This is a genomic window from Rhodospirillales bacterium, from assembly GCA_016712595.1.
Taxonomy (GTDB): Bacteria; Pseudomonadota; Alphaproteobacteria; order Rhodospirillales; family Defluviicoccaceae; genus Defluviicoccus.
This window is the reverse complement of sequence record JADJQT010000001.1, coordinates 400,475-458,145: the sequence shown is the minus strand read 5'-3', so window position 1 is coordinate 458,145 and position 57,671 is coordinate 400,475. Positions and strand designations below refer to the sequence as shown.

General features: G+C 62.4%; 53 protein-coding genes (1 of these 53 cut by a window edge). 18 read left to right on the top strand and 35 right to left on the bottom strand.

Annotated features, from left to right (window positions below; translation table 11 throughout):
• Positions 1–75: 75 nt before the first annotated feature.
• The 5 genes from IPK66_02045 to IPK66_02025 form a co-directional block, all read right to left on the bottom strand.
• Entirely contained in the window at positions 76–459 is a 384-nt protein-coding gene (locus IPK66_02045; protein ID MBK8174115.1) for a low molecular weight phosphatase family protein, read from the bottom strand.
• Between the two features lie 180 nt (positions 460–639).
• A complete protein-coding gene (locus IPK66_02040) occupies positions 640–1,251 on the bottom strand; it encodes a UPF0262 family protein (protein MBK8174114.1) in 612 nt (203 codons plus the stop codon).
• Positions 1,151–2,446 (bottom strand): histidinol dehydrogenase, encoded by a 1,296-nt coding sequence (gene hisD / locus IPK66_02035; protein MBK8174113.1) that lies wholly within the window; start codon positions 2,444–2,446, stop codon positions 1,151–1,153. The genes IPK66_02040 and hisD overlap by 101 nt, the downstream gene beginning before the upstream one ends.
• A complete protein-coding gene (locus tag IPK66_02030) occupies positions 2,430–3,212 on the bottom strand; it encodes an ATP phosphoribosyltransferase (protein ID MBK8174112.1) in 783 nt (260 codons plus the stop codon). Before IPK66_02030 ends, hisD begins: the two co-directional genes overlap by 17 nt.
• Before the next feature lie 289 nt (positions 3,213–3,501).
• Positions 3,502–4,077, bottom strand: coding sequence for a YqgE/AlgH family protein (locus IPK66_02025; protein ID MBK8174111.1), 576 nt, complete (start codon positions 4,075–4,077; stop codon positions 3,502–3,504).
• Between the two features lie 216 nt (positions 4,078–4,293).
• Here IPK66_02025 and IPK66_02020 point away from each other — a divergent pair, with 216 nt between their 5' ends.
• Together IPK66_02020 and IPK66_02015 are read left to right on the top strand one after the other, a co-directional pair.
• Complete coding sequence (locus IPK66_02020; protein ID MBK8174110.1) at positions 4,294–6,483, top strand: thioredoxin family protein; 2,190 nt, start codon at positions 4,294–4,296, stop codon at positions 6,481–6,483.
• 172 nt (positions 6,484–6,655) lie between these two features.
• Complete coding sequence (locus tag IPK66_02015; protein MBK8174109.1) at positions 6,656–7,138, top strand: peroxiredoxin; 483 nt, start codon at positions 6,656–6,658, stop codon at positions 7,136–7,138.
• Between the two features lie 113 nt (positions 7,139–7,251).
• Here IPK66_02015 and IPK66_02010 read toward each other — a convergent pair whose 3' ends face one another.
• The 3 genes from IPK66_02010 to IPK66_02000 all read right to left on the bottom strand — a co-directional run bounded on the left by IPK66_02010 (position 7,252) and on the right by IPK66_02000 (position 9,504).
• Entirely contained in the window at positions 7,252–7,698 is a 447-nt protein-coding gene (locus IPK66_02010; protein ID MBK8174108.1) for a hemerythrin family protein, read from the bottom strand.
• 353 nt (positions 7,699–8,051) lie between these two features.
• Complete coding sequence (gene rnhA / locus IPK66_02005) at positions 8,052–8,537, bottom strand: ribonuclease HI (protein MBK8174107.1); 486 nt, start codon at positions 8,535–8,537, stop codon at positions 8,052–8,054.
• Positions 8,527–9,504 carry a homoserine kinase gene (locus IPK66_02000; protein ID MBK8174106.1) on the bottom strand — a complete coding sequence of 326 codons (978 nt, stop codon included), beginning with the start codon at positions 9,502–9,504 and terminating at the stop codon, positions 8,527–8,529. The genes rnhA and IPK66_02000 overlap by 11 nt, the downstream gene beginning before the upstream one ends.
• Positions 9,505–9,590: 86 nt before the next feature.
• Between IPK66_02000 and IPK66_01995 the strand changes: the two genes are divergently transcribed.
• The 11 genes from IPK66_01995 (at position 9,591) to IPK66_01945 (ending at position 19,437) form a co-directional block, all read left to right on the top strand.
• A complete protein-coding gene (locus IPK66_01995) occupies positions 9,591–9,830 on the top strand; it encodes a CDGSH iron-sulfur domain-containing protein (GenBank protein MBK8174105.1) in 240 nt (79 codons plus the stop codon).
• A gap of 89 nt (positions 9,831–9,919) precedes the next feature.
• Positions 9,920–10,426 carry a hypothetical protein gene (locus tag IPK66_01990; GenBank protein MBK8174104.1) on the top strand — a complete coding sequence of 169 codons (507 nt, stop codon included), beginning with the start codon at positions 9,920–9,922 and terminating at the stop codon, positions 10,424–10,426.
• Between the two features lie 237 nt (positions 10,427–10,663).
• Entirely contained in the window at positions 10,664–11,767 is a 1,104-nt protein-coding gene (gcvT, locus tag IPK66_01985) for a glycine cleavage system aminomethyltransferase GcvT (GenBank protein ID MBK8174103.1), read from the top strand.
• Between the two features lie 54 nt (positions 11,768–11,821).
• Positions 11,822–12,199, top strand: coding sequence for a glycine cleavage system protein GcvH (gcvH, locus tag IPK66_01980; GenBank protein MBK8174102.1), 378 nt, complete (start codon positions 11,822–11,824; stop codon positions 12,197–12,199).
• The gene (gcvPA, locus tag IPK66_01975) at positions 12,199–13,542 is read left to right on the top strand and encodes an aminomethyl-transferring glycine dehydrogenase subunit GcvPA (protein ID MBK8174101.1); all 1,344 of its coding nucleotides are present in this window, start codon (positions 12,199–12,201) and stop codon (positions 13,540–13,542) included. The genes gcvH and gcvPA overlap by 1 nt, the downstream gene beginning before the upstream one ends.
• 1 nt (position 13,543) lies before the next feature.
• On the top strand, positions 13,544–15,085 hold the full coding sequence (gene gcvPB, locus IPK66_01970; protein MBK8174100.1) for an aminomethyl-transferring glycine dehydrogenase subunit GcvPB: 1,542 nt from the start codon (positions 13,544–13,546) through the stop codon (positions 15,083–15,085).
• A gap of 75 nt (positions 15,086–15,160) precedes the next feature.
• The gene (locus IPK66_01965) at positions 15,161–15,589 is read left to right on the top strand and encodes a type II toxin-antitoxin system RatA family toxin (GenBank protein ID MBK8174099.1); all 429 of its coding nucleotides are present in this window, start codon (positions 15,161–15,163) and stop codon (positions 15,587–15,589) included.
• A 205-nt stretch (positions 15,590–15,794) separates the two neighbouring features.
• A complete protein-coding gene (locus IPK66_01960; GenBank protein MBK8174098.1) occupies positions 15,795–16,628 on the top strand; it encodes a universal stress protein in 834 nt (277 codons plus the stop codon).
• 161 nt (positions 16,629–16,789) lie between these two features.
• Positions 16,790–17,752, top strand: coding sequence for a D-2-hydroxyacid dehydrogenase (locus IPK66_01955; GenBank protein ID MBK8174097.1), 963 nt, complete (start codon positions 16,790–16,792; stop codon positions 17,750–17,752).
• 34 nt (positions 17,753–17,786) lie between these two features.
• Complete coding sequence (locus tag IPK66_01950) at positions 17,787–19,064, top strand: glycerate kinase (GenBank protein ID MBK8174096.1); 1,278 nt, start codon at positions 17,787–17,789, stop codon at positions 19,062–19,064.
• Positions 19,065–19,182: 118 nt separating this feature from the next.
• Positions 19,183–19,437 carry a hypothetical protein gene (locus IPK66_01945; protein ID MBK8174095.1) on the top strand — a complete coding sequence of 85 codons (255 nt, stop codon included), beginning with the start codon at positions 19,183–19,185 and terminating at the stop codon, positions 19,435–19,437.
• A gap of 24 nt (positions 19,438–19,461) precedes the next feature.
• Here the strand turns inward: IPK66_01945 and pip are convergent, their stop codons facing one another.
• The gene (gene pip, locus IPK66_01940; GenBank protein MBK8174094.1) at positions 19,462–20,427 is read right to left on the bottom strand and encodes a prolyl aminopeptidase; all 966 of its coding nucleotides are present in this window, start codon (positions 20,425–20,427) and stop codon (positions 19,462–19,464) included.
• A 246-nt stretch (positions 20,428–20,673) separates the two neighbouring features.
• On the opposite strand from pip, the gene IPK66_01935 reads away from it, so the two are divergent.
• Positions 20,674–21,477 (top strand): thermonuclease family protein, encoded by an 804-nt coding sequence (locus IPK66_01935; protein MBK8174093.1) that lies wholly within the window; start codon positions 20,674–20,676, stop codon positions 21,475–21,477.
• Positions 21,478–21,492: 15 nt separating this feature from the next.
• Here IPK66_01935 and IPK66_01930 read toward each other — a convergent pair whose 3' ends face one another.
• The 7 genes from IPK66_01930 to IPK66_01900 form a co-directional block, all read right to left on the bottom strand.
• Positions 21,493–22,311, bottom strand: a complete 819-nt coding sequence (locus tag IPK66_01930) for an ABC transporter permease (protein MBK8174092.1) — start codon at positions 22,309–22,311, stop codon at positions 21,493–21,495.
• 22 nt (positions 22,312–22,333) lie between these two features.
• Positions 22,334–23,113 carry an ABC transporter ATP-binding protein gene (locus IPK66_01925; protein ID MBK8174091.1) on the bottom strand — a complete coding sequence of 260 codons (780 nt, stop codon included), beginning with the start codon at positions 23,111–23,113 and terminating at the stop codon, positions 22,334–22,336.
• 76 nt (positions 23,114–23,189) lie between these two features.
• Positions 23,190–24,473 (bottom strand): EAL domain-containing protein, encoded by a 1,284-nt coding sequence (locus IPK66_01920; protein MBK8174090.1) that lies wholly within the window; start codon positions 24,471–24,473, stop codon positions 23,190–23,192.
• The gene (locus IPK66_01915; GenBank protein ID MBK8174089.1) at positions 24,470–25,690 is read right to left on the bottom strand and encodes an EAL domain-containing protein; all 1,221 of its coding nucleotides are present in this window, start codon (positions 25,688–25,690) and stop codon (positions 24,470–24,472) included. Before IPK66_01915 ends, IPK66_01920 begins: the two co-directional genes overlap by 4 nt.
• Before the next feature lie 291 nt (positions 25,691–25,981).
• On the bottom strand, positions 25,982–26,305 hold the full coding sequence (locus IPK66_01910) for a heavy metal-binding domain-containing protein (protein MBK8174088.1): 324 nt from the start codon (positions 26,303–26,305) through the stop codon (positions 25,982–25,984).
• Positions 26,306–26,327: 22 nt separating this feature from the next.
• Positions 26,328–27,701, bottom strand: coding sequence for an AarF/ABC1/UbiB kinase family protein (locus IPK66_01905; protein ID MBK8174087.1), 1,374 nt, complete (start codon positions 27,699–27,701; stop codon positions 26,328–26,330).
• Positions 27,702–27,863: 162 nt separating this feature from the next.
• Complete coding sequence (locus IPK66_01900) at positions 27,864–29,669, bottom strand: M3 family oligoendopeptidase (GenBank protein MBK8174086.1); 1,806 nt, start codon at positions 29,667–29,669, stop codon at positions 27,864–27,866.
• A 100-nt stretch (positions 29,670–29,769) separates the two neighbouring features.
• On the opposite strand from IPK66_01900, the gene IPK66_01895 reads away from it, so the two are divergent.
• Complete coding sequence (locus IPK66_01895; protein MBK8174085.1) at positions 29,770–31,581, top strand: long-chain fatty acid--CoA ligase; 1,812 nt, start codon at positions 29,770–29,772, stop codon at positions 31,579–31,581.
• Here IPK66_01895 and IPK66_01890 read toward each other — a convergent pair whose 3' ends face one another.
• The 4 genes from IPK66_01890 to pyk form a co-directional block, all read right to left on the bottom strand.
• Entirely contained in the window at positions 31,582–32,559 is a 978-nt protein-coding gene (locus IPK66_01890; protein MBK8174084.1) for an NAD-dependent epimerase/dehydratase family protein, read from the bottom strand. It abuts the gene before it with no gap.
• Positions 32,560–32,902: 343 nt separating this feature from the next.
• The gene (locus IPK66_01885; GenBank protein MBK8174083.1) at positions 32,903–33,310 is read right to left on the bottom strand and encodes a hypothetical protein; all 408 of its coding nucleotides are present in this window, start codon (positions 33,308–33,310) and stop codon (positions 32,903–32,905) included.
• Between the two features lie 378 nt (positions 33,311–33,688).
• Positions 33,689–34,558: an EamA family transporter RarD gene (gene rarD, locus IPK66_01880; GenBank protein ID MBK8174082.1), complete on the bottom strand. Its 870-nt coding sequence runs from the start codon at positions 34,556–34,558 to the stop codon at positions 33,689–33,691.
• A 114-nt stretch (positions 34,559–34,672) separates the two neighbouring features.
• Positions 34,673–36,082: a pyruvate kinase gene (gene pyk / locus IPK66_01875; GenBank protein ID MBK8174081.1), complete on the bottom strand. Its 1,410-nt coding sequence runs from the start codon at positions 36,080–36,082 to the stop codon at positions 34,673–34,675.
• Positions 36,083–36,286: 204 nt separating this feature from the next.
• Here pyk and IPK66_01870 point away from each other — a divergent pair, with 204 nt between their 5' ends.
• Positions 36,287–36,793, top strand: coding sequence for a peptidylprolyl isomerase (locus tag IPK66_01870; GenBank protein MBK8174080.1), 507 nt, complete (start codon positions 36,287–36,289; stop codon positions 36,791–36,793).
• Between the two features lie 231 nt (positions 36,794–37,024).
• A complete protein-coding gene (locus IPK66_01865; protein ID MBK8174079.1) occupies positions 37,025–37,684 on the top strand; it encodes an MBL fold metallo-hydrolase in 660 nt (219 codons plus the stop codon).
• A gap of 49 nt (positions 37,685–37,733) precedes the next feature.
• On the opposite strand, the gene IPK66_01860 is transcribed toward IPK66_01865, so the two are convergent.
• From IPK66_01860 to recA, 13 genes are all read right to left on the bottom strand, one after another.
• On the bottom strand, positions 37,734–38,594 hold the full coding sequence (locus IPK66_01860) for a VacJ family lipoprotein (protein MBK8174078.1): 861 nt from the start codon (positions 38,592–38,594) through the stop codon (positions 37,734–37,736).
• Between the two features lie 4 nt (positions 38,595–38,598).
• Entirely contained in the window at positions 38,599–39,915 is a 1,317-nt protein-coding gene (locus IPK66_01855; GenBank protein MBK8174077.1) for an alpha/beta fold hydrolase, read from the bottom strand.
• 160 nt (positions 39,916–40,075) lie between these two features.
• Positions 40,076–40,255, bottom strand: coding sequence for a hypothetical protein (locus tag IPK66_01850; GenBank protein MBK8174076.1), 180 nt, complete (start codon positions 40,253–40,255; stop codon positions 40,076–40,078).
• A 183-nt stretch (positions 40,256–40,438) separates the two neighbouring features.
• Complete coding sequence (locus tag IPK66_01845; protein ID MBK8174075.1) at positions 40,439–41,614, bottom strand: VWA domain-containing protein; 1,176 nt, start codon at positions 41,612–41,614, stop codon at positions 40,439–40,441.
• A gap of 241 nt (positions 41,615–41,855) precedes the next feature.
• Positions 41,856–42,098, bottom strand: a complete 243-nt coding sequence (locus IPK66_01840) for a hypothetical protein (protein ID MBK8174074.1) — start codon at positions 42,096–42,098, stop codon at positions 41,856–41,858.
• 144 nt (positions 42,099–42,242) lie between these two features.
• Positions 42,243–42,455, bottom strand: coding sequence for a hypothetical protein (locus IPK66_01835; protein ID MBK8174073.1), 213 nt, complete (start codon positions 42,453–42,455; stop codon positions 42,243–42,245).
• 188 nt (positions 42,456–42,643) lie between these two features.
• A complete protein-coding gene (locus IPK66_01830) occupies positions 42,644–44,476 on the bottom strand; it encodes a sodium:proton antiporter (GenBank protein ID MBK8174072.1) in 1,833 nt (610 codons plus the stop codon).
• A gap of 231 nt (positions 44,477–44,707) precedes the next feature.
• On the bottom strand, positions 44,708–45,559 hold the full coding sequence (locus tag IPK66_01825; protein ID MBK8174071.1) for a MoxR family ATPase: 852 nt from the start codon (positions 45,557–45,559) through the stop codon (positions 44,708–44,710).
• 125 nt (positions 45,560–45,684) lie between these two features.
• Positions 45,685–48,198, bottom strand: a complete 2,514-nt coding sequence (locus tag IPK66_01820) for a PQQ-dependent sugar dehydrogenase (GenBank protein MBK8174070.1) — start codon at positions 48,196–48,198, stop codon at positions 45,685–45,687.
• Between the two features lie 161 nt (positions 48,199–48,359).
• Complete coding sequence (locus IPK66_01815; GenBank protein MBK8174069.1) at positions 48,360–48,686, bottom strand: hypothetical protein; 327 nt, start codon at positions 48,684–48,686, stop codon at positions 48,360–48,362.
• 110 nt (positions 48,687–48,796) lie between these two features.
• Positions 48,797–51,448: an alanine--tRNA ligase gene (alaS, locus tag IPK66_01810; protein MBK8174068.1), complete on the bottom strand. Its 2,652-nt coding sequence runs from the start codon at positions 51,446–51,448 to the stop codon at positions 48,797–48,799.
• Between the two features lie 228 nt (positions 51,449–51,676).
• Positions 51,677–52,012, bottom strand: coding sequence for a N(2)-fixation sustaining protein CowN (cowN, locus tag IPK66_01805; protein ID MBK8174067.1), 336 nt, complete (start codon positions 52,010–52,012; stop codon positions 51,677–51,679).
• 82 nt (positions 52,013–52,094) lie between these two features.
• The gene (recA, locus tag IPK66_01800; GenBank protein MBK8174066.1) at positions 52,095–53,168 is read right to left on the bottom strand and encodes a recombinase RecA; all 1,074 of its coding nucleotides are present in this window, start codon (positions 53,166–53,168) and stop codon (positions 52,095–52,097) included.
• 347 nt (positions 53,169–53,515) lie between these two features.
• Here recA and IPK66_01795 point away from each other — a divergent pair, with 347 nt between their 5' ends.
• Positions 53,516–54,898 (top strand): hypothetical protein, encoded by a 1,383-nt coding sequence (locus IPK66_01795; GenBank protein MBK8174065.1) that lies wholly within the window; start codon positions 53,516–53,518, stop codon positions 54,896–54,898.
• Positions 54,899–55,004: 106 nt separating this feature from the next.
• Here IPK66_01795 and IPK66_01790 read toward each other — a convergent pair whose 3' ends face one another.
• Together IPK66_01790 and flhB are read right to left on the bottom strand one after the other, a co-directional pair.
• Complete coding sequence (locus IPK66_01790) at positions 55,005–56,711, bottom strand: response regulator (protein MBK8174064.1); 1,707 nt, start codon at positions 56,709–56,711, stop codon at positions 55,005–55,007.
• A gap of 55 nt (positions 56,712–56,766) precedes the next feature.
• Positions 56,767–57,671 carry the 3' portion of a flagellar biosynthesis protein FlhB gene (flhB, locus tag IPK66_01785; GenBank protein MBK8174063.1) on the bottom strand. The gene runs 172 nt beyond the window's last position, so the window shows 905 of its 1,077 coding nt (coding positions 173–1,077); its start codon lies beyond the right edge, outside the window; it ends in the stop codon at positions 56,767–56,769.

Sequence of the window (57,671 nt, the reverse complement as noted above, 5' to 3'; positions counted from 1 at the left end):
CAAGTTTAACGTTCGGAGGTATCGGTCTTAGGGTGACACCCCTTGCGGCCTCCTGTCCGATCCTCTTGCCAGGATTTAAAGGTCCGCCATCGGGGTAATCAAGAAGTGTTCCTTGATCCGACGGATGAGCTGATCGCGCACCTGCCGGTAGGCATCCAACCGCGTATCCCGGTTACCCTCGACGACCGACGGATCGAATGTGTGCCAGAAGGTGACGTCGCACGCCATCACCCGGGTCATGTCGACGGCGCGGTGCTGCGCTTCCGGAGATAGCGAGATGACCTCATCGAACGAATCGTCTTCCAGGTCATCAAAGGCTTTGGGTCGGTGCCGGGCAATATCAATGCCGATCTCGTCCATTACCTGGACGGCGAATCCATCGATTTCGCCCGGTCGCACCCCCACCGAATCGACGTAGATACGATGTCCGATCAAGTGTTTGAGGATTCCTTCCGCCATCGGTGAGCGCACCGCATTGTGGGTGCAGGCGAACAGCACAGCGGTCGAGTTTGTCGCCACGGCACGCTCACGCCTCTAGCGGCGCTGAACCCGCCAGGATGCTCGCTGGCTCGCCGCATAACCGGGGCTGTTCAGTCGAGCGTTGCGGGGCGGGCGCGGACATGCGGGCGGGTTTCCTCGTCAGCGCCGAATGTGCAGCACACAGACCAGCGTGAACAGGCGACGTGATGTATCCTTGTCCATCTTCACCCGGTCCGCCAGCCTCTCGCGCAGGAGTTCAGCGCCCTCGTTGTGCAGACCGCGTCGCCCCATGTCGATCGCCTCGATACGACTGGGCGTCATCGTCTTGATCGCAGAAAAATAACTTTCGCACACTAGAAAATACTCTTTGATGACAGAGCGCATGATCGCGAGCGAGAGGGAAAATCGGGTGAGTTGAAGGTCGAGATCGTCACAGACGACAAAGTTCAACCGCTCCCCGTCATTTGCAAGATGCAAAACGTAGGGGCCGTTGAATGGGCCACTCAGTGAAAAATGATTGTCCTCAATCAAATCGTAAAGCGCCGCACGGCGCTCATGTTCAACCGCCGGACTGAGCCGGACGTGCGCACTTTCCTCGAGCACGATACGGACGATGCGCTCGCCCTGTTCATCTTTCTGCAACGAAGCCGATGTTTCCGCCACAGCCTCGTTACCGATGGTTGAGACGTATCGAAATGGATCGGGCGTGCGCGTCAAGGCCTTCCACGTTTGCCAGCGTGATTGCCGTCGGCCCCAGCCGGGAGAGAGCATCCAGGTCACAGCCGAGGAATGTCGAGCGTTTCATGAAGTCGAGCACCCCGAGCCCGGAGGAAAAGCGGGCACTGCGCGCCGTCGGCAGGACATGATTCGGACCAGCGACATAATCGCCGAGCGCTTCCGGAGTGAACCGGCCCAGAAAGATCGATCCGGCATTGCGGACGCGCGTCAAAAATGACGACGAATCATTGATCGCGAGTTGCAGGTGTTCAGGCGCGAGGCGATCGATCAGCGCTGGCGCGTCATCCAGCGAATCGACGAGGATGATGCAACCATTGGCCTGCCAACTCGCCTCGGCGATGGCCTTGCGGGAGAGCGTTGCGAGATGACCGATCACGGCTTTATCGACCGCTTCGGCAAAGGCTCGGTCATCGGTGATCAGAATCGACTGTGCCGCCGCATCGTGCTCCGCCTGCGCCAGCAGATCGGCGGCGATCCACGCCGGATCGTTGGCCGCATCGGCGACGATCAGCACCTCCGACGGGCCGGCAATCATATCGATGCCGACCTGTCCGAACACCCGCCGTTTGGCGGCGGCCACATAAGCGTTCCCTGGACCGACGATCTTGTCCACGGCGCCGATGGTTTGGGTGCCGTAGGCAAGGGCGGCGATCGCCTGCGCACCGCCAATGCGATAGACCTCGTCGATCCCGGCGATATGCGCCGCCGCCAGGACCAAGGGCGCGAGATGTCCACGGGGCGCGGGCACCACCATCACCAGCCGGCGGCATCCGGCAACGCGGGCCGGCACGGCGTTCATCAACACCGAGGAAGGATAAGCGGCGCTCCCACCCGGTACATAAAGCCCCACCGATTCGATGGGTGTCCAACGCCAGCCGAGGCGGACGCCCTCGTCGTCGGTGACATCGAGATCTGCCGGACGCTGTTGCGCGTGGAAGGCCTGGATCCGCGCGGCGGCCCGTTCGAGGGCTTCCAGCGTTGCGATGGGACACGCCATAAGCGCGGCGGAAATCTCCGTCTCGCTCACGCGTACCTGCGACGGTTGAAGGGCAACGCCATCGAAACGCTGAGTATAATCGACGACGGCCGCATCTCCACGCGTCCGCACGTCGGCGATAATCGCGGCGACGACGGCATCGACGTCTTCCGCAGACTCCCGCTTCGCGCTCAAAACCGCAGCGAAGTCCCGCTCGAAGTCGGGACTCGCAAGGTCAAGCAGCACGGGCATGAATGGCTCCGCGAAAACGTTCGATCCAGCCGCCGATCTCGATCGGGCGCGTTTTCCACGCCGTGCGATTGACGGCGAGACGCGATGAAATCGCCGTGATCTGCTCGACCTCGACGAGGCCGTTGGCCTTGAGCGTGGCTCCGGATGAGACGAGGTCGACGATACGCTGGCTCAGCCCGAGCACCGGCGCGAGTTCGATAGCACCGTTCAAGACGATGCATTCGGCTTGGACACCGCGACCGGCGAAATGCCGGGCCGTGAGGCGAGGGTATTTCGTCGCCACCCGGATATGGCTCCAGGTACGCGGGTCGTCTTCGGCCGAAAGCCCTTCCGGCTCACACACGGATAGCCGGCAGTGGCCGATGTCGAGATCGAGCGGCGCGTAGATTTCGGGATAGTCGAATTCCATCAGCACGTCATTGCCGGCAACACCGAGGTGTGCCGCCCCGAAGGCGACGAACGTGGCAACGTCAAACGAGCGCACCCGGATGATGTTGATGTTCGGTATGTTGGTCGTGAAGCGCAATTGGCGCGCGTCCTCGTCGGCAAACGCGCTTTCCGGCTCAATGCCGACGGCGCGCAGTACGGGCATGACCTCTTTGAGGATTCGGCCCTTGGGAAGGGCTAGGATCAACTGTTTTTCGGACACTCTCGAAACCGCTCCCTGTCGCTTTGTCCCGCGCCTAGCACCTAAGCCCTTGGGTGCGACGAGTCCAGCCCTGGCGAATCGGGGCAGCCGGACGTACGGCGCATCATCGGCAGGCATTCAGCGAAACTATCGCCGCACGGCAGTGCTTAGGTCGCTCCCCGACGCTCCATCAACAGGGTTATCCACCGAAACTGTGGATACGTGTATTTATTGTTACAGCGCTCATCAAGCGATTGTAATTACGGGCATCGAGCGCACATCAGACGCAGCCGACGGCGCCGATCCCCGCCACCGCTCTCGTTCGTGGCGTGTCGATCGCCCGAATTGCCGTCAAACTATGCACATCGTGCCCGTGCGGTTCGAACACCAGGATGGGCTCGACCAACGATTCGCAAACGAACCGGCATCAGGCGTGACCCGCCTCCTCGGAAAGCATTCGCGGATCGATGCCGAGTTTGGCCATTGCCCGCTCCCACTTGGACTCAAGGTCCTGATCAAAAACCAAGTCATCGTCGGCAGCAACGTGGAGCCAGCCGTTCGCACGGATTTCGCCGTCAAGCTGGCCCGGCCCCCAACCGGCGTAGCCGAGCGCGAGCAGATGTCGGCGCGGTCCCTCGCCGCCGGCGATCGCCCGCAGGATATCGGTGGTCGCGGTCAGCGAGACATCGGCGGCAACGACGAGGGTGCCGTCCTGCTTGTAATCAGGCGAATGCAGGACGAAGCCACGCCCGGTTTCGACCGGCCCACCGCAATGGATGCGGATCGTCGGCTGGATGTCGGAGGCCTCGATGCCGAGCTGTTTCAGCATATCGGCAAAAGATAGCGAGTCGATCGTCCGGTTGACGACGAGCCCCATAGCGCCCTCGGCGCTGTGAGCGCATATATAGATGACTGACTTGACGAAACGCGGATCGCGCATTCCGGGCATCGCGATCAGGAGTTGGCCGACAAGGTCGCTATCGAAATTCGTCGAACGTGCCATGTTCGTCTCGCGGTTCGTGGTTCAATCTAGACAGTCGGAACTCGAATTGTCCACGCTTCCGCACCGTTTCGCGAGGAATGGATTACCCGCTCCCCTTGATCCTACCTCCGCGGGGCAGCACGTGCGCTTGCGCCTTGAACCGGATCGTGTCCAAATCATCTCTCGGTCAAGGGTGATTTTTTGTGATTGCCATAAGGAGATGGCTTGGTGATGCGCATGCTGCGTTGGCTGACTATCGCCGTGCCGCTTGCGCTGGCTTTGTCCGTTCTGCTTGCTGCGCCGCGCACCGCCAATGCCGCAGGTTCAGTGGAGCCGGCCTCTGAGTGGGCGCAAACCGATCACGGGGGCGTCCGCCTGATCTCGTCGCAGAACGCCGTCGGTCGCGACGACATAGTGCTCCTCGGTCTGCAATTCCGCATGCTTCCGGGATGGCATATCTACTGGCGATCACCCGGCGATGCCGGATTTCCGCCGCGGGCGGATTGGTCGGCATCGGAAAACCTCGCGTCCGCCGAGATCGAGTGGCCGGCACCGCAGCGATTCAGTGTGCTCGACCTTCAGACCGTCGGCTATTCGGGGGCCGTCATCCTGCCAGTCACGGCGCACCTAGCGAAACCGGGCGAGCCGCTTCACCTGCGGGCACGGATCGACTACCTGACGTGTTCCGATATTTGCGTTCCGTATACCGCCGATCTCGCGCTCGACCTGCCGGCTGGAACGCCGGCACCATCGATGTTTGCCCACGATCTCGCCCGGGCGCGCGCCGCGGTCCCGGGCCCTCCCGGTCCGACCTTCACGATCGATCGGGTCAGCATCGACAGCGCCGCCGCTCCGTCTGTCCTCGCCGTCGACGTTCACGCCGATCCGCCGCTCGAACAGCCCGATGTGTTTATCGAAGCGGCATCGCCGCTTTCCCTGGACGCACCCATGGTTTCACACGGCGCCAATGGCGCGACGACGTTCCGCTTGCCGATCAACGCCGCCCAACAATCGGACCCGTTGCTGGTCGGGCTTGCGGTGACGGTCACGATCGTCGACGGCGCGCGTGCGATCGAGACGACGCAGACCATTGCGGTCGAAGGCAGCCGGTCAACGAGCCCGCCCGGCGAGAAAGACCTTGCCGCCCGCCACCTGTCGCCGGGTGACGCCGGGCCGTCCACCTTGGCGCTTATGCTGGCGCTCGGAATTCTCGGCGGCCTCGTGCTCAACCTGATGCCATGCGTGTTGCCGGTGTTGTCGATCAAGCTGCTGTCGATCGTCGGGTATGGTGGAGACGAAAGGCGGACCGTCCGCGCCGGCTTCGTCGCCTCCGCGTGTGGCATTCTTTTCTCCTTCATGGTGCTGGCGGTAGCACTGGCAGCCCTTAAGGCATCCGGCGCGGCAATCGGCTGGGGTCTGCAATTCCAGCAGCCGTGGTTCCTTACGGCGATGGTTCTGATCGTCACCGCCTTCGCCGGGAATCTGTGGGGCGTATTCGAAGTGCCGTTGCCGCGCGCGGTGGCCGCGGCAGATGGTCGCGCTGGCCGGATCCGGGGCATGGCCGGTCATTTTCTCACCGGGGCGCTGGCGACGCTGCTCGCCACCCCCTGCTCCGCACCATTTCTAGGAACGGCGATCGGGTTTGCGCTCGCCGGCGGGACGCGCGAAATTTTCGTCGTGTTTACCGCAATCGCCACCGGACTGGCCCTTCCCTACCTCACGATCGCCGCGTTCCCGGGTCTTGCGACGCGGTTGCCGCGCCCAGGACGATGGATGGCCCGGCTTCGCCGCGTCCTTGCCGTCGCACTGGCGGGCACGGCCGTCTGGCTGATCGTCCTTCTTTCCGGTCGGATTGGCTGGCCGGCAGCCCTTGCGGTCGGTGGGATTGCCGTCGCTGTCCTGCCGCTACTGGGCGCGAGCCGCCATCATGCGCATCGTCTGCGTCCTTTTCGCCTGGCCGGTGCCGCCGTGCTCGCAGCAGCGGCGTTTGCCGTGCCGGCACGGGTGCCGATCGGCAGCGATGCGGCTGGATCGCGACCGGTGGCTGGCGCACCCGCACCGGCGGTGAACTGGGTGCCGTTCGAGCCTGAGCGCATCCCCGGTCTCGTCGCCGAGGGCCGGATTGTCTTCGTTAACGTCACCGCGGATTGGTGCCTGACCTGCAAGCTTAACGAGCGGCTGGTGCTTTCACGCGATCCGGTGCGCGCCAGCCTCGCCCTTGGACGGGTCGTGGCAATGCAGGCGGACTGGACCGCGCCGGACGATCGCATCGCCCGCTATCTCGCTGGGTTTGGCCGCTACGGCATCCCGTTCGACGCCGTCTACGGTCCCGCGGCGCCCGAGGGACTGGCGCTCCCAGAATTGCTGAGCGACAGCGCCGTCGAAGAGGCTCTGGCGCGCGCCGAAGGGGGCATCGCACAACGTTGACGCCGGCGATGTCAAGGCTGCCCGGCATGTCGCCATCCGCGCGGCGACCCATGCCCGGTGAGCGGAGCGCGATGGTCTTTGCAATTCGCCGGGCCCGGCCTTATGTCACTCGCGGCGAGGCGTATGATGCGCCCGTTTCGCGACAGATAGATAAGGGAAAAGGGGGACGGCAATGACGCTCCAAGTCGGCGACAAGATTCCTTCGGTCAAACTCATGCGTTGGGGCACCAACGGTCCCGAGCCGATTACCACCGATGATCTGTTCAAGGGAAAAAAGGTGGCACTGTTCGGCGTCCCCGGCGCATTCACGCCGACCTGCTCGGCAAAGCACCTGCCAGGCTTCGTCGAACAGGCCGCAGCGCTGAAGGCGAAAGGGATCGACGAAATCATCTGCACCTCGGTAAACGACGTGTTTGTCATGAACGCGTGGGGGAAGGATCAGGCGTGCGGCGATAAAGTTATGATGGTGGCTGATGGCGACGCCGCCTTTACCAAGGCTGCCGGACTCGAACTCGATCTGACCGGAAAGGGCCTGGGCCTGCGCAATCAGCGGTTTTCCATGGTCGTCGACGACGGGGTTGTCACTGTCCTCAACATCGATCCGGCAGGCGCCTTTGAGAAGACGAGCGCTGAGAGCCTTCTCGCCGCGATCTAGATTCTCGATCCGTCTTCCGATTGATCGTCGCCGTTCGCTGATTCCCCACCCACCGGGTCGCGACGCTTCGGTGCGGGCGCGACCCGGTGGGTGGGCGCGTTCGCGATGACGGATCATGAACTGAGCGTAGGCTTGCTGGAGGGAAGCGGCGGGCCGAAAACGATGGCGTCTGCACGGGGCGCGTAGGGCCGATACGCCATGTCCTGGACGAAGATGTGATGGCGGAGCCACGCCGTCAGATCGTCAAGAAGGTCTTGGGCGATGGCGGATTTGTCGGCGCCGTTGGCCGGTTGCGTCTCGTCGCCTACGCACTTTCGCAGCTGGGCGATCACGCGCGCGAAGCCCTCGCGTTCGGATCGTTGGCCGCCGAACGTCGGAGCGTTGCGAGCGCCCAGCCCTGTCTCTTCGCGGGCGAAGTGATAGCGACAATAGACGACGAGCGTATCGAGGACGACCTGAACAATTCGCTCCGCTTCTTCGCCCTCGGCATCCTTCAGCAGACTGATGATGCGAATAAGACAGCGGTGGTCGGCATCCAGAGCTGGCACCCCCACAGCCATTGATTCAGTCCAATCGAAATTCCTCATGCACTCCCCGCAAATTAGAAAACGCGGAGTAACGCCTCCCCCAGATAAAATAATGTATCAAATAGGCCATCGTCGGAATACTGACAATTCCGTAACGGATTTTGCCTTCGTGGCGCTTTTGCGGCAGCCTGCCGAAAGCGGTGACGATCGCCCGCTCGCGCCGCCCCGACCGGCTCGCGCTTACCACGTGTGCTTGGACGAATCGCCGTTGAACCGATACGCTGATGTTGGCTGGTTAGCTGCCCAGCGATGCGACGGCCACACACACACAACGGTCCGTCAGTCCGTCAGGACCCGCACAAATGGCGGGGATGCGGCAGAAAAATCTATGTCGTCGACGGACCTATGCCGTGCCGAGCGGTGACCGTGCGTGCGGCCGCGCGCGCGAGGGCGTCCGCCCGCTCGTTTTCGACGTGTCCGGCGTGGCCGCGTACCCACTGCCAGTCGATCCGATGCGGGGCGCTCGCCGCGTCCAGCCTCTGCCATAGGTCGGTGTTCTTCACCGGCTTCTTATCGGCCGTGCGCCAGCCGTTTCGCTTCCAATTGGCCATCCAGCGCGTAATCCCGTCGCGCAGATAGGTCGAATCGGTGAATAAACGCACGACACTCGGCCGCTTCAATGACGCCAGCGCCTCGATCGCCGCCGTCATTTCCATCCGGTTGTTGGTGGTAAACGCCTCGCTTCCGGACAGCTCCTTCTCGTGATCGCGCCAGCGCAGGATCACGCCCCAGCCTCCGGGACCGGGATTGCCGAGGCAGGCGCCATCCGTGAAAAGATCAATCTGGTCGGTGTTAGCGTCGTCAGCAGGCATCGAAAGCATCCAGGCCATAGGCGGCGAGCCCGCGGGCGCTACGGTGAAAGCGCAGCCGTCGCAGGTATTCCATGGGATTCTTGGGCGTGACCAGCGCGTTTTTCGGCGTGTTCAACCAGTCGAAAAGCCGGGTCAAAAGAAATCGCATTGCCGCCCCTCGACATAGCAGCGGTAGCGCCGTTAATTCCTCGGCCACGAGCGGCCGGACGGCTTGATAGCCACCAATAAGCCTGCGGGCCTTGGTGACATTAAAGCTGCCGTCCGCCTCGAAACACCACGCGTTAATGCATATGGCGACGTCATAGACGAGAAAATCCGTGCAGGCAAAGTAGAAGTCGATCAACCCGGAGAGCCGCTCCGCTTCGAAGAACACGTTGTCCGGAAATAGATCGGCATGGATGACGCCGTGCGGCAGCGCGGTTGGCCAGCGCCGCTCCAAAAGCTCGAGTTCGCTCGTCAACTCCGCGGCGAGATCGGGCGCCACCGCGCCTTCCCGTTGAGCCGATGCGTTGTAAAGCGGCCGCCAGCCGGCGACCGACAGATCGTTCGCGCGAAACATTGGAAAGTCCGCCCCCGCGAGATGCATTCGCGCGAGCGCGTCCCCCAGCGCCTGGCAGTGCGCGACGGTCGGCCGGCGCGGCCACATTCCGCGCAGGAAGGTGACGATCGCGGCACATCGACCCGCGAGTCGGCGCAGCGCCTGGCCATCCCGTCCTTTCACCGGCGTCGGGCACGGGATTGCCCGCGCGGCCAGGTATTCCATCAATGCGAGAAAAAACGGCAGGTCGCTCTCCTTCACCCGCCGCTCATAGAGCGTCAGGATGAACGGTCCCTGCTCGGTGACCAGCAGAAAATTTGAGTTTTCAATTCCCTCGGCGATGCCTTTGCAGGCGATAACGCGACCAATGTCGTACTCCTCGGCGAAGGACTGGACTTCTTCGTCGGCGATTTCGGTATAGACGGCCATGACGGCATCTTGTCACGGGTGCTGCCGCGACGATAGTCTCACGCCGCGCCGATCGGACCGTCGCTGGCAAAAGGAATTGCGCCCTCATGACCGAAGCCGTCATTGCCCAGAAGTCACCCTTTCCGGTGGCGGTCGAAGCAGGCAAAAAGTATGCGTGGTGTGCCTGCGGGCGCAGCGCCACACAGCCGTTCTGTGACGGCACGCACAAGGGATCGGCGTTTGCACCGGTCATTTTCACCGCCGAAGCAACCGAGACGGTGTGGCTGTGCGGCTGCAAACGTACCCATCAGCCGCCGATGTGTGACGGCACCCATGGTACGCTGTGAATAAGGGTGCCGCGACGGCGTGTCGCGGGCGGGTTGGAGCGCCTACAACGCGGCAACCCTGGGTCACGCATGTTGCCACCGGTGGGCTCTTGCTGCTTCTCGCGGCTTGCTCGTCGAAGGAGATGGACGTCTGCCCGCGCGTCGCCGTGCTTTCGGACGGGGAAAGCCTGACCCGGTTCCAGCCGGGAGAAGGGCGCGACATTCTCGATATCGTCTTCCATGCCCAGATCGGGGACGTCGTCGCGACCTGCACCTATTCAAAACTCAAGGACGACCAGCGGCAGGTCGCGGTGCAGTTGGCTCCGGTGTTCATCCTCAGCCGTGGGGCGGCGAATCCGGATGGTCAAGTCGCATTCAGCTATTTCGTCGGCGTCGTCCGTGATGGCGTCATTCTCAATAAGCAAGCGTTCGATATAACGACGGCGTTTGTGGGCAATCGTTCGCGCATGGTTCTGCCGGACGACGCTCCACCCATCGTTGTCGACGTCCCGCTGCCATACAAGGGCGCGGAATACGAATACCAGATTCTCGTCAGCTTCCAACTCACCCAGGCCGAACTCAACTACAACCAGAACGCGCCGAGCGACGCAGACTGAAGCGCGAGGCTGTCTTTCTTTGCCCTTAGAAAAGGGCCATTTGAGAGTGATGCCCGCACGCCTTGTCTTGACGGCGAAGGCCAGGCCATGGGCGGCTTTGGTGCATGGCCTGGCCTTCGCGGGCGCTGAGAACCGAGCGCCCCCCTACTGCTGAAACCGCGACGCAATTGACCGATCGCTCCAAGCCAGTATAACAGCAGCGTTTTTCCCGCGAGCGAAACAGCCAGGGAGGGCCAGATGGGCGAGCAGGCCGACGCACCGCTGAAGCGCACCCCTCTCTACGATCTGCACTGCGAACTTGGCGCCAAAATGGTGCCCTTCGCCGGCTATGAGATGCCGGTACAGTTCAAGGGTATCCTCAGCGAGCACCTGCATGCGCGCGAAAAGGCCGTGCTGTTCGACGTCTCACACATGGGCCAGATGCGAATCGATGGCGAAGCCGCCGACGCACTCGAGAGTCTCGTCGTCGCCGATGTCAAGGGCCTGCCCGTCGGCAAGGTTCGTTATACCCTGTTTACCAACGCGGCCGGCGGGATCATCGACGATCTGATGATCACCCAGGGCGGTTATTACTTGATGCTGGTGGTCAATGCCGCGCGCAAGGCCGTCGATTTCGCGCACCTGCGCGATCGGCTGCCGGGCTTCGACATTCATCTGCTCAATGACATGGCGCTGCTGGCGCTGCAAGGACCGGCGGCAGCCAGCGTTCTCAGCCGCCTCGCTCCGGCGAGCAAGGTGATGCTGTTCATGACCAGCGAGGCGCTGAAGATCGGAGACATCCGGTGCATTGTCTCGCGCACGGGGTATACGGGGGAAGACGGTTTCGAGATTTCCTGCGCGGCGAGCGAGGCGGAAGCGCTTGCCCGCATGCTGCTCGCAGAACCGGAGGTCATGCCCGCCGGTCTGGGCGCGCGCGATACCCTGCGTCTGGAAGCGGGCCTTTGCCTGTGGGGCAATGATATCGACGAGACGACGACGCCGGTGGAAGCCGGATTGAATTGGGCAATCAGCCGTCGTCGTCGCGAGGAAGGGGGATTTCCCGGGGACGAAATCATTCTGCGCCAACTGTTCGACGGCGCGCCACGCAAGCGCGTCGGCATCAGGCTTGCGGGCAAAGTGCCGGCCCGCCGCGGCAGCCGCATCCTCGACGGCGACGGACGAGATATCGGTGTGGTTACGAGCGGCGGTTACGCGCCCTCGGTCGGCGGGCCGATCGCTATGGGATACGTTACGCCCGCAGTGGCAGACGTGGGAACGTCGGTCCAACTCGTCGTTCGTGATAAACCCCTGCAAGGAGAGGTCGTTCTCATGCCCTTCATCGAACAGCGGTACGTCAAATAGCGTCAGTACGAGCAGCGCGACAATCACAACGCTAGGCACGGAGATCGAAAGCTCATGCTCCCGGTCCGCTTCACTCGCGAACACGAATGGGTACGCGTCGAGGACGGCGTCGGCACCATTGGCATTACCGACTTTGCGCAAGGTCAACTCGGCGACGTTGTCTTCGTCGAGCTGCCGGCGATCGACACCGAGATTGCTCGCGGTGTTCAGGCGGCGGTGGTCGAATCCGTCAAAGCCGCCAGCGAGGTTTACGCCCCGGTTTCCGGAACGGTCATAGCGATTAATGATTCCCTCGCCGACGAGCCCGGCCAAGTCAACGGCGACCCGCAAGGGGCCGGCTGGTTCTTCAAGGTCCGCCTTTCCGATCCCTCCGAGTTGGACGGACTGATGGATCAGGCCGCTTACGAAGCGTTTCTCAGGAGCCTTGATTAATGCGCTATCTGCCGCTGACTGACGACGATCGTAATGCGATGTTGGCGGCAATCGGCGTCGGATCGATCGAGGATCTGTTCGGCGACGTACCGCCAACGGCACGCCTGCAAGGCCCGATCGATCTGCCGCCTCATCAAGACGAGATGTCGGTCGAACGGACGTTTCGCGCGTTCGCCGCACGCAATCTCAGCCCGTCGGCCGCGCCATGCTTTCTCGGCGCCGGCACCTATCGCCATCACATTCCGGCAGCGGTCGATCATCTCATTCAGCGCGGCGAATTTTTGACCGCCTACACGCCCTATCAGCCGGAGATCGCCCAGGGAACGCTCCAGTACCTGTTTGAATTTCAAACTCAGGTGGCGCTGATCACCGGGATGGACGTTGCCAATGCGTCGCTCTACGACGGGGCCACGGCGTGCGCCGAAGCAGTCCTCATGTCGGGCCGGATCACGAAACGCAAACGCGTCGTGCTGTCCGGCGGATTGCACCCGCACTACCGCGCGACGGCGGAAACGTATTGCCGGTTTCTCGGCTTCCATAGCGTCTCCCTGCCGCCGTCCTGGGCGGGGGACGAGGACCCGGCCGATCGCATCGACGGCGATACCGCGTGTGTCGTGGTGCAGAATCCGGACGTTTTCGGGCGCGTTCGCGACTACTCCGATCTGGCGCAAGCCTGCCATGGTCAAGGTGCCTTGCTTGTCATCGTCGTCAATGAGGTCGTTTCCCTCGGCGCTCTGCTATCGCCCGGCGAAATGGCGGCCGACATCGTTGCCGGCGAAGGCCAGTCGCTCGGCAACGCGCCCTCGTTCGGCGGTCCTACGGTCGGCCTTCTCGCGGCGCGCGCGCGCTTCGTCCGCCAGATGCCGGGCCGTCTGGTCGGCGAGACGGTCGACGCCGACGGTCGGCGAGGCTACGTGCTGACCTTGTCAACGCGCGAACAGCATATCCGCCGCGAGAAGGCGACCAGTAACATCTGCACGAATTCCGGGTTATGCGCGCTGGCCTTCACCATCCATGCGACCTTGCTGGGGGAAGCAGGCTTCACGCGTCTCGCCGAATTAAACCATGGGCGCGCCTGTGCGCTGGTCGAGCGTCTCGCAGAGGTTCCAGGCGTCAGCCTCCTCAACGAGACATTCTTCAATGAAGTCACCTTGCAATTACCGACGGCAGCCGCAGACGTGGTCGAACGCATGGCGGGAAAAGGCGTGCTCGGTGGCGTTCCCGTCTCCCGCCTGCTGCCGGCTTGGCCGGAAGTGGATCGGCTCGTCCTCGTTGCCACGACGGAAACGAACAGCGACGGCGATATGGACGCATTCGTCGCGGCGTTGAGGGAGTCACTGTGATATGGCCGAACCGATGGGCACGATCAGTGGCAACCGAGGACTGCAGATTGAAGAGCCGCTGATCTTCGAGCAGGGCTCCCCCGTCAAGACAGCCGTCGACCTGCCACCGGCAAATCCCCCGAAGGGGAGTGATCGCCTCGGCAGCGCCCGGCGGCGCGGGCCGATCGGTTTGCCGGGCCTCAGCGAGCCCGAGGCAGTTCGCCACTATCTACGTCTCAGCCAGATGAATTACTCGATTGACTCCGGGTTGTTTCCGCTGGGCTCGTGCACCATGAAGCACAACCCGAGACTGAACGAGAGCGTGGTGCGCCTGCCGGGCCTGGGTGATCTTCATCCGTTGCAGCCGGTCTCGACGGTGCAGGGAGCGCTGGCGCTGATCCACGAGCTTGCCCACTGGCTGAAAACCCTCACCGGTCTTCCGGCCGTGGCGATGTCGCCGGGAGCGGGTGCCCATGGCGAGTTGGTCGGTCTGATGACGATCCGCGCGGCTCTGGAAAGCAGGGGGGACCCGCGAAAGCGGGTTCTCGTGCCGGAATCCGCGCATGGAACAAACCCGGCAACGGCCGCCGCCTGCGGCTATGTCGTCGAAGCGATTCCGGCTGATGCGCGCGGACGCGTCGACCTCGCGGCGCTGCGCACCAAGCTGGGGCCGGACGTCGCCGCGATCATGGTGACCAATCCCAACACCTGCGGCCTGTTCGAGACCGACATGCAGCACATCGCCGACGCGGTACACGCCCACGGCGCCTTCTTCTATTGCGACGGCGCGAATTTCAACGCCATCGTCGGGCGGGTCAGGCCGGGCGACCTTGGCATCGACGGCATGCACATCAACCTGCACAAGACGTTCTCGACACCACACGGCGGCGGCGGCCCCGGCTCCGGCCCAGTGGTGCTGTCGAAGGAACTTGCCCGCTTCGCCCCGGTCGCCTATGTCGTCGAGGATGACGGCGGTTTTTCTCTCGTCGAACACGAGATGCATTCCGACGGCAAGCCGATCGGGCGGATCAAGGGGTTTCACGGGCAGTTCGGCATGTTCGTCCGAGCACTCGCGTACATGATGAGCATGGGCGGGGACGGTCTGCGGCAAGCCTCTGCAGACGCTGTGCTCAACGCCAATTACATTCTGGCCGAACTGCGGGACGACCTCTCGGCGCCCTTTCCCGGATCTTGCATGCATGAGGCCGTGTTCGACGACCGCTTCCTCAAGGATACCGGCGTGACGACCCTGGATTTCGCCAAGGCGCTGATCGATGAGGGGATTCATCCGATGACCGTCTATTTTCCCCTGGTCGTACACGGAGCGATGCTCATCGAACCGACGGAGACGGAGAGCAAAGCGTCGCTTGACCAGTTTGTCCGAACGCTGCGCGGTCTCGCGCAACGGGCGAAAGCAGGTCATTGCACGTATTTTCACGAAGCGCCGAGAATGGCGCCCCGCCGCCGGCTCGACGAGACGCGTGCGGCGCGCAATCCGGTGTTGCGCTGGCGCCCGGGTTCGAATCCGGTGACCGCTTCAAAGATCGGCAAAGCAGCCGAATAGCCCCACCAAATCAACCGGCAGAGCAGCCGACGGCGTTCATACGTCGAGCCGAGGCAGCGCAGGGAGAGAGAACCCTTGACCACGCATCGTGACAGTCGCTCGATCCTGGCGCCGGCAGAGCGAGTATTCGACCTCGTGGCCGACGTCGAGCGCTATCCCGAGTTTTTGAGTCTATGGCGCCAGGCGCGAGTCTTCCGCCGCGACGGAAATGTCTATTATACGCATCAGGAAATTGGACTGGGTCCCGTGCGTGAGCGATTTCACACGCGCACGGAGCTCATTCGCCCGGAGCGGATCGACATAACCTCACGCGATACGATGTTCCGCTCGTTTCTCATCCGCTGGGATTTTACCGACGAAGATACCGGCTGTCGGGCTTCGGTGATGTTGGACTGGCAGATGCGATCGAAGTTGCTGCAAAAGGCGATCGACGCGCTGCTGCCGTCGGCAGCGCAGTCGATGGTCGGAGCGTTTCAACGGCGCGCGGAACAAACGCTGCGCTAATTAAACCGTCCCCGATGAGATGTCCCTGGCGGGGCCATTCGCCAGGCTGGCCGCGCCCGTCAGTCGCAGAACGCCGAGGACACAGCGGGCAAAGCTTATCGCTTCAGCGCAAGTACCCAGGTTCTGGCTGTTTTCCCGTTCCGAAGCTGCGGTGAAAGGTGTATCAGGTTTTGCGGGGCAGGCACGGATCGGGAGCACGAGGACAATGACGCTTCGCTACCTCTTGGTGCATCTGGACAAGAGCGAAGCCTCCGGGATACGGGCGGACGTCGCGATTGCGTTGGCCAAACGCTTTGGCGCGCGCCTCGCCGCCCTTTACGCCGTATGTGATCCCGATGTTCCGAGCGCCGCCTCGCGCGACCGCTACGTGTTCGTCGAACGCGCGGCCGGAAAGGCCGAAGCTGCCTTTCGCGTTCACGCCGCGGCGTCGGGTATTGACCTCGAGTGGCAATCCGATATCGGCTCGTCGGACGTGCAGGTGAGCCGGGCGGTGGTCATGAGATCCCGCGAGGCGGACTTGGTCGTGCTCGGCCAGATCGATCCTTCGAGCGCCGACGGCAGCGTTCCCCCGACGCTGATCGATGATACCGTCCTTCACGCGGGTCGGCCGGTGCTGGTCGTCCCCTTCGCTGGACATTTCGCCGCGTTCGGCCGGCACGCGGTCATCGCATGGAATGGCAGCCGCGAAGCGACCCGCGCGGTGCACGACGCGCTGCCGCTCTTGGCGGTCGCCGATCAGGTAACCGTTTTGGCGCTGACGCCAGTGGCAACGATGCGAGACGACGTCGAGCATTCCCCACCGGACGGCATTGTCCGTCATCTGATCGAACATGGTGTGCGCGCCCGGGAAGACCGGTTGACTTTCGATCCGTCCACAATCCATCCGGCCGAACGCCTGCTCTCCTACCTCGTCGATGTTGGTGGCGACCTTCTGATCATGGGGGCGCCCGGCCAGCAGCAGAGCCGCGCAGCGGCTAAAAAGAGTGTCGCCGGGCGAATTCTGACTCAAGCGACCGTGCCCGTTCTGCTGTCGTACTAACCCCAGCCGATGGGATCGGCCTTGCCGCCGCTCGTTCCGTTCCGTTGGATCACAGCTCACGCGTAGGAGCGCTACCCTTCGCTTTTGCCATGCTTTTTCCGCTGTCGAGCCGCTAAGGTCTGGGATCGACTGATGCTTTCGTCGGGAGCTGCGGAGGGTCGATGAGCACACGCATTGTCTTCCTCGATCGGGATGCGATCGCACCGCAGATTGATCTGCGGCGTCCCCGCATGGAGCACGAATGGGTTGAATTCGACCGCACGCCGCCCGAGCACGTCCTTGCCCGACTGACCCAAGACCCCCAGATCGTCGTCACCAACAAGGTGCCCCTGCGCGCCGCGATACTGGAACAGGTTCCCTCGATCCGATTGATCGCCGTCGCGGCAACTGGCACAGATATCGTTGACACTGCGTATTGTCGCGGGCACGGCATCACCGTATCGAACATCCGCGGCTACGCTGTCAATTCGGTGCCGGAGCATACATTCGCGCTGATCTTCGCGCTTCGTCGCAACATCCTCGCCTATCACGACGCGGTGCGTCGCGGCCGTTGGCAGCAAAGCGGCCAGTTCTGCTTTTTCGATTATCCCATCCGCGATCTGCACGGCAGCACGCTCGGGATCATCGGCGAGGGCGTCCTCGGACAGCGGGTCGCCGAAATCGCGCGGGCGCTCGGCATGCGGCCAGTATTCGCCGCACACAAGGGGCGCACCGGACAGGGCTCGCTCTACACGCCGTGGGACGAGGTACTGGCGACGAGCGACATCCTTACCTTGCATACGCCGCTGTCTTCGGTGTCCCGCAATATGATCGCGATGCCCGAATTCCAGGCGATGCGGCAGCGCCCGCTGCTGATCAACACGGCGCGCGGAGGCCTCGTTGACGAAGCGGACCTCGCAGCGGCGCTTCGGGACGGCCTGATCGGCGGCGCCGCGTTCGACGTGCTGACCCAAGAGCCGCCCGCGGCGGACAATCCCCTTCTTGGCCTCCTCAGCCTGCCGAATTTCATCTTAACGCCACACGTTGCCTGGGCGAGCGACGAAGCGATGCGGACGCTCGCCGATCAACTGATCGACAACATCGAGAACTTCATGCGCGGCACGCCCAGCAATGTCGTCGTCTGAGCGTGCGAAGTTGGCGAAAGGACATCGCCCGATCATGCACCCGAAGGACCTGCTGCGAAATATGTTCGATGCCGCCATCGCTGCGGCACAGCCGGCGCGCTGCCTGCCGCAACTCATCCCCGAGTCGCCACGCGGCCGTTGCATCGTGATCGGCGCAGGCAAGGCGTCTGCGGAGATGGCGCGCGTGCTGGAAGCGCACTGGCCCGGCCCCCTTTCAGGCTTGGTCGTCACGCGCTACGGCTACGCGGTCCCATGCCGACGCGTCGAGATCGTCGAGGCGGCGCATCCAGTCCCCGACGCGGCCGGCATGATCGCCACGGATCGGATCGCGAAGATTGTCCAGAACCTTAGCGAAGACGACCTGGTTATCTGCCTGATCTCCGGCGGCTCCTCGCTCTTGGTCGCACCCCAGGCAGGCCTCGGGCTCGAAGGCATGCAAGCCGTCAATCGCGCGCTGCTCGCATCCGGCGCCGGGATCGGCGAAATGAACTGCGTGCGCAGGCATCTGTCCGCGATCAAGGGCGGAAGGCTCGCCGTCCTGTGTCATCCGGCCCGGCTGATCACGCTGATGATCTCCGATGTCCCCGGCGATGATCCGATGAATATCGCTTCCGGCCCCACCGTGGCCGATCCGACGACCTGTGCGGACGCGCTTGCGATCGTTGGGCGATACGGCATGCGCCTGCCAGACGTGGCGATGGAAATCCTGTCGTCCGGTCGCGGTGAATCGGTCAAGCCCGAAGACCCGAGGATCGCCTCGGCTGAGATACGACTGATCGCCACCCCGCAAATGGCCCTGGAGGCCGCCGCGGCGCTTGCCCGTGATGCCGGCCTCGCCGTCCATATTCTAGGTGACAGTATCGAAGGCGAGGCGCGTGACGTTGGCAAGGTGCTGGCTGGCATCGCCCTGCAAGTGGCCCGGCGCAATCAGCCGTTCGACGCGCCCTGCGTCCTGCTCTCCGGGGGCGAGACGACGGTCACTGTGCGCGGCAAGGGTCGGGGTGGACGCAATGTCGAGTTCCTTCTCGCGCTTGGCGTCGCCCTCGACGGACATCCGGGAATTCACGCATTGGCCGGCGATACCGACGGCGTCGATGGCCTGGAGGAGACTGCGGGCGCCTACCTTGCCCCGGACACTCTCGCGCGCGCCTGGCACCAGGGCCTCAATCCGAAGGCCAGCCTCGCCGATAACGACGGACACAGTTTCTTCGCGACCCTGGGGGATGCCGTCGTCACCGGCCCGACGCTGACCAACGTCAACGATTTCCGCGCCATTCTGATCGAAGGGTCAGGCGTGAACCCGTCGGGTTAGCAACACATCTGCAACGATAAAGACGTCCGACATCCAGCACAGGCACTTGGCGCTCCAGATGGCGTCACATACGATTTGTCATCCACCGCAGACAGCAAACGTTGAGGACTGACGTACGATGACCGCCTTTTATCGCCCGCCTCTCGATGCGGGGATCGATGATCCCTTCATGCGTGACGGCGCGGACCGATTGATTCGCCGCACCTATTGGCTCGACCTGAGCGACCGATCGCTCATCCTGGTCATGACGAAGGGAATCGGCACCCGACTGACCGCCGACGAGAAGCGGGCGCACCTGACCGACATCGGCCGCAGCCACGTCATCGACGATGTCCTGATGCCTGAAATCCTGCCGCCGCAGCGGCAAGGCTAAGCCGTGACGGGCCTCGATGCGTCGTCATGCAAACCGCGATTTCATTGCCTCGGTTGCACGGACCAGGGCGGCACGAATTCCCGGTTCCATCGCCGAGTGGCCGGCATCCGGGATGACGACGTACTTGGCTTCCGGCCATGCGCGCAGGAGCGCGTCCGCTGTGACGATTGGACAGACGATATCGTAACGGCCCTGAACAATGATCGCCGGCACATGTCGAATGCGCTGCACTCCGGTCAAGAGTTCATCCTCGGTGAGGAAGACGTCGTTGACGAAGTAGTGACACTCGATTCGCGCAAGCGCCAACGCCGCACTGTCGCACCCGCCCAGTAGCGGCTCGTCCGGACGCGGGATCAGATTCGAGCAAACCGTCTCGTACCGGCTCCAAGCCGCTGCCGCCGGCATGTGCACCGCCGGATCCTTGTCGATCAAACGCCGGTAATAGGCAGCGAGAAGATCGTCGCGCTCGACGGCCGGCAGGTGGCCGGCGAACGCCCGCCACGCCTCGGGAAAGATCGTGCCCATCCCATAAAGAAACCACTGCACCTCTCGCCGACCGCCAAGGAAGATCCCGCGCAAGACGAACCCGGCGCACCGCTCGGGCCACCTCACGCCATAGGCCAGCGCCAGCGTCGATCCCCACGAGCCGCCGAACAAAATCCAGCGTTCGATGCCAAGATGACAGCGCAGAGCTTCGATATCGGCGACGAGATCCTCGGTCGTATTCTCGCGCACTTCCCCGTGCGGGACCGAACGACCGCAGCCGCGCTGATCGAAAATGACGATTCGGTACGATTTTGGGTCGAAGAAGCGGCGATGCGCGGCCGCAGCGCCGGCACCCGGTCCACCGTGCAGGAATACGATCGGCACACCGCGTGGGTTGCCGGCCTGCTCCCAATACAATGAGTGAGGCCCGCCGACGCGTAGTCTCCCCGACGAATAGGGCTCGATTTCCGGGAAGAGATCGGTTCGATAATGGCGAGCATCCATTGCGAGGTGGCGCCTCCGGCGAGATCCGCTTGCTAGAATGGACCGACGATCTCAACTCAGAATGGAGTTCGTATGAATCGGGCTTCAAGACCACATTCGATCGCCTCACTGGATGGTACCTCAGCTGAGAAGAGAAGTCGATCGCAGCGGCGCACTCGGCCACACGGATCTGGCGCGGGCGCGCTTCTTTTTGCCTCAGCCTTTGCCATAACCGAGTTGGCCAATCCCGCAGCTGCAAGCGCGCCGGTGCCGCCCGTTCAAGAAGCGGCGCCGATCGCGGCGCCGATGGCAACAGGCCATGCGTTCATGACGGCGTGCGATCCACTTGTTCACATCGACCGTGTCGAACCGAACGCGGACTTGCGCCTAGTCGCGACAGTGAACGGCGCCAGCGTCATCCGCCTGGCCGGGGTTGATTTGCCTCAGTTGGGCGATTCAGGCCTCGCGGCCGAGCGTGCGCCGCTGATTGACGAAACACGTGCCGTGATGGCGGCGATCGAACAGCACTCGGCATGCTTAGAGCCGCGGGAGGCGCATACGGACCGCTACGGGCGGCTACCGGTGCAGGTCTTCGCCCGCGACGGAGCTTGGCTGCAGGCGTCCCTGCTGCGCCTCGGGCTTGCCAGGGTTCGCCCGACCGCCGATTCACGGCCCTTTATCGCCGAGATGCTTTCGATCGAAGCGGGCGCCCGTGCGCGGGGCGTCGGACTGTGGCGGGAGCCGGAATTTGCCGTCAGGCGGGCGACCGACCCCGGACCCATCGACGGTTCCTACCAGATTGTCGAGGGACGCGTCACCGATGCCTCGCGCCATGGCAATCGCTGGTACATTAACTTCGGCGATGACTGGCGCGACGATTTCACCGTCATTATACCCGTCCAGGCGCTGAAGCTGTTTGAAGCGGCCGGCATGAAGCCCTACTCGCTCAAGGGACGAGACGTGCGCGTGCGGGGCTGGGTGGAAACCCTCAATGGTCCGATGATCGAGGCCCTGCTGCCGGAACAAATTGAGCTGACAGACGGCGGGCAGCCGACGAACGCAGGACAGTGATATGCTCCGGTCCGCTTATTCGCCCTGCTGGACAAGCAGTCCACGCTCCCGTGCGATGCGGTAAATATACAAAAAGAACGCCCCTGCGCTCACCATGAACCCCGCATTGAGCGCAAACGCCGCGGCCATCAGATCGTAGCGCACGCGCGCATCGAACAGGATCGATCGCATGCCCTCGAACACATAGGCGGACGGCAGCGACAAAGCGATGGGCTGGAGCCAATCCGGCAACACGTTCACCGGATAATAGACTCCGCTCAGCGGCGCGATTGCGAACACGGCGACCCAGGCCAGGCTCTCGGCTCCCAGGCCAAGGCGCAACACCAGCGCCGAGACGATTAGCCCGATCGACCAGCCGAACAGGAGCAGATTGGCGAAGAACGCGGCAAGCGGCAGACCGAGAGAGAACACCGACACACCGAACAGCGGTAATGCCAGGACCATCGCCGGCACGACGCTGATCAATGTGCGCAACAGGCTCATCAGGGCCAGAGCGATTACGAATTCGTGCGGACGCAGCGGGCTGGCGAACAGTTGGCTGAGGTTACGCGCCCACATCTCTTCCATAAACGAGACGGATACGCCGAGATTGGCGCGAAACAGAACGTCCCAGAGCAGGACCGCGCTGATGAGCACCCCGCTCGCCTGCGCCACCCAGGAGCTGTGATGAACGAAAAACAGAGTGATGAAGCCCCACAATACCATTTGAACCAGCGGCCAATAGGCAAGCTCGAGGATTCGTGGCCATGAACGACGCAGGACGAAGAGATGGCGCAGCACGATCGCGGCGACGCGTCGCCATGAGAAAAAGTCGTTCACACCAAATCCCACCATTTGGCGCCCCGGGCGCGATCCCTCATCGCACCGCGCGACCGCCGCTCGCGTGACAAGGAAAGGCGCGATCGCGGGCGATATCGAGGAAAACCTCTTCCAGAGTCTGCCGGCCGTAGCGAGCGATCAACGCGCGCGGCGCGCCGCGATCGACGATCCGTCCCGCGCGCATCATCAGGACATCGTCACATAACCGTTCGACTTCGGCCATGTTATGCGAGGCAAGTAGGATCGTAGCGCCACTGTCCGCCCGATAGCGCTCGAGGAAGCCGCGCAGCATATCGCCAGAGTCAGGATCGAGCGAAGCGGTAGGCTCGTCGAGCAGCAACAGGCGCGGTCGATTAAGCATCGCCTTGGCGATGGCGACACGGGTGCGCTGCCCAGAAGAGAGATCGCCGGTGGGGCGATCGAGAAGATCCGCGATATCAAGAGCGTCGGCCAGTTCACCGATGCGTTGGCGGAGACGGCGGACGCCGTAAAGCCGACCATAGACGACGAGGTTTTCCTTGACGGTGAGACGGCGTGGCAAATCGACATAAGGGGACGAGAAGTTCATTTCGCCCAGGACGCGATAGCGGTTCTTGAGCATATCCTCGCCGAGCACGCGGACGGTGCCGGACGTCGGCGTCAACAGCCCAAGGAGAATGGACAAGGTCGTCGTCTTCCCGGCGCCGTTGCCTCCCAGAAGCGCCGTCGTCGAACCCGCCGTGATTGTAAAGCTTACGTCATCGAGTGCGGTTACGCCGCCATACCGCTTGCCGAGAGACTCGACACGAATCACCGGTTCGGTGAGGTGCGTGATCATTGTCTGTGGTTAAGCGCCAGTAACATATCACAGAACGTGGAAACCGCGGCGCAGACGCGAGACGGCCCCTCCTCGCTCATCGCCGCGAACGGGACTGATGCGGGCGGGCGAATCGCCCCTGCTGCTCATTACTGATGGCGGATTCCACGTAATGTCCCTGGAATAACCGAACGCCTGCCTGTTGGCCAAAGCTCAGAGCCTGCCTCGTCTCGATGCGCGCGAGAATAAAGCGGTCGAGTCCATGACGCCGCGCGACGGCCGCGAGTCGCTCAAGCGCCATCTCGCGTCCTTCGAAGAGATCGCCGGTAAAATCGACCTTCAAAAAGTCCGCGTTCAACTTTTCACGATCCAGCAGCCCCATCGTTCGATGCGTGAGCCCGTCTATGGAGATCTCGTAGCCGCGCGACCGCGCGAAACGGCTGGCGAGCAGATATGCTTCAAGATCATCGAATATATCGATCGCCTTGAGTTCGATGACAATGGTGCCACGCCGGGCGGCGAAGAGATTTCTCTCAAATGAGAGAAATTCGTCCGAAAGCAGGGTCGAAATGTTCAGGTTGATACTGATCCTGCTCGTTGACTGCTGAACGTCCGGCTTCGCCAGTAAGGCCAACATTCGCCGGTCAAACGTCTCGGTCAGATATTGGAACAGCCACGGATCGGAACGCAGATCAACTCCGGGAAGCACGGTCGAGGCAAGGTCAGCCACCGAGACAGTGAGTTCGCCGAACAGGGTCCTGATCGGTTCGTCTGCGATTATCTGACAGACACGATGCCGTCGGATGAAATTGGAAATATCGGTCTGGGCCAGATTCTTTTGCAGGCTATCGAGCCACTCCGGCGTCAGAACGTAGGATCGCCGACGCTTTTCCACAGACGCCCGCGCCGCTGCCGACCCGCCCTCGGCACCTGCGGCGGTGGTGCATCGCGCCTTGAGCTGCGCGATCAACTTGACGACATCATCGAAGTCTACATCAAGCGAATACCATTGAGCGAAGCGCTTCGATTGCCGAGCGCCGTTAATCAGCGGATCGTCGGTGAACAGATAGCAAATCTTCGCCGCGGCACTTTCCATCAGCCCACGCACGTCTTCGTTGAAAAACAGCAGAAAGTCTTCGTTCGGCAGCGAGAAGAATTCCGCCTGATGACTCCGTATGACATCCGAGAATATTTCCACTGCGGCGCGAATGTGGTGCTCACGCCTGTTACTCGGCTGTAGCCGCGATAACGCAACGAAGAGCGCTAGGCGGCCGGCGCGATGCTCGCCGAGGTGATCCATGTATTCGCGCAGCAACTGCTCACCCGACCAGCCTGCCGCTCTTGCCGTCGTCGAGGTCAACGAATTCATGGCCGCGCTCACCGCGATGATCCACGCTGGAGTGCGGTGATCAGCAGATCGATGTAGCGCCCCTGCAGCCGGGTAATCCCCATACTGATCGCCCAAGCGAGGGCGGCCTCTGAATCCGTATTGGCGAGAATGATGCGTTCCCGTCCGAGCGCCGTGACGATGCCGATCAACGCCCGGCTGTGATCGGCACAGACATCGGCGTCGAGTTCGTCATCCCACATCAACTTAACGAAATCCGGCTGCAGATCCCTGACGTCAACCTGCCTTGCGTCGCGTAGACTGATCCCGTCGATAACGAAACGAACGCCGTGAGGTGACAGTTGCGCACGCGCTCGCTGGTAGGCCGCGGGCAAGGCAAGGATGTCGACCAGTTGCACTTCGACCAGGGGGGGCGCGCCGTCAGAACGAGAGCGGAGAAATGTCGCGAAATGGGCGCTGCTGAGCGCACTCAGGCTCAGATTGAGGCTGAGCGGTTTAACCGTACTCAACTCACTTCGGGTGGACAGACAACTCAGCACCGCCCGATCGAGCGACTGCATCAGAAAGCGGAACAGCGTGCTATTGGCACGCAGATCGACACTGGGAGCAACGGCCCGCTGCAAATCCTCGATTGAGACGAAGATTTCTTCAAACAACGGCGCTGCCAACCCAACGCCGAGCTGCATTATCGTCTGCCGACGGATGAGATCGACGACGCCGCGCTTTTCGATCTCTTGTGCGATTTCGGAAACGAGACACGGCTCGAGCTGCCGCATCAGCGCGCCAGAAGGACACGGATTTGTCTGCCCGGCGGAGGGTTCCGAAAAGAGGGCACGGAACTCCGCAGCCTCGCTGGGAAGCGCGAGATCGAATCGCCGAACCAATGGCTCCCTGCGGTGCCACCATTCACTGTCCAAGTCGTCGAGCAGCGATCGGATCCGCTCTTCCACGGCGTTGAGCTGTGCTACGCGATCACTAGAGACAGTGATGATAAAATCATTCCCGGCATTAACGAAAGACTGGACGTCGGATCTATTGGTCAGCCCGGAAAATTCGTACTTGATAAGAAGCAGCAGCGCGGGCCGCCGATGCGGCGACGGCACACGAGACAGCAGGATGCAAAGGGCATAAGCGTCCGTGTCCGCGTCCAACGCATCAATGTAATGGTGAAGCCGGACCGCCTCGTCAAACAAGGTGCCCGGGCATATCGGAGCCGGCGCACTACGATCGGTTATGGGTCTCCGCAACATCTGCATTTTTTCATCGTACCCGGTTCATCAGAAAAGTACTACTCGAAGGAGGGTTAACGGGTGCCTAAGGCAAGAAATCCGAGCGCGATTCTTTGTTGCGGATCATCGCGGGGATTTGCCCGCGGTCGGCGCAATGCCAATCCTTGAACATTTGGCCGGCACCGAACGCCTCTGATGAAGACGGCTCTCGATCAACAGCTTCTGAGTCATGCGGATGTTCAAAAGGCGTGAGTCAAACGGCGAAGCAGACAAACCGGCGCTCCGCCATCCCCAATCGGCATCGAGACCAGTCTATGCCAACTTCACTGCCGTGCCGTTGGCGCTGACCATCAGCATCGAGCGCTCGCCCGAGCCGATGTGCTCGTAGTCGAGATCGACGCCGATGATCGCATCCGCGCCGATGCTCCGTGCCTCCTCGGTCATCTCGTCAAGTGCCAGCTCTTTCGCCTTGCGCAGTTCCTTTTCGTAACTGCCGGACCGGCCGCCGACGATATCGCGAATTCCGGCAAACAGATCGCGAAAGAAGTTAGTTCCCATCACCGCCTGGCCGGCGACGATGCCAAGATAAACGCCGACACGGCGCCCCTCGATACAATCGGTCGTCGTAACAATCATCCGCGCTCTCCCGGTTCGACGATCAGGTCGACGGCTGCAGTCCGACGGCGACCAACGCTGCTGCCTGGCGATGCGCGATCGTCGATGCGTCAAAGCCCTCGATCAATTCATGAAACATGCGATGCCAGTTCACTTCGGCGCGGAGCCGGGTAAACACGCTGCCGAGACCGATCGCCGCGCGATCCATGAGCACGAACTCGCGCGGCGGCGTCACCCCTCCTGCTTTACGCAGGTCCTGCTGCACCTTTCCGACGACCCGCGCGCCATACATTGCTCCGCCGTCCTCCTGGATAGGCTGAGCCCGGTCCTCCATCAGCGGTCGGTAAAGAAAGCGGGCCCAGTGGTTAAGGATCTCGATGATGTTGCGATCGAGCGATTTAAATCCCCAGGTCTCGTACGCATGCACCGCAAGGTCGTCGTCGTCGTTGCGCAGTGCCCAATACAGATCGATGACGGCACCGATGAATTCCGGACGGAAGATACGAATGCAGCCGAAATCGAGAAGATTGATCGATCCATCGCTGCGAACCGTATAGTTGCCGAGATGGGGATCGCCGTGCAGGACGCCGTATTCGTAGAAAGGCACGTACCAGGCACGAAACATGTTGCGGGCGAGGATGTTGCGCAGATCGAGGTGGCTGTCGACGAACTGCAGAAGCGGCGCGCCGTCGAGCCAGCTCATCGTCAGCAACCGGTCGCTGCCGAGTTCGGCGAACGCCTCGGGCACGAAAACGCCAGCCTCGCTTGCCAGCATGCGTCCATAAAGGCGCATGTGCTTGGCTTCCCGCCGGTAGTCCAGCTCCTCGCGCAGGCGCTCGGCCAATTCGGTATGGATGTTCGACGGATTGATCGCCTTGTCGTACCGGCGATAGATCGAAAAGATGACGCGAAGCTGTTGCAGGTCCGCCTCGACCGCCGAGGCCATATTGGGGTACTGAAGCTTGCAGGCGAGCGCGCGGCCGTCGAGGCCGGTCGCCCGGTGAACCTGACCAAGCGACGCGGCGGCTGCGGCCGTATGCTCAAAGCTGGCAAATCGCCGTTCCCAGCCGACGCCCAGTTCCGCCTGCATTCGCCGTTTGACGAACGTCCAGCCCATCGACGGGGCGTTGTGCTGAAGCTGGGCAAGCTCACGCGTGTATTCCTCGGGCAGGAGATCGGGCACGGTGGAGAGAATTTGCGCCACCTTCATTAGCGGTCCCTTGAGACCGCCCAGCGCCGCCGTCAGTTCCGCCGCATGTTCCGGTCGATCGATGGTCAACCCAAAAAGGCGGTTGCCGGCGAAGCGCGCGGCAAGTCCGCCCACGGTCGTGCCGACGCGCGCGTAACGCTTCAGCCTGCCGCCGAAGGAATCGCCCTCGCTGCGATCCTCGCCGTCGAAACGTCCGGATTCGGGCATCGCGTCGTCTGCCGCTGTTCGTTCGTCCGAGGCGAGGGCGGGTGCCGTCGCCAGATCCCGGGCTGAGTCCGGGTTCGTTCGCCCTCAAATATAAGGCGCCGCAAGGACATTGCCAAATTTCACCAGCCGGGGCGGGCATCACGGGGAGCGCACTCGAGCGAATCAGCCGGCGGCTTCAAGCTCGTCAATAAATCCCGAGATCACGTTGAGCCCCCGGCGCCAGAACGCGGGATCGCTGGCATCAAGACCGAAGGGGCTAAGAAGCTCCCGGTGCCGCAATGTGCCGCCCGCCCGCAACATGGCGAAGTAGCGGTCCTGGAACTCCGGCTGTCCTTCGCTGTACACCTGATAGAGTGAATTGACCAGACAATCGCCGAACGCATACGCGTAGACGTAAAATGGAGAATGGATGAAGTGCGGAATATAGGCCCAATAATAGCGGTACTCGTCGGCAAACTTAAACACAGGTCCGAGGCTCTCCCGCTGGATGCCGAACCAGATCTCCCCCAGCCGTTCGGCTGAGAGTTCACCCTGGCGTCGCTCGTCATGAACCTGTTGCTCAAATGCGTGAAAGGCGATCTGGCGGACCACCGTGTTCAGCATATTTTCGACCTTGCCGGCGAGAAGCCGGCGGCGTCCCGCAGCATCTCGCTGCTCATCGAGCAGCGCGCGAAAAACCAGCATTTCGCCGAAGACCGAAGCGCTCTCGGCGAGCGTGAGCGGCGTATCCGACATCAGCGTACCCTGCTCGGCGGCGAGAATCTGATGGACGCCGTGGCCGAGTTCATGGGCAAGCGTGGTGACGTCGCGCGGCCGGCCGTAGAAATTCATCAGCACGAACGGGTGTGCGGACGGAACCACGGGATGGCAAAAGGCGCCGGCGTCCTTCCCCGGTCTCGGCTCGGCATCGATCCAGGAATTGACGAAGAACCGCTTGGCGATGTCCGCCATCCGCGGATCGAAGCGAGTGAAAGAACGCAGAACGATGGCGCATGCCTCGTTCCAGGAGTACTGGCGCGTGTCCTCGCCCGGCAACGGTGCGTTGCGATCCCAATAATCGAGCTCGCTGCGGCCGAACCAGCCGGCCTTGATTCGGTAGTAACGATGGGCGAGCTCGCCGTACGCTCCGCGGATGGCCGAGACCATCGCATCGACGACCTCGTCCTCCACGCGATTGCTCAGGTTGCGATAGGAGACCGGCCGCGGATAGTGCCGCCACTTATCCTCGATCTCCTTTTCCTTGGCTAGCGTGTTGGTGATCAGCGTGAACATGCCGATCCGCTCGCCCAAACCGGTCCCCAAAGCCTTCGCCGCCGAGCGACGAACGCTCGCCTCGGGGTTATCGAGCAGGTTCATCGTATCGGCGAGCGTCAGTTCACGGTCATCAATGTGAAAGCGCAGTTCCGAGAGCGTTTGATCGAACAGCCGGATCCATGCTGCCTCGCCGGTCACCGACTTCTCGTGCAGTAGTTGCTCAAGTTCGTCGCTGAGCTGATGCGGGCGATACATCCGGCTGTCACGAATCCACGGCGCGTAGCGCCGCGCCTGCGGATCTTGCATCTGCGCAGCGCTGACCGCATCGTCGATGCGATTGAGTTCAAGCGTAAAAAACAAGGTCTGGGTGGAGATGTCGTTGCACCGCTCCTGCGTGTCCTGGAGGAAACGACCGCGCTCGGGTGCCGACATGTCGGCGGCGAAATGCAGCTGGGCAAAGCTCATGATGCGATGGAGCCGCTCGAGAATGGTCTCGTAGCGAGCGATCGCCGTTGCGAATTCCGCACCACTCAGCATCGCCAGTCGTTCGGCGAAGTCGGCGTGAAAGCGCGCGGCTTCATCCGCTGTCCACTCGAGGTCGCGCGTTATCTGCGGATCATCGGAGCCACGGTAGAGGTCATCAAGGTTCCACGTCGCCGCATCAGAACCAGAACGGCTCTCCTCGCGGACCGCCGCCGCGCTTGCGTGTGTCATCGGTGTTCCTCCAATCCGCTCTGCCGCCTATAAAGGTGCACGCGGCCTCGCGAAACGGCAAGTCCCGCGCCGTATCAATCAATACGAGGGCAAGACACGCATGGCTGACGCACGCTGGCCTAACCTCGTTACGATGTTTTTCCGTCAAGCGGACCGGGCCGGGGAACGCCCATTGCTTTGGTTCAAGCGGGACGGACGCTATGCCCCGCTGACATGGCGCGAGGTGGCCGTTCAGATCTGCATGTTGGCGCGCGGCCTGCGCAGCCTCGGGGTCGGGCTGGGCGAACGCATCGTGCTCGTCTCGGAAAACCGCCCCGCCTGGTTCGTCGCCGACTTTGCGATCATGGCCAGCGGCGCGATCACCGTGCCGGCTTATGCGACCAACACCGAATCCGATCATCTTCACATCCTCGAAGACAGCGGCGCCTGTGCCGTCATCGTCTCGTCTCGCAAGCTCGCGCAAAACCTTCTGCCGGCGGTGATGCGCTGTCCGCATATCCGTTTCATCATTTCAATCGACGAACTCGCCCTCGGCCAGCAACCGGACTTCAAGGTACTGACCTGGAGGGAGGTAATGGCGCGAGGCGAGGGCGATCACACGAACATCCGCGCCGCGGCGCTCGCCCTGACCTGCGCCGAGACGGCCTGCATCATCTATACCTCCGGCACCGGCGGCGCACCGAAGGGGGTGATGCTGAATCATGGTGCCATCCTGGCCAACATCGAGGGCGCCATCGACGTGCTGTCCGAGGTCGACCTCGATGACGAGGCGTTCCTGTCGATCCTGCCGTTGTCGCACGCCTACGAACACACCGTGGGGCAGTTCCTGCCGGTGGCGATCGGCGCCGAGATCTATTACGCTGAGGGAATCGACCGTGTCGCCGCGAACATCGCCGAGGCGAGACCAACGATTTTCTCCGCCGTCCCGCGCTTTTTCGAAATCCTGCAGCAACGCATCACGCAAGGCGTGCGCAAGCAGGGCGGCGTGCGCGAGCGGCTGTTCCTGTCCGCCCTCGCCTACGGCCGGCGGCGCTACCTGGACCCGCAATCATTCGGTTTTGGCGCGCGGATCATCGATCTGGCGCTCGAACGGCTGGTCCGCCAGAAATTGCGCGCGCGGTTCGGTGGCCGGCTGAAGGCGATGGTCTCCGGCGGCGCTCCGCTCAATATCGATGTCGCCATTTTCTTCCGGGCGATCGGTCTGCCGGTCGTTCAAGGGTACGGCCAGACCGAGGCGGCACCTCTGATCAGCGTCAATCGGCCGAAGCGTCCCAAGCTGCATACCGTCGGCCCACCAATCAAGGGCGCCGAAGTCCGCATCGCCGAGGACGGCGAAATCCTCGTCCGCGGTAACCTCTTGATGCAAGGATATTGGCAGAACGAGGAAGCAAGCCGTGAAGCGATCCGCGACGGCTGGCTGCATACCGGTGACATTGGCGAGATCGATGCCGATGGCGATCTGCGCATTACCGATCGCAAGAAGGACCTGATCGTTAATTCCGGCGGCGATAATCTTTCGCCGGCGCGCATCGAAGGGTTGCTCAGCCTGCGCCCGGAGATTGCCCAGGCGATGATATACGGCGACCGCCGGCCGCACCTGGTTGCCTTGCTCGTGCCCAACCCCGAATGGGCGAGGCATTGGGCCAAAGTGCAGGAGCGGCCGGACCAAGTTGAGGACCTTGTCGGCGACGCGTCGTTCCTCCAGGCACTCGGCGCCGCGGTCGGAGAAGTCAACCGCAGCCTGTCCGGAATCGAGAAGATCCGCCGCTTCACGGTCACCCCCCGACCGTTCAGCATCGACAACGGACAGTTGACGCCAACGCTGAAAATCCGCCGGCACACCATTTTGTGCGAGTATCGCTCGCAGCTCGACGCGCTCTACGACGTGCCGGTCGCGCCCAAAGCGAAATAATCACACGCCGTAGTACGCGCGATACCAGTCGACGAATTGCGGAATGCCCGTGGCGATCGGCGTCTTCGGCTCAAATCCCAGATCCCGCTGCGCCGAGGCGATGTCCGCGTAGGATTCCCGCACATCGCCCGGCTGCATCGGCAAAAAGTCGACGACGGCGGTCCGGCCAAGCGCCGTTTCGAGGATGGCGATAAAATCGGTGAGGCGCTCCGGATGGTGATGGCCAAGGTTGTAGAGGCGATGAGGCGTGCCGGCACCGGGATCGGGCGGACGGTCCAGGCTGGCAATCACGCCCGGCACGATATCGCCGATGTAAGTGAAGTCGCGCCTCATCTCGCCGTGATTGAACACCGGGATCGGCTCGCCGGCGAGGATCTTGCGCGTGAAAATGCACGCCGCCATGTCCGGCCTCCCCCAAGGCCCATAGACGGTGAAGAATCGCAGCCCCGTGATCGGCAGCCCGTACATCGCCGCATAGGAATCGCTGATCACCTCCATCGCCTTTTTCGTCGCGCCATAGAGCGAAACCGGATGATCGGTGCGATCGTCGGTCGAAAACGGCATTGTCCGGTTGGCGCCATAGACCGATGACGATGACGCATAGACAAAGTGAATGAACCGATCGACCCGGCGCACCTGCTCCAGCAGGACCACATGCGCATCGATGTTGCTGCGCAGATAGACATAAGGATTGACCAGCGAATAACGCACTCCCGCTTGCGCCGCGAGATGCACCACCCGATCGATGTCGGCGTATTCGGAAAAGAACGCGGTGATCGCCTCACGATCGGCGATATCGAGACACCGGAAGCGGAATCCCCCGCGCTGCTCGAGACGCGACAGGCGCGCTTCCTTCAATGAGACCTCGTAGTAGTCGTTCAGGTCGTCGAGACCAATGACGGCTTCGCCACGGTCGAGCAGCGCGTGCGCGACATGCGAGCCGATGAACCCGGCCGCGCCGGTCACCAGAACAGCCATGACGGAACTCTCTTTCGTTTACGGAACGACGCGCGTGGTTGGTCGTGCGAGACCCCGCTGGATGGGGCGTCCACCTCTGACCAAAACAGGTCAATACATAAATGCTGTCCCTCGCCATCGTCTAGCCCATCGATCGCGACATTCGTCGCCTTTGGCGGTCACTACCTTTGCGGGTTGTCGCGACATTTTAATCGCGCGAAGCGTGGAAATCTGGTAGGATGGTGTCAGTTGTTGAAGGCGATGACGTTTTTCGAAGCACAGAATACGGAGGTGGCGGATGACCGCTGACGGCTCGTCCGGCACGGAGAGTGATGCCGCGCACGTTGGGACGAACGGCGCAGCACTATCGCCTCGAATCGATGCGGATGTCCGCCTCTGCGCGCTGTTGGCGCTGCTTCGCGGACAGATTCGCCTTCTCGAACATTCCGCCGCCGAGGCAGGCGAACAACGGATTGCGCTGATCGAACGCCTGGACGGCATGCGGCTGACGGCGGACCGCCTCGCGGAAGCGTTCGCGCACCTCGTCCAAATGGCATCGCCGGCGAAGCCGGGGCCGATCGACTCCACCCCGCGCATTGGCCCGGCCGGCGGCAACACACCGCCGGTCCCCCCCGTGCCGAACGTTACTCGTCCGGCGAAGCACGCTATTACCATTGGGATCAACGATGAGCATCTGCGCGCGTTGGTCGATGCCGGCACGCTGCCTGCGCACTCGAGCGGTGATGCGCGGGCGATTCAAAACGTCGTCCAACTGCTCCTCGATCGCTGGAGCGCGCTCTACGGCACGAACCCCAAGGGCGCTGTGAAGAAACCCGCGGTTACCCCGGCGCCGATCGACCAGCGAAGCGGTCGTGACCGGCGGCGGGGATCTCCTCGTCCGAATTGCCTCCTGAGCTACGTTGCCGGTACTTCGCTCGACCGGCGGAGCGGCAATGACCGCCGACCTTCGACCGGCCAGTCGCCGGCGCCGGACGAAGCGAGCTATTATGCCGGCTGGTCGACGCAGGTGCCGGCGAACCTCGTGCGCTTCGCCGACGAACGGGCGACGCGCGCGGTACGGCGGCGGCTCCGCCCGCAGCCGCCCAAGGGCGGCGGTGGCATCATCCGTTTCGCTCCCATTGGTGAGCGGTCACGACCGGTGGCCCCGGCGCAGCAAGTCGATGGAATACATCGCGAGCGCCGCCCAGATGCAGACGAACGTCGTCAGTCCGGATCGGGAGACAGGCTCACCGAACAGGGCGACCGCGAGCAGGAAATGGGCGCAGGGCGTGATGTACTGAAGGAGGCCGACCGTCGCGAGACGGCTGCGCCGCGCCCCAGCGACGAACAAGATCAACGGTAGGACGGTGATCGGGCCGGCACCCATCAACAGCACATCCGTTTCCCAGCCTCGCGCAGCGAAAGCGCCGCTGCCCTCTATGCCGGCAGAGACGAGAAACGCAAATGCCACTGGCATCAGCATCATCGCCTCGACGGCGAGGCCGCCGACAGGATCGATGCGCACTGTCTTGCGAAGCAGTCCATAGGTTGCGAAGCTCCCCGCAAGGCTGAGCGCCACCCAGGGGACGACGCCGAACTCGGCAAGCTGGTAGACGACCGCGCCGCCAGCGAGGCCGACCGCCAGCCATTGCACACGGCGTAGACGCTCCTTCAGCACGGCGACGCCGAGCACGACGCTGACGAGCGGGCTGATGAAGTAGCCGAGACTGCATTCCAGCACATGTCCGGCGTCGACCGCCCAGATGAATACCCCCCAATTGGCCGCGATCGCCGAGGCAGAGGCGAAAAGGCTCACTGCCGTGCGCGGGGATCTCAAGGCGTCGACGATGCCTCGCCAGTTGCCGCGGACGACGACGACAGCACACAGAAGGACAAACGACAAGACGATGCGATGCGCCAGCACCTGAAACGGCGGGACCGTCGCCACCGCGTTGAAATAGATCGGGAAGAGTCCCCATAACAGATAGGCTGCGACGGAATAGCCGATGCCCCAGCGCAACTCGCGCCGATCGCCGATCGTTTGCGCCAAGGGTGCTGTCACGGCGCGTGACGTTGCACGCGGGCCGACGGTGATCTCACCCTCGAGCCTTGCCGCCCGGCCCGCCGCGGGAAATCACTTCACCTCGGAAATGCGCAGAGTGTTCACCGTCGCCTCCACCGGAAAGCCGGTCAGGAAAACCAGCTTCGAGCCCGATTCGGCAAATCGCTCGGCGATGGCAACCTGTTCCGCCCGAGCGATGAACTCGCGAAACGTCCGGGACATGCCGACAAACACCGGATGGACGCCCCACGATAGGGACAGCATCCGGGCGATGCCCTCTTCCGTCGTCAACGCGAGAATCGGAACGGCTGGACGCTCGCGTACGCAACGCAGGGTCGCCCCCCCCGATCGGGTGTAGGTGATGATGGCAGCGGCGCCGATCGTCTCCGCAGCGCTGCGCGCCGCTGCGGTGATCGCATCCGCTTCCGTCGCCTCGCGCACGGTCTCTTCCATGTGCAGGCCCTTGTGATAAGCCGGATCGCGTTCCGCGCGCATGATGATCCGTTCCATGATCTTTACCGCTTCGACCGGAAAATCGCCCGCAGCCGTCTCAGCCGACAGCATCACCGCATCGGCGCCCTCGTAGACGGCATTAGCGACATCCGACGCTTCGGCCCGCGTCGGTGTCGGCGATTTCACCATCGATTCCAGCATCTGCGTCGCCACGATCACCGGCTTGCCGGCCCGGCGGCAGGCGCGGACGATCCGCCGCTGGAGAACCGGCACATCTTCCGTCGGCATCTCGACGCCGAGGTCACCACGCGCGACCATGATCGCGTCGGAAAGATCAATAATCCGTTCAAGGTGCTGGATGGCGGACGGTTTCTCGAGCTTCGCGAGGATTCGTGCTCTTCCGCCGACCAACTCGCGAGCCTCGGTGAGATCCTCCGGCCGCTGGACGAAACTGAGCCCGATGAACGTCGCGCCAAGTTCCAGGGCGAACTCCACGTCTAGCCGGTCTTTCGCCGTCAGCGGCGAGATATCAAGATGCACGTTGGGCAGATTGACGCCCTTGTGGTTGGACAACCGGCCACCAACCGTGACCCGCGTCTCCGCGTAGTCTGCACCGCAGTCGGTCACCTCCAAACGCAGCTTGCCGTCGTCGAGCAGCAACGCGTCACCTGGCTTCAACGCTGCAAAAATCTCGGGGTGCGGTAGATTAACCCGGGCACCATCGCCCGGATCCGCGTTAAGATCGAGGCGAAAGGCCGCTTCAGTCATTAACTCGACTGATCCCGCAGCAAAGCTTCCAACCCTCAGTTTAGGGCCTTGCATGTCGGCGAGGATGCCGATCGAGCGGCCCAGATTCGCCTCCAGACTGCGGACGATGCGAAACCGTTCGGCGTGTTCCTCATGGGTGCCGTGGCTGAAATTGAAGCGGAACACGTCGACGCCAGCGTCGAGCAGCATCGCCAGCCGCTCCTCGCTGCTGCTGCTTGGGCCGATGGTGGAAACGATCTTAGTGCGAGTGAGTCTACGCATGCGGCAGAACATACTCAGGCTGCAAATGGCTGACCAGCGAGGAATTACGCGTGCATCGCAGTTGTGGCTGGTCTAGGGTGCGCTGTCTCTTTTTATGCCCTGATCCCTCTATGGTGCGCGTGCGTGCCGTGTTTCGTCGAACGGACGTGAGGTGACCGTATGTTCGCTCGAGCTTGGTTGATTGGATTCCTAATGACGGCCTTAATGTCTTTCGGCGCCGATGGTGCGGCACCCGACCCCGAGAACACGTTGCTGATGACCCTCAAGGACGGCACCGTCGTTATCGAAATGCGCCCCGACCTCGCGCCCAAGCATGTGGCACGAATCAAGGAGTTAACCCGTCAAGGGTTTTATGACGGCCTCGTCTTTCACCGTGTGATCGACGGCTTCATGGCGCAGGGTGGCGATCCGAACGGCACCGGGACGGGTGGCAGCGGTGTCAAGCTTCCGGCCGAATTCTCGAAGACGCCGTTCATCCGCGGAACCGTCGGTATGGCGCGCTCGCAGAATCCGAACAGCGGCGATTCACAGTTTTTCATCTGTTTTGCACCCGCGCCGTTCCTTGACGGCCAGTACACCGTCTGGGGCCAAGTGGTTCAGGGAATGGAATTCGTCGACGCCATCAAACGCGGTGACGAAAGTCGTAATGGCGAAGTAACCGCACCGGACCGCATCGTTCGCATGCAGGTCGCTGCCGACGTGAAATCGTAACACTCGGCTCGGCTTCGCACCGCATTCATCCGCCCACCCTTGCGTTTTCGACCAACCGCCCGCCCACGCGCAGTTCGGCGACGGCGGGGCGGCGATGCCGCTTCTAAATGATTGACGGCTTGCGTCGGCTTGAGCGATGCGGCGACAATGCGCGAAACGCATGTGGCGCCGCATCGCCACCAACTCCGCATGCTCGCTCAAGGCATCGGCGAAAGTCAGGGTTCAGGGATGATGCATTACGAGATCGTGCCGGTTACGTCGTTCATGCAAAACTGCTCCGTCGTCTGGTGCTCGGAGACACTGCGCGGCGCGGTGATCGATCCAGGCGGCGACGTCGCGCGCATCCTCGATTTAATCGCCGAACATCGCGTCACGCTTGAACGAATTCTGCTGACCCATGGCCATCTCGATCATGTCGGCGCCGCCCGCGATCTGGCGAAGCGTTACGGAGTCCCGATCGAAGGCCCGCACATCGATGACAAGTACTGGCTCGACGGCATGGAGCAGCAGTGCCGCGTGTTCGGCATGCCAACGCTTCCGGCCTTCACCCCCGATCGCTGGCTTTGCGCAAATGATCAGGTCAAGTTCGGCAACGTGAGTCTCGATGTCCACCACTGTCCCGGTCACACGCCGGGACACGTCGCGTTCTTTTGCGAAGTGACGCGGATTGCATTCGTCGGTGACGTACTCTTTGCCGGGTCGGTGGGGCGCACCGACTTTCCTGGCGGGGATTATGAGACGCTGATCGATACAATCCGCACACGTCTCCTGCCGCTCGGCGATGACGTTTCCTTCATTCCAGGACATGGCCCGATATCGACCTTCGGTGAAGAGCGCCGGACCAATCCCTTCGTCGCGGATCGATCGGCCGGTTGGCGATCCCGCCTTTAGCCGGTCTGCAGCAGGGCGCTCAGGGCGCGATATCTGGCACGTAGTGCGCTCACGGCACTGGCGGTGGCTGGCGGCCAACACTTGTGCCCTCGCCGGTGGGGAAGGGGCGCGCATCCGCCGTAGCAGCACGCTCCGCTGGCACGTCGCCGATCTCGACTTCGCGCTTCTTGGTATAAAGGTAGCGCACGAGTTCGTATTCGAAAGGCGATCCGCTCTCAAAATAGCGGAACGACTGTACGTAGCGCGAATTGATCGCATCGGCGGCGACGATCGGTGGATAGCGCGATTGCAGCGACGATAAGCCGAACGGATCGACAATGGCGAATGCCGCCGTGTCGGTCGCTGTGCCTACAGTATCGCGGGTGTTCGAGGGCCCAAGGATAGGCAGGACGATGTAAGGGCCGCCATCCAGCCCCCAATATCCCAACGTCTGCCCAAAGTCTTCCTGATACTTGGGCATGCCCATTGCGCTGGCGACGTCGACGAAACCGAATAAGCCGAGCATGGTGTTGGTGCCAAATCGCAGCGCCGTTTTTCCCGCGTCGGGAAAATCGAGCTGGAGGATCTGGTTGGCGAAGGTCACCAGATTGCCGATGTTGGAAAAGAAATCCGAGATGCGATCACGCAGAACCAGCGGGACAACAAACTGATAGGCATCGACGATCGGGAGCAGAACGTAGCGATCGGCCTGCGCGTTGAACTTATAAATACGCCGGTTCACACCTTCGAGCGGATCGTCTACGGGGATCAGCCGGGACACCGGCGCCTCGTCGGCTGTGGCGGCCGAGCGTCCGGATTCTCCGCCATCGGGCGGTGGCGCGGCCGTTCCGGCGCAGCCTGCGACGGCGGCCGCGAATGCCGCGCCTGTCAAACCGGAGGCGAGCCGCGGGACAAGAGAATACCGCTTCATCGCATTACTCGGTCAGGAAGCGAACCATGGCGGCGATGACGTGCGCATCTTGGATGTTGCCGCAGTGGCCGCCAGCGGGAAAAATCTGTGCCCGCGTTGCAAAAGTACGACGCAGAAAATCGATGTCTCCCTTGGCGAGAATAATATCGTCGGCATTGGTCACCAGACCGACGTTCTGCGCGCGCGCCAGGAACGGCTCGATCCGCTCAAGGCTTGATTCCGCGATCATGTCGTCCTTGGTCAGCCCCGGTACGCGCTTGGCATAATACGGGTACAACAGATCGTCCAGATAGCGGGCGAAGCCGCGATGCATCCCCTCGTCAAAATAGGGGGAAAGCGACGAGGAAACGGTAAGGATGCGGTCTTGCGGAACGATATAGCCGGACTTGGTCATGACATCGGCGGTAAAAGCGATGTTCGTCGACGAAAGGCGGAACGATATGCCGACCAGGGCGGCCAGTTCCTGATCGGACGGATGGGTTTCAAAATAGGCGCGATAAAGAAAATCCTGGCTCAGATCCACGGATTCCGCGCGTTGATAGACAGCGGTAAAGCGCGCCAGCACGTGATTGAGAAACGCGTCGAGGTGCTCGATGCCACCCGGCAGATTGTTTTCCAGCATCGCATCGAGGACCCGGGAAGACCGGTAAAGGCTGACCGGCGGGTTGATCAGCAGAACCTTTCGAAAGCCGAATGCGCCGATGTGATCATCCAGTTCGGCAACAAACGCCGAGTCCCAGGCACCAAGGCTGTATCCGGAGAGCGAAACGTCGGTAATGGCGATCGTATGCTTCAACTCGGCCAGGATCACGCGCATCACCCGGTGAAGATCTTCAGCGTCCTGGCCCGTCCGCCCGGGTACCGAGGTCGACGACGCGGTAACGATGAAGTTGGGATAGGTTGGCGATGCTAAAGAGACGACGTGAAATCCGGCGACGTAGAAGACCTTCTGCAGGAAGGTCGAGATCCGGGAATTATGACCGGCATTCGTGCCGGCAATGAGAAAAATCAGCGGCGCCTCGCCAGGCTGGGCCGCGAGCGAATAACGAAAGGTATCCTCATACCAGAGGACATCGGGAATCCGTCGCTCGGGAAAAACGCGAAGTTCGCGTTCGGCAATGGGGATTTCCCGTGGCAGGATAACCTTTTCTTGCTCAGGGGTTCCGCCGACGGTCGCCGCATACGGATTGGTCCGCGGATAGGTATACGGGCCCTCGGTCGCCATCAGCCCCTGAGGGTCTGGCTTGAACGCTGGATGACAAGCGGCGAGCAGGCCGATGAGCACCGCAAGGCATGCACTGAACAAAGGCCTGAGAGCCATACGGATGAAGGCTCCTTCGCTTGAACGAAGGGGAATGGCCGAGCCCCCTCTCGCGATGTCCGCAGTTTCTACGCCCGTATGCGCATCATGTCTATCATGTTGCTACTATAGCGCGACGTCGCCCACCCGAACGTTTCGGGCGGGCGGAAGGCGGGAAGCGCTATTCTGCTTGCTTCTTGATGTTCTCGCCCGCCTTTTCAATGCCCTGACCTGTAGTCTCGACATTGTCCTTGGTGTCCTCCTTGACACCTTCCCACGTCTCGCTGCAGGCCATCAGGCCGAAGCTGAGGAGAGAAAACGCAAGTACCGGCAGTCTCAACATCCGTAAAGTCGTGTCCATCGTTTCATACCCCTTCCCTCACCGTTCGTCGGCGACGGGCAGCCGCCTCCGCCAACGGAACACCCTCGAAAGCGCAGCATCGCCCATTTGACGCACGGCAGCAAAGATTTCGACGTGATGCAGTGCCCTAACGCCTCCATCGAGGCAAACGTTCCCCGCCGTATCCGCTTGGCCCCGCTATATTTAGCGGCTCAGGCATCGCATGGCGCGGTCGAGACCGTCTAAGGTCAGCGGAAACATCCGCCCGGCGAAGATCTGTCTCATCATCTGCGTCGATCGAGTCGCATCCCACCATTCCTCCGGCGTTGGGTTGAGCCAGACGGCTTTCGGATAAACGGTGAGCAGGCGCTGCATCCAAGTAAGGCCAGGCTCGTCGTTCCAATGTTCGACCGAGCCACCGGGCGTGACGATCTCATACGGGCTCATCGACGCATCTCCGACGAAAACCGCCTTATAATCATGCGGATAGGTGTGCATCACGTCCCACGTCGGCGTCAATTCGGCATGCCGGCGGCGGTTGTCGCGCCACAGCCCCTCGTAGACGCAGTTGTGAAAGTAAAAATATTCCAGATGCTTGAACTCGGAGCGCGCGGCCGAGAATAATTCGGCACAGATTTGCACGTATGGGTCCATAGAGCCGCCGACGTCGAGGAACAGGAGGACCTTCACCGCATTGTGCCGCTCCGCAACCATCTCGATGTCAAGCCAGCCCTTCTTCGCTGTGGCGCGAATGGTTGCCGGCAGGTCGAGCTCGGTCGCGGCGCCTTGCCGGGCGAAACGGCGGAGTTTTCGCAGTGCGATCTTGATCGTTCGGGTGCCGAGTTCGACGTCGGCATCGAGATTCTCGAACTCGCGCTTATCCCAGACTTTGACCGCTCGATTATTCCGGTTTCGGTCCTGGCCAATGCGAATGCCTTCGGGATTGTAGCCCCAGGCCCCGAACGGGGACGTGCCGCCGGTACCGATCCATTTCGATCCCCCCTGATGTCGGCCCTTTTGTTCTTCAAGGCGCTTCTTCAGGGTTTCCATAAGCTTATCCCAGCCGCCGAGCGCTTCAATTTGCGCCTTCTCCTCCTCGGTAAGGATCTTTTCGGCGATCTTGCGCAACCATTCGTCAGGAATCTCGACGGGGTTGCTGCCTTCAGGAGCTTCCAGACCTTTGAATACGTGGCCAAAGACGCGATCGAACTTATCGAGGTTGGTCTCGTCCTTTACCAGGCATGAGCGGCTGAGATAGTAGAAATCGTCGACCGAGTAGTTCGCGATGCCTTGGCCCATCGCTTCCATCAGCGTCAGATACTCGCGCAAGCTGACCGGGACACGTGCCTCGCGCAGCTCGAAAAAAAAATTGATGAACATGGCGCGGTTCGCTTTGGCCCCCGATCCATCCCTTCCACCGGCTCGGAACACCACAGGCCTCAAGGCCGACGGCGAGAGCGTCTATTCTCAGCATACGCCGAAGCCCATGTCTGTCGCCAGGGGCCGATTGGCAACGTCGCCGGACGGACTTATCGGGAAGCGCGCGCGCCAGGATCGTCGATATCAACTCAGGGACTGTCTGGCGATTGCAAGCCGGCGAGCGCGCTCGCAATCGTGATCGTCAGTCTTCGGGAGGATCGATGCCTTCGCCGTAACCGACGCCGGCCACCCAGCCAACGAGGGTTCCGGCAGCGATAATCAGAGCCAGAAGCACGCCAAACGTAAATTTATCCCACCAGCGCACGATCCTACGACAAAGAAGTTCGAACGTCGTATGCCTGGATTTGTGGTCACGACGGCCGACCCGGGCGTCGTCAAGTCGCGCAAGGCCCATAGGGCTCTGCGTTCGGTGATGGGCAACCATGGTACGCTCCCGCCCCGTCCGATCGGCCGCGCGGACCGTGGATTTTCCGATGCAGGGATCGTTGTACCAAACGGATACTGGCGGCGCTGTGATGGTCATCGCATTGCCAAGACGTCGCGAACGGCGCACCACCTCACACGATTATCAATAATCGAGCGTATAAGGATCAGGACCCTCGCCCTTACTGATCAGCAGAGCGATGAGCCCGGACGCGATCGCGCCGACAAAACCGAGCATTCCACGCACGCGCGCCCAGCCGCTGTCGATGCGGAGGAACCGTCCGACGCTGTGGCGCTCACTGCGCGGCTCGACACAGAAGTATGATCCCGCATCCGTTGTCGTCTCAAGCACCACCATGACCTGCGCCCCTGCTCATCGTTTACGTCTATTTACCACTTGTTCTATAGACTAACTTCGAATTTACCGCGCGTCAAGCGCTTTGGTTGCGGACCGTCCGCCTGTGCCAAAGCGCAGTTCGCGCCGCCGCCGCCACCTGCGTAGAATGGAGGGGATTAAGCTGGCGCCGAGCTTGGCGAAACCAGACCCTAGCCCGGCAAGGTCGCGAGTTTGGAGACGGCGCGAGGACGCACGTCAGGCGGTGCAAAGCTGACAACAACATCCCCCGGACGGGCAGTGGGATGCTGGCGTTGGGTCTCGAAGCGAATCTCGCCGCTCCCGCGCAGCAACAGCAGGGGTTCCGTTCCCTCCGCCCGGTCTTCTAGATAGCGCTCCCACCCGTAGGTCTCGGTGAGCTTCGTTTTTTGGAACACCCAGCCAGCAGCGCAGCGCTGATTGAGGTCGTCCCAACCCGCCCCTGATCCCAGCAAGGTTCGACCTCGCGTGCTCACCGCGTAGCCGTGCATTTCGTGTTCGTCATCTTCGCGCGTGCCAAGCTGTAAGACGTTTTCCTTGCCGAAGTGCGGCGAAAGATGAATGCAGGCGAAGGCGTTGTAGGCGTCATTGTCGGTCACGGCGAGAAGGTACGAAAACCGGTCAAGCTCGACATGGTAGCTCGCGGCTTCCGAGAGGATTTCGCCGAAGTGCACAGGCATATTGGCGAGACGCGCCGGGCGAAGCCGCCGCCAATTGGTATCGACGATCATCACCGGCACCGACTGATCCGTGAGGGTTACGGCGAGCGCGGTGCTCCAGGGGGATCCACCGACAATGAGGACGCCAGGCCGTGTCGTCGCCGAAAGGCCGAGGCGCTGCGCGAGGAAGCGGATGGAAAAGCCGTGAGCAACGACTGTGGCGAAGACGATCAGAAACGTCAGTGGTACCAGCTTTGCCGCATCCGGATAGCCGCGCGCAATGAGAGGGCCGGCGAAGAAGCCGGACACCGCGACGGCCACGACCCCGCGGGGAGCGATCCAACCGACGAGCGCGCGTTCGCGCCACGTCAGCCCGCTGCCGATGGTACTCAGCCATACCGTCGCCGGGCGAACGACGAACAGCATGGCAAAAACGAACGCGAGGCTCCGCCAGTCGGCCATTGACACAAGTGTCATCCGGTCCAGCGAGGCGGTTAGCAGCACGAACACCGCGGAGACGAGGATAATCGACAGGCTCTCTTTGAACCGGCGGATCTCCTCGAAATTGGCGAACCGCGTATTGGCGATGGTCACACCGAGGACGGTGACGGTGAAAAGGCCGGATTCCGCCTGCAGCAGGTTGGCGCTTTCATAGCCGGCGAGAACGAGGACGAGCAGGGCGGGGGTCTTCAAGTGTTCCGGCACGAGCCCTTTGGCGAAAATGAATACGGCGGCCCGGCCGAGGGCGAAGCCCAGCGCCGCACCGACCGCGGAGGCGGCGAGGAGCCAGCCGACGCGGATCACTCCGTCCTCGGTACCGCGGACGAGCAGAAACTCGAAGACCAGCACGGCCAGCATCGCGCCGATCGGATCGTTGACGATGCCTTCCCACTTGAGGACGGATGCGGGCCGCGCGGCCAACCGCGCCTGGCGCAGAAGCGGCAGGATCACCGTCGGCCCGGTAACGACGAGCAGTCCCCCAAACAGAGCCGCGATCGGCCAGGACAAGCCGGCGACGAAATGCGCCGCAAGAGTGCCAAGCACCCAGCCGATCGGCACCGCGGCAATGATCAGACGACGGACCGCGATCGACGTTTCCCGCAACTCACGGAAGTTCAGATTGAGGCCGCCCTCGAACAGGATGATGGCGACCGCAATGGCGATCATCGGTCGCAGCGCTTTCCCGAAATCGGCCTCCGGATCAAGCAGTCCGAACACCGGGCCGACGAGGATACCGGCGACGGAGAGAAGGACAATCGCCGGCAGGCGTGTTCGCCAGGCAATCCATTGCGCCATCATCCCGAGCACACCGATCGCCGTGACTTCGAAAATCAGCCGTTCCTGCATTCGAGCCCCTTTCGCCAGATGGCGGTCTCGCGCATGCGCGTTTGCCCCATGCGCCCCTCGGTCACGGCCTCACTGCCGAACGACCGCAGCACAAACGCTCAAAGGGCCTTGACGGTTCTGCTGTCCATCAAGCGGCGACCGCGAAGCGCAGCCGCGCACTCGGACAATTCGTCGGGCGCTGGATCGAAGCTGTGCGAAAAGATGGGCCGCAACGGCCCTGCCGACTGGCGGCTATCGCCCTTCCCGGCGATTGAGGAACGCAAGCCGCTCGAATAGGTGCACGTCCTGCTCGTTTTTCAGCAGCGCGCCATGCAGTGGCGGGATCAGCGTGCGTGCGTCCCCGGCTCGCAGGGCTTCGGAGGGAATATCCTCGATCATCAGGAGCTTGATCCAATCGAGGAATTCCGATGTCGATGGCTTCTTCTTGAGCCCCGGCACCTCGCGCATCTCGAAAAACACGTTCAGCGCCTCCTGAACGAGCCGCTTGTGGATGCCCGGGTAATGCACCTCGACGATTTGCTGCATCGTCTCGCGATCGGGAAAACGGATGTAATGAAAAAAGCAGCGACGCAGGAACGCGTCCGGCAGCTCCTTTTCGTTGTTCGATGTGATGAGGACGATCGGCCGCTGCCGCGCCGCAACCGTTTCTTTGGTTTCGTAAACGTAGAACTCCATGCGATCGAGTTCGAGCAGCAGGTCGTTGGGGAACTCGATGTCCGCCTTGTCAATCTCGTCGATCAGCAGGACAGGCCGTACGTCACTGACGAACGCCTCCCATAGCCGCCCACGCACAATGTAATTGGCGATGTCGTGAACACGCGCCTCGCCGAGCTGGGAATCGCGCAGCCGGGCAACCGCGTCATACTCGTAAAGTCCCTGCTGCGCTCTGGTCGTCGATTTGATGTGCCACTGGATCAACGGCACGGAAAGCGCCCGGGCAATCTCCTCGGCAAGGATCGTCTTCCCCGTGCCGGGCTCGCCTTTAATCAGAAGGGGCCGCTCGAGCGCGATCGCTGCGTTGACCGCGACCATCAGATCTTCGGTCGCGACGTACCGGTCCGTCCCTTCGAAACGTCTCTTCATCGAGCATCCGTCCTCAAATCACCGCGGCAGGGTAAGGGCCTCACTCGTCGCATTCAAGGACGGTGCCAAACACGGACGGGATGGGCCACCCGCGTTGGCCTGCCGTCACCGGACGACGTGCGCCATCAGGGCCGCAATGCCGACGGTCCCGGCGCCTTGCCCATCATGCCCTGAAGAATCGCCCGGTCCGCCGCGTCGATGATCAGATCGTGGTTGAGATCGGCGCGGTAGATGAAGCCCGGATCGTTCCGGCGTTTGCCAAGCGCCGCCGTTAGCATCGAAAGGTCGGCAGCGTCGGTCTTCAGGTCGTTGTTGAGGTCACCGTCGCAGGCGTTGCCGTAGCCGTCGCGATCGTCGTCCGCCTGGTCGGGATTGAAGGTACGGATGCAGTTATCGGCGTTGTTGGGCACGCCGTCCCCATCGGTATCGACCGCGGCGGCGCACACGTCCGCACGGTTGATCCACGGCGTCAATGCCGTGCGCAAGATGAAGGAATCGACCACACCCGTACCGATCGGCGGCATCCGATAGGTGTTGAGCCGCCGCATGCGCAGCGGAATGATTGAATGCGCGGGATCGCCCGGAGCGAGCAGCTTGGCGTCGGCGACGCCGAGGTTGCCGGCGATTGGCGCAGCGTCGCAAATGTTCATCGCATCCGTTGCCGTCGAATAGCGGAAGTCAATGGTCGTCTGCGCGAGGCCATCGGGCCGATGGCACAGGGCGCAATTGGCGTGCAGGTAAGAGCGGGCGCGGCGGATCATCGAGGTGCTCGTCAGGTAGCGGCTGGCGAGAGCCGGCAACTCCGCGAACGGCGGCATGGTGGTCGAGTACATCCCGATGTGATCGAGAGTGGCGATCTGGTTCGACGACCGGCCGGTCGATGGATAAACGAAATCCCGGTTGAGTTGGGCCGTTTCGAGGCCGAGCGAGAAACCGGCGGCCTCGTTATGGCACTCAAGACATTGCGCCGGGCTGGGATACGTCCAATTCACCGTGCCGCCGGCACCGTTGGCAATGGTCTTGGTCTTGCCGTCGGTCAGCAGATCGGCGTCCGACAGGTCAGCGCGCCACTCATAGGTATAGCCCCGCCACTCACCGTTTGGATGGCGCATGAACAGACGGGTCTCGTGCGGCCGGCCGGCGAAGCTGAACATTTTGATCAGCACGGTTCGCGCCGGGAAATCGTAATCGCCGTCGGCGTTGACGCCGATCGTCCCGCTATTGGGCAGCGCCATGCCCCGGGTCTTGTCGGCCCCGTCGGACCACAAAAGCATGTTGACGTCGTAGGGAATGACCCCCGCCGCGAACTCCTGCGGATTATCCGGATTAACACAACCGGTTTGCGACAGTCGCGATGCGACAGGGCTGCTGGCTGCCGCGGTTGCCGTCGTCCCCGACTTTGGAACCAGTTTGAAGATCTTGTTCCCGGTCTGGCCGTTGATGATGTAGATCTCGCCCCGCGCGTCTTGCCCGAACGAGCTTGGGCTCAGCGAGCGCGGGACCGTCGCCACCTCGATGCGACCGTAACTGCTCGCCGGATCGAGCCCGGCAATACTCGCCGAGAAGACCGCACCGAAGATGTAGACCCCGTCCAGCGCCGGAATGTCGGAGCCGCGATAGACAGCCCCGCCGATCACCGCTGCTCCGTTCTCGCGCGTGACGAACTCATATGTCGGCGGCGTGAGCCCGGCCGGATTGCACGATTTCTGCCGGCAGACGCTGCCTTCATAGATCGGCCAGCCATAGTTGCCGCCCTTGACGACGTGATTGATCTCTTCGCGCGTGTCCTGTCCGACATCCCCCTCCCAGATTTCGCCGGTCTTTCGATCGATGGAAAACCGCCACGGATTGCGAAATCCCAGAGCGTAGACCTCCGGTGCCCCGAGCGTCCCGCTCGCGTACGGATTGTCGGCGGGGACGGCATACGGGTCGCCGTGATCGACGTCGATCCGCAGGATTTTTCCATGCAGATCGAACGGGTCCTGCGCGCGCATGGTGCGCGTATCAGGAAGGACCAACGAGCCATCGCCCGAACTGATGTATAAATAACCATCCAGGCCAAACTGAAGCTGACCTATGTGATGGAGTGCCGCCGTCTGCTCGATGGTCAGCAGCACTTTGTCCGTGCCGGGATCGAATGTTGTTTTCGAGGCGCCGGCGGTAAACCGCGAGACCACCGACGTGATCGGCGAGGTCGGGGTGCGGCGGTAGTTATAGGCTACGTACATGTAGCCGTTTTTTGAGAACTGGGGGTGAAGGGCGATCGAGGTGATCCCCCATTCCTGCGAATCGCGAAATCCCACCTGGTCGGTCGCGTCGAGGTAGCTCGAGATGTTCAGTGCGACACGCGGCGCCAAGTTCGGATCGTTGGTGAACGTCCGTATGACGCCACCGCGCTGCGCGACGAACCATCGATCGGGATTGTCCGACGGTTGATCGAGGGAAATCGGATGATTGAACTTGAAATTGGGAAATGCGACGACCGCTTCGACATTCGGATTGGCCAGCGCCAGCGCGGGGGCGAGACAGGTCGTGTTCGAAGGCCGTTGATCCAGACCATGCCGGATGTCGGCAGCCGCCGGCCGAAAGCAGCCAAGAGTAAATAAAATTAACAATGCGAAATAAAGCGCCCGAGTCATTACGCCAACTCCCTCGGATAGCCGTTTATGATTATCGCCCGCGAAAGCACTGTGCCATTTTCTACTAACAGTAGAAGACGATAATTTATCATGTTCTTGGTTGTTTGAATACGGATTTTCAGTGCGGCGATCCGCCACTCACGCTTCACCAAGTCTTGCCGTCAGCCGCCGATGCAGCGCAGCCACAGCGCCGCGACGACGCCCCAAAGCATGTTAACGACAATCAGCTGAACGACGCTCAGGTCACCCGAGACGAGATCGCCGAGTTGGTGGCGCGCGGCGGTGAACAGCAGGGCATAAAGACTCGGAGCCAGTCCCAAAATGACGCCCCGAACCCACAACGGAGCCCGCGGCCAGGGCAGCAAGAAGACGAGTCCCCACATCCCGCCCACGACGATGCGCGGATAGAGGCGATCGAGCGCGAGATCAGAGCCCAGAAAGACACCGAACCCGCGGCCGATCCCTTGCCGGCCAGCAGCCCAGGACATCAACGCGATTGCCAAAGCGCCAACAGCACCGGCGGAGAACGCCAGAGACGCCGATCTCAGGAATGGCCCCATCGTCGCGCCGCCCGCTTGATCCGTTCGAGCCGGCGAGGCTAGGCGGTGCCGGCGAGCGCGTGCTCGATCGCTTCGAGCGCCGCCTGCGCCTGCGACGAATCCGGCCCGCCCGCCTGCGCCATGTCGGGCCTGCCACCGCCGCCCGAACCGCCGAGCGCCTTCGCACCAATGCGCACGAGATCGACGGCATTGATGCGGGCGGTCAGGTCATCGGTGACACCGACGACTACCGAGGCCTTGCCGTCGCCGGTCGCGACCAGCGCGACGACGCCCGAGCCGACCTGCTTCTTGATATCGTCGGCAAGGCTCTTCAGTTCGCGTGCCGGCACGCCGTCGAGAAGCCGGGGCGAAAAGCGTATGCCGGCGACGTCGCGCGCCTCGGGCGCCCCGCTGCCGGCACCGGTGGCAAGCGCCCGTCGCGCCTCGCTGAGCTCGCGCTCAAGCTTGCGGCGGTCTTCAAGCAATTGAGCCACGCGCGCCGGCACGTCGGCGAGAGGAGCATTCAAAAGCTGCGCCGCCTCCTTCAGTGCGGCTTCCTCGCCCACGAGATACAGGCGCGCCGTCTCGCCGGTCGTCGCCTCGATGCGCCGGACGCCGGCGGCGAGCGCCGTCTCACCGACGATCTTGAACAGGCCAATATCGCCGGTCCGGCTGACATGCGTGCCGCCGCACAGTTCGGTCGAATAAGTCCGCCCGTCGCCCCCCGCACCCCCCATGGAGACAACGCGGACTTCATCACCGTACTTCTCACCGAACAGCGCCATCGCACCGGCTGAGACGGCCGACTCCGGGTCCATCAGCCGTGTGGTCACCGGGGCGTTGTCACGCACCTGCGCGTTGACGTCGGCCTCGACCAAAGCGATTTCGTCGGTGGTCAGGGGCCGCGGGTGACTGATGTCGAAACGCAGCCGGTCTGGCGCCACCAGCGAGCCCTTCTGCGAGACGTGCTCGCCCAGTCTTCGGCGTAGCGATGCCTGCAGCAGGTGGGTCGCCGAATGGTTGGCGCGCAGCGCCGAACGCCGGGCGTGATCGACCATGAGCAAAACATCATCGCCGACGGCGAGCCGTCCGGACTCGATCCGTCCGAGATGAACGTGCAGCTCTCCCACTTTCTTCAGCGTATCGGAAACGGTAATCGCAAGACCAGCGCCGCCGGTCATGCGACCGGCATCACCCGCCTGACCGCCGGACTCGCCGTAGAACGGCGTCTGGTTGCAGACGATGGCGACACTCTGCCCGGTCTCGGCAGCGGTTGCCCGCGCACCGTCGATGACGATCGCCACGACCTTACCCTCGGAGGTCTCAGCGTCGTAGCCGAGAAATTCCGTGGCGCCAACGTCATCCTTGATCTGGAACCAGACCGATTCCGTCGCCGCCTCGCCCGAGCCGGACCAGGCGCGACGTGCCTCTTCCTTCTGGCGGGCCATGGCGGCGTTGAAGCCGTCGACGTCGACGCCCAGTCCCTTCGCCTTCAGCGCGTCCTGCGTCAGATCGAGCGGAAACCCATAGGTATCATAGAGGCGGAATGCCGTCTCGCCGTCCAGCCCGCCGCCCGGCGGCAAGCATTCGCTTGCCTCTTCCAGCAACTTCAGCCCGCGTTCGAGGGTATTGCGAAAGCGCGTCTCTTCAAGGCGCAAAGTTTCCGTCGCCAGAGCCTCGGCCCGGCTGAGTTCCGGATAGGCCTGACCCATTTCCGCCACCAGCTTAGGGACGAGCCGCCACATCAGCGGTTCCGGACTGCCGATGAGGTGCGCATGGCGCATCGCTCGACGCATGATTCGCCGCAGTACGTAACCGCGACCTTCGTTCGCCGGCAACACGCCGTCGGCGATCAGGAAGGTCGCGGCGCGCAAATGATCGGCGATGACGCGGTGCGAGATGGCGTGCGGGCCATCGGGATCGGTACCGGTGGCATGCGCCGAGGCTTCGATGAGGTCGCGGAGCAAGTCGATGCGGTAATTGTCGTGCGTGCCCTGCATGACCGCGGCGACACGTTCCAGCCCCATCCCGGTATCGATCGACGGCTTCGGCAGGGAGATGCGCTTGTCCGCCGTCACCTGCTCGTACTGCATGAAGACGAGGTTCCAGATCTCGATGAAGCGATCGCCCTCGGCATCGTCGCTACCGGGCGGACCGCCCGGGATGTGGGCGCCGTGGTCGTAGAAGATCTCCGAGCACGGCCCGCACGGGCCGGTATCGCCCATCTGCCAGAAGTTATCGTGCGTCGGAATGCGGATGATCCGACTGTCCGGCAGCCCGGCGATCTTGCGCCACAACGCGAAGGCGTCGTCGTCCTCGGCATAAACGGTGACGAGCAGCCGATCGACGGGCAGCGCGAATTCCTTGGTCACCAACCGCCAAGCCAAATCGATCGCGACGTCCTTGAAATAGTCGCCAAACGAGAAATTGCCGAGCATCTCGAAGAAGGTATGATGGCGCGCCGTGTAGCCGACGTTCTCCAGATCGTTGTGCTTGCCGCCGGCGCGCACGCACTTCTGAGCGCTGGTGGCGCGAATGTAGTCGCGCTTTTCGATGCCAGTGAATACGTTCTTGAACGGAACCATACCGGCGTTGGTGAACATCAAAGTCGGATCGTTGCGCGGCACCAGCGGCGCCGACGGTACGATGCGGTGCCCTTCCTTGGCGAAGAAGTCGAGGAACGCCCGGCGGATGTCGTTGACGGTTTGCATGCGGGCTTATTTAAGGCGGCGCAGCAAAAAAGGGAACGAATCGTTTCGCGTCGGCGAGGCAACCCGCGTTGAGGGATCACGCCCTGCGCTGCCTGGTGCCGCTTTCGTCAGCCATTGCCTGCCGGATGCCCTCAAGCCGACGAAATTGACGCGGGTTCCGGTGCCGATCCAGGGTTGATCAGGCGATGGCCCGACAGGGATCGAGGGCGCTCGTGCATCGGATCATCGTCAGCAGCATTCCTCTTCGATCTGCCGCAGCAGCGCCAGGCCGGCGGCATCCCCGTAGCGCTCGAACAGTTCCTCGATGAGATAGACATAGGAGCAGATCAACCGCAGTTCGTCGGGTGCGTGTCGCTCCTGGTCGGCAGCCTCCGCCAGCTTGACCTTGAACACTTCCCAAAAGGCGTTTGTCTTGGTCGGATCGTCGATGTGGGAACGGATTGCCGCCACGAGGCGCAGACTGTTGCCGACGCAGTCGATTCCCTCGAACGTCTTGTAGCGATCGGTATCGGTATGCTCGCTCACTCGCCTCAACCCTTGCTGCGCGTTTTGCCCGCACGTCATGCAAGGGTGACGCCAGCGTCACCCGCATCGGCCGGCGACCACGTCCATTTGTGCAAAAGAGCGAGCTCGGGAGAAACCGCTGCTAGTCGTCAGCTTCGATTTCGTCATTCTCCCCGCCGACGAGCATTGCATCCGAAACCAGCCCAGCATTCTGCCGGATTTTCGCCTCGATCTCGGCGCCCTTCTCCGAATGGTCACGCAGGAACTGCTTGGCGTTCTCCCGCCCCTGGCCGATCCGCTCCGAGCCGTACGAGAACCACGAGCCGGATTTCTCGACGATTCCAGCCTTGACGCCGAGATCGAGAAGCTCGCCGGTTTTTGAGACACCCTCGCCATACATGATGTCGAATTCGACCATCTTGAACGGCGGAGCGAGTTTGTTCTTCACCACCTTGACCCGGGTCTGGTTGCCGACGACGGCATCCCGGTCCTTGATCGCGCCGATTCGCCGGATCTCGAGGCGCACCGAGGCGTAGAACTTCAGCGCGTGGCCGCCCGTGGTTGTCTCCGGATTGCCGAACATCACGCCGATCTTCATGCGAATCTGATTGATGAAGATAATCATCGTGCGCGAGCGGGACACCGAGCCGGTGAGCTTACGCAGCGCCTGACTCATAAGCCGCGCGTGCAGGCCGACATGGCTGTCTCCCATTTCGCCCTCCAACTCGGCGCGCGGCACGAGAGCCGCCACCGAGTCGATGACGAGCACGTCGACCGCGCCCGAACGGACGAGTGTGTCGGCGATTTCGAGTGCCTGCTCGCCGGCATCCGGCTGCGAAATCAGCAGATCATCGACATTGACGCCGAGTTTGCGCGCATACACCGGGTCAAGCGCATGCTCGGCATCGACGAAGGCACAGACTCCGCCTTTCTTTTGCGCCTCGGCGATGACGTGCAGCGCCAGCGTCGTTTTTCCCGAGCTTTCCGGCCCGTAGATCTCAACGACGCGCCCGCGGGGCAGGCCACCGATGCCAAGGGCGATGTCGAGCCCAATTGAGCCGGTTGAGACCACCTCGGTCTCGACTGTCTCCCGTTGGCCCAGGCGCATAATCGAGCCTTTGCCGAACGCGCGCTCAATCTGGCTGACGGCGGCATCGATCGCCCTCGTCTTGTCCGCTGTTTCTTTATCGGCCACGGGCAATCTGCTCACCAGCATCGTATGCTCTCCTTATTCCACGGGCATTCGGGTTTGGCAACCGATGCCAATGTACATGGTTTGTTCGGTGCGCCAAGCATTTTTCCCTAACACATTGATAATCAATGGTGATGTCCATGTGGCAACAGCGGCCGCTATGGCTCTAACGGGTTATTTTTTGCAGGTACCGGCTATACGCGCCCTACGTTTGCCATTACGCTGGCGCATATGAGGCAGGTGTTTGCGGGGTTTGTGCAGCGTCCCTCGCTCGACGTACGATAACATCGTGGGTCGCGAAATGCGCCGGGTGCCAATTTTGCAGGACACGGCGGTGGATGACCGCCCCATAAGGGAAGAGGTTCATAAACATGGACAAAGAGCAGTTTGTCGATCGGCGTTCCGGGCACGACCGCCGCACGTTGCAGGACTATCGGAACAACGACGACCGACGCTCCGGATACGACCGCCGCCGGACAGGAAGCGAACTACGCCCCATGCCCATGCGGGGTAACCGGGATTTGAGGCTAGACGCCCCGTTTGCACGCGACGGGCGGAGCTGGGTTTTATCGGACCAGGACCCTCTGCCGTTCCCGGCGACGATGCGCGATTTTCTCGCCGGCGTCGGCACGGTCCTGACCAAACTCGTTTCCGGTTTTTACGATGCCTGCATGGATCCGAAGCTATGGCCAGGCGTGCTCGGGGCCATGCGTGATGCGTTGCACGCCGATGCCGCCGCCGTCGTCTCGCACGACTTCGAGCAAGGCCGTGGCCAGCTCGATCATTCGGTAAGCATCGATGCGATGTTCGTTACCGCTTATCGCGAATTCTACAGTCGGCAAAACATCTGGTTCCAGAATCGGGAAACCTTCGCCCAGGCCGACATGGTCCTGGCAAGCCAGCAGCTCGCCGAATCGATCAAGCTAGTCGAGACCGACTTTTATCGCTACTGGCTGCGCCCGCAGAATTTCTATCACAACCTCGTCGGCATCCTTGACATCCAGGGTTCGCAGGTCACGTTACTGATGTTCCTGCGCGCCCGCGAGAAAGGCGCGTTCTGGGACGACGACCGCGACATCCTCCTTCGCCTGCTGCCCAACCTGCGGCAAGGGCTGCGTGCCGGCCAGGTCTTCCGCCGGGTTCAGGATGTGGAACGCATCCTTCTTGATACCCTCGACGTCATGCCCATCGGCATCGCGCTGCTCGGTTGCTCGGGCATCGTGCTGACCGCCAATCGTGTTGCCCGCGAGATCATTGATACCGAAGAAGCGCTCTATCTCGGCAGCGGAGGCCTTGGCGTTCGCCTGGCCGCGGGTCGATTTCGCTTCCGCGACTTCCTTGCCGGCTCGATGAGCGAGATGCGCGACGATCCGAACGCCGAGTTGCACACCTTTTCCGTGCCACGAGAGGGCGAACGCCGCCCGATCACCTTGCTGGTGATGCCGGTTAAGGACCGCACGCAGCGTCGTTCCGACCGGGATCCGGCGGCGGTTCTGTTCATCGGTGATCCGGAGCGGACGGTCGACATCGACCCGCGCCAACTCGTGCGGATGTACGGCCTGAGCCGCGCCGAGGCGCGCGTCGCCGTGCTGCTCGCCAAGGGCTTGCGGCTCGAGCAGGCGGCGCAGCATCTGGGCCTCACCTACGAGACGGTGCGCAAGCACCTCAAACAGATCTTCAGCAAGACGGGAACCGACCGTCAGGCGGAACTGGTGCGCACGTTGACCAGCGGTCCGTCAGGGCTCAAACTTTGAAGAGAAGGGCTGCGGCCGCGATTGATCGGGCCATCCGTTGTCGATTTCGACAACCGTTCTCGACGCCTTCCTGCCGGGTATCCGGTGACGGTCGCGCCCGCTGTTTTCAGTCGCCGACGACACGCTTCACCCGAGCGGTAAGCTCGGCGAGGGTAAAGGGTTTGGAGAGGACCGACAGCCGCTCTTCGCCGACGGCGAAATCCTGAACCTCGTCGGCGAAGTGCGCCGAGGCGACGATGACTTTAATCGATGGGCGCGCGCGCAACGCCTCTGTGGCGAGCGTCCGACCATCGGTGCCAGGTAAAATAAGGTCGGTGAGCAGCACGTCGAGCTCGCGCGCGGCATCGGCGATGATTTGCATCGCGCTCTCGCCGTCCGCCGCTTCCATCACCTCGAATCCCCGGTTACGCAAAGCCCGCGCGGCGAAGTTGCGGATTGCATCTTCGTCGTCGACAAGAAGGACGGTACGTCGTTGCGGCTTGACTTCTGGCAAGGGCGTCACATCCCCACCTTGGCATCGCTCGTCCGCGTCCAGCTCAGCGCCATCGCCACGACAAGCTGCATCCGCGGCAAGAGAAGTAGCAGTCTCGCCGGCGGTCGCGGGATCGGCGACCTGAGACGCCTCGGTCGACGCCGGTAGATAAATCCGAAAGCACGCCCCGGCGCCCAGTGCGCTCTCGACAACGATATAGCCGCCGCTCTGACGAACGATGCCGTAGACGGTCGCAAGACCAAGCCCGGTGCCGGCACCAGCCGGTTTAGTGGTGAAGAAGGGCTGGAAGATATCATCGATGATCTCACGGGCGATGCCGTCGCCGCTGTCGGCGACCTCGATCAGCGCGTAGCGCCCCGCGGCAATGGTTTCCGATGCGCGCTGGACCGCTTCGGCGAGAACCACGGATAGGCTGCGCAATGTGAGGACGCCCCCCGACGGCATCGCGTCGCGCGCGTTCACGGCGAGGTTAACGAGAACCTGATCGAGTTGACCGGGGTCCATGCTGACCAGGGGAACACCGGCACCGTGCTCGGCGCGGATGGCTATGTTCGGATCGAGCAGCCGGCGTAGCATCGGCACCAGCGCATCGATGGCATCATCGATACTCATTGGCACCGGCCGTAATGGCTGCTTGCGTGCGAACGCGAGCAGTTGACGGACGAGATCGCGAGCGCGAAGCGCGTTGACCCGAATCTGCGACAGATCGTCGTAGTGGCCGTCCGGCAGATCTTGATGGCTCAGCATCAGATCGCAAAATCCGAGGATCGCCGCGATGAGATTGTTGAAATCGTGGGCCACGCTACCAGCGAGCTGACCCAGCGCCTGGAGTTTCTGCGCGTGGGCAAAGCGGACGTCGAGCATCCGCCGACTGGTGGTATCGAGGGCGTGAATTGTCACCCCGCCGATTTCGCCGTCGATCTCGATCGCTGTTGCGAACAGTGCGATGGTCCGCTCACCCTGGCCCTCGCCCGCAAGGCGTGCGGTCTCAAGAGACGCCCGCCGTGCCGTGCCCATGATCACTTTGGCGCATTGCGCAAGGACATCGTCCCGGTCCTCGGCGGCGAATGCCTCAGCAAGCGGCCGGCCGGTCAAGTACGCCCGATCCCTGCTGAAAAGTTCGACATAAGGCGGATTACAGCAGACGACGTTTCCCTGAAGATCGACGATGCCGATAGCAAACGGGCTGTCTTCAAACAGCGTCGCCTGCGCCCGCCTGATGAGCGCCAATGCGCCCGCAGGGATATCGCCGGCTGTGGGGGCGTCGGATTTGGGATCGCCACCGTCAGACTGCGCTTGGTGAAACCGATTCTCGTCCATTCGTTCCGTGATCGTCTCCCGGACCGGCGACGGTCTGTGCGATTTGCTCAGGCGCTCAGGCGCTCACGCGCTCCTTGCGGTTGCGCATTACGAAACCGATGACCTGCGCGACAGCCTGATAATGTTCGGCTGGAATTTCGTCGTCGAGGTCGACGGCGCGGTGCAGGGCGCGGGCGAGCGGCGGGTTCTCCACGATCGGGACGCCGTGCTCCAGCGCAACCTCTCGAATTCGCAGGGCAAGTGAATCGACCCCCTTGGCGACGACTTTCGGCGCCGGCATAGCCTCGGTGTCGTAGGCGAGCGCCACGGCGAAGTGCGTCGGATTGGTGATGACAACGGTCGCGCCGGGCACAGCCGCCATCATCCGCTTGCGCGCGCGTTGCTGGCGGAGGCGGCGGATCTGTGCCTTGATGTGCGGATCGCCGTCCGATTGCTTGAACTCGTCGCGAAGTTCCTGCTTGCTCATCCGCATCTGCTTCAAAAAAGCAAAGCGCTGGTAGACATAGTCCAAGATGGCGACCAGCGTGATCGTCGCCGCGACGCCTGCCGCCATTCTGACGAGAATATGATCCGTGCGCACCAAGGTTTCGGTAACCGCCATCGCCGGCCATGCCGGCAAGCTCGGCGCCAGCGGCACGACAAGCGCCGCCAGGACGCCGGCGACGACACCCAGCTTGATCAGGTTGCGCACGAACTCGACAGCCGACTTGACCGAGGCCAGACGCTGCAGGCCCTTGAGCGGCGAGAGCTTGCTGAAATCCGGCTTCAATCGGTCCGGCGCCCAAATCAAGCCGCTCTGGGCGAGAGCGCTGCCAAGGACAATAACCGTGATCAGCAGAAGAATCGGCCCCAGGATAATGCCCACGTCCAAGAGAACCGCGGCGACGCCGGCGCGCGCATCGGCAAAGCCGATCTGCATCTGTTCGGGACGCTCGATAAAGCGCAGGCAGGTCTGAACGA

Coding starts and splice junctions, on each gene's coding strand:
- IPK66_02045 (MBK8174115.1), bottom strand. CDS start 459: ATGGCGGAAGGAATCCTCAAACACTTGATCGGACATCGTATCTACGTC.
- IPK66_02040 (MBK8174114.1), bottom strand. CDS start 1,251: ATGCTCTCTCCCGGCTGGGGCCGACGGCAATCACGCTGGCAAACGTGG.
- hisD (MBK8174113.1), bottom strand. CDS start 2,446: ATGCCCGTGCTGCTTGACCTTGCGAGTCCCGACTTCGAGCGGGACTTC.
- IPK66_02030 (MBK8174112.1), bottom strand. CDS start 3,212: ATGCCTGCCGATGATGCGCCGTACGTCCGGCTGCCCCGATTCGCCAGG.
- IPK66_02025 (MBK8174111.1), bottom strand. CDS start 4,077: ATGGCACGTTCGACGAATTTCGATAGCGACCTTGTCGGCCAACTCCTG.
- IPK66_02020 (MBK8174110.1), top strand. CDS start 4,294: ATGCTGCGTTGGCTGACTATCGCCGTGCCGCTTGCGCTGGCTTTGTCC.
- IPK66_02015 (MBK8174109.1), top strand. CDS start 6,656: ATGACGCTCCAAGTCGGCGACAAGATTCCTTCGGTCAAACTCATGCGT.
- IPK66_02010 (MBK8174108.1), bottom strand. CDS start 7,698: ATGGCTGTGGGGGTGCCAGCTCTGGATGCCGACCACCGCTGTCTTATT.
- rnhA (MBK8174107.1), bottom strand. CDS start 8,537: ATGCCTGCTGACGACGCTAACACCGACCAGATTGATCTTTTCACGGAT.
- IPK66_02000 (MBK8174106.1), bottom strand. CDS start 9,504: ATGGCCGTCTATACCGAAATCGCCGACGAAGAAGTCCAGTCCTTCGCC.
- IPK66_01995 (MBK8174105.1), top strand. CDS start 9,591: ATGACCGAAGCCGTCATTGCCCAGAAGTCACCCTTTCCGGTGGCGGTC.
- gcvT (MBK8174103.1), top strand. CDS start 10,664: ATGGGCGAGCAGGCCGACGCACCGCTGAAGCGCACCCCTCTCTACGAT.
- gcvH (MBK8174102.1), top strand. CDS start 11,822: ATGCTCCCGGTCCGCTTCACTCGCGAACACGAATGGGTACGCGTCGAG.
- gcvPA (MBK8174101.1), top strand. CDS start 12,199: ATGCGCTATCTGCCGCTGACTGACGACGATCGTAATGCGATGTTGGCG.
- gcvPB (MBK8174100.1), top strand. CDS start 13,544: ATGGCCGAACCGATGGGCACGATCAGTGGCAACCGAGGACTGCAGATT.
- IPK66_01960 (MBK8174098.1), top strand. CDS start 15,795: ATGACGCTTCGCTACCTCTTGGTGCATCTGGACAAGAGCGAAGCCTCC.
- IPK66_01955 (MBK8174097.1), top strand. CDS start 16,790: ATGAGCACACGCATTGTCTTCCTCGATCGGGATGCGATCGCACCGCAG.
- IPK66_01950 (MBK8174096.1), top strand. CDS start 17,787: ATGCACCCGAAGGACCTGCTGCGAAATATGTTCGATGCCGCCATCGCT.
- IPK66_01945 (MBK8174095.1), top strand. CDS start 19,183: ATGACCGCCTTTTATCGCCCGCCTCTCGATGCGGGGATCGATGATCCC.
- pip (MBK8174094.1), bottom strand. CDS start 20,427: ATGGATGCTCGCCATTATCGAACCGATCTCTTCCCGGAAATCGAGCCC.
- IPK66_01930 (MBK8174092.1), bottom strand. CDS start 22,311: ATGGTGGGATTTGGTGTGAACGACTTTTTCTCATGGCGACGCGTCGCC.
- IPK66_01925 (MBK8174091.1), bottom strand. CDS start 23,113: ATGATCACGCACCTCACCGAACCGGTGATTCGTGTCGAGTCTCTCGGC.
- IPK66_01915 (MBK8174089.1), bottom strand. CDS start 25,690: ATGTTGCGGAGACCCATAACCGATCGTAGTGCGCCGGCTCCGATATGC.
- IPK66_01910 (MBK8174088.1), bottom strand. CDS start 26,305: ATGATTGTTACGACGACCGATTGTATCGAGGGGCGCCGTGTCGGCGTT.
- IPK66_01905 (MBK8174087.1), bottom strand. CDS start 27,701: ATGCCCGAATCCGGACGTTTCGACGGCGAGGATCGCAGCGAGGGCGAT.
- IPK66_01900 (MBK8174086.1), bottom strand. CDS start 29,669: ATGACACACGCAAGCGCGGCGGCGGTCCGCGAGGAGAGCCGTTCTGGT.
- IPK66_01895 (MBK8174085.1), top strand. CDS start 29,770: ATGGCTGACGCACGCTGGCCTAACCTCGTTACGATGTTTTTCCGTCAA.
- IPK66_01890 (MBK8174084.1), bottom strand. CDS start 32,559: ATGGCTGTTCTGGTGACCGGCGCGGCCGGGTTCATCGGCTCGCATGTC.
- pyk (MBK8174081.1), bottom strand. CDS start 36,082: ATGCGTAGACTCACTCGCACTAAGATCGTTTCCACCATCGGCCCAAGC.
- IPK66_01870 (MBK8174080.1), top strand. CDS start 36,287: ATGTCTTTCGGCGCCGATGGTGCGGCACCCGACCCCGAGAACACGTTG.
- IPK66_01865 (MBK8174079.1), top strand. CDS start 37,025: ATGCATTACGAGATCGTGCCGGTTACGTCGTTCATGCAAAACTGCTCC.
- IPK66_01860 (MBK8174078.1), bottom strand. CDS start 38,594: ATGAAGCGGTATTCTCTTGTCCCGCGGCTCGCCTCCGGTTTGACAGGC.
- IPK66_01855 (MBK8174077.1), bottom strand. CDS start 39,915: ATGGCTCTCAGGCCTTTGTTCAGTGCATGCCTTGCGGTGCTCATCGGC.
- IPK66_01850 (MBK8174076.1), bottom strand. CDS start 40,255: ATGGACACGACTTTACGGATGTTGAGACTGCCGGTACTTGCGTTTTCT.
- IPK66_01845 (MBK8174075.1), bottom strand. CDS start 41,614: ATGTTCATCAATTTTTTTTTCGAGCTGCGCGAGGCACGTGTCCCGGTC.
- IPK66_01840 (MBK8174074.1), bottom strand. CDS start 42,098: ATGGTTGCCCATCACCGAACGCAGAGCCCTATGGGCCTTGCGCGACTT.
- IPK66_01835 (MBK8174073.1), bottom strand. CDS start 42,455: ATGGTGGTGCTTGAGACGACAACGGATGCGGGATCATACTTCTGTGTC.
- IPK66_01830 (MBK8174072.1), bottom strand. CDS start 44,476: ATGCAGGAACGGCTGATTTTCGAAGTCACGGCGATCGGTGTGCTCGGG.
- IPK66_01825 (MBK8174071.1), bottom strand. CDS start 45,559: ATGAAGAGACGTTTCGAAGGGACGGACCGGTACGTCGCGACCGAAGAT.
- IPK66_01820 (MBK8174070.1), bottom strand. CDS start 48,198: ATGACTCGGGCGCTTTATTTCGCATTGTTAATTTTATTTACTCTTGGC.
- IPK66_01815 (MBK8174069.1), bottom strand. CDS start 48,686: ATGTCCTGGGCTGCTGGCCGGCAAGGGATCGGCCGCGGGTTCGGTGTC.
- alaS (MBK8174068.1), bottom strand. CDS start 51,448: ATGCAAACCGTCAACGACATCCGCCGGGCGTTCCTCGACTTCTTCGCC.
- cowN (MBK8174067.1), bottom strand. CDS start 52,012: ATGACGTGCGGGCAAAACGCGCAGCAAGGGTTGAGGCGAGTGAGCGAG.
- recA (MBK8174066.1), bottom strand. CDS start 53,168: ATGCTGGTGAGCAGATTGCCCGTGGCCGATAAAGAAACAGCGGACAAG.
- IPK66_01795 (MBK8174065.1), top strand. CDS start 53,516: ATGGACAAAGAGCAGTTTGTCGATCGGCGTTCCGGGCACGACCGCCGC.
- IPK66_01790 (MBK8174064.1), bottom strand. CDS start 56,711: ATGGACGAGAATCGGTTTCACCAAGCGCAGTCTGACGGTGGCGATCCC.